The sequence below is a fragment of the Alsobacter ponti genome (assembly GCF_024294805.1).
In the GTDB taxonomy this organism is placed as follows: Bacteria; Pseudomonadota; Alphaproteobacteria; order Rhizobiales; family Beijerinckiaceae; genus Alsobacter; species Alsobacter ponti.
Window position 1 is genome coordinate 1 of the sequence record NZ_JANCLU010000010.1, and the last position, 56,638, is coordinate 56,638.

49 protein-coding genes (1 of these 49 cut by a window edge) are annotated in these 56,638 nt (G+C 70.8%); 29 read left to right on the forward strand and 20 right to left on the reverse strand.

The features are described from left to right. Both NK718_RS11510 and NK718_RS11515 read right to left on the reverse strand, forming a co-directional pair. Positions 1-325 (reverse strand): hypothetical protein (locus NK718_RS11510; RefSeq protein WP_254742071.1); only part of this gene is annotated, 325 nt, incomplete at its 3' end. 178 nt (positions 326-503) lie between these two features. Continuing rightward, positions 504-968, reverse strand: a complete 465-nt coding sequence (locus tag NK718_RS11515; protein ID WP_254742074.1) for a phasin — start codon at positions 966-968, stop codon at positions 504-506. Between the two features lie 262 nt (positions 969-1,230). Between NK718_RS11515 and NK718_RS22180 the strand changes: the two genes are divergently transcribed. The 3 genes from NK718_RS22180 (at position 1,231) to NK718_RS11530 (ending at position 8,155) form a co-directional block, all read left to right on the forward strand. Further along, a complete protein-coding gene (locus NK718_RS22180; protein WP_254742078.1) occupies positions 1,231-4,098 on the forward strand; it encodes a PAS domain-containing sensor histidine kinase in 2,868 nt (955 codons plus the stop codon). A gap of 65 nt (positions 4,099-4,163) precedes the next feature. Then, positions 4,164-5,321 (forward strand): acyl-CoA dehydrogenase family protein, encoded by a 1,158-nt coding sequence (locus tag NK718_RS11525; protein WP_254742081.1) that lies wholly within the window; start codon positions 4,164-4,166, stop codon positions 5,319-5,321. Between the two features lie 113 nt (positions 5,322-5,434). After that, positions 5,435-8,155, forward strand: coding sequence for a bifunctional acetate--CoA ligase family protein/GNAT family N-acetyltransferase (locus NK718_RS11530; protein WP_254742084.1), 2,721 nt, complete (start codon positions 5,435-5,437; stop codon positions 8,153-8,155). Positions 8,156-8,200: 45 nt separating this feature from the next. Here the strand turns inward: NK718_RS11530 and NK718_RS11535 are convergent, their stop codons facing one another. Genes NK718_RS11535 through NK718_RS11545 form a run of 3 tightly spaced genes read right to left on the reverse strand, consistent with a single transcriptional unit; the run spans position 8,201 to position 11,146 of the window. After that, positions 8,201-8,884 (reverse strand): LutC/YkgG family protein, encoded by a 684-nt coding sequence (locus NK718_RS11535; protein WP_254742087.1) that lies wholly within the window; start codon positions 8,882-8,884, stop codon positions 8,201-8,203. Next, the gene (locus tag NK718_RS11540; protein ID WP_254742090.1) at positions 8,881-10,314 is read right to left on the reverse strand and encodes a LutB/LldF family L-lactate oxidation iron-sulfur protein; all 1,434 of its coding nucleotides are present in this window, start codon (positions 10,312-10,314) and stop codon (positions 8,881-8,883) included. The genes NK718_RS11535 and NK718_RS11540 overlap by 4 nt, the downstream gene beginning before the upstream one ends. Positions 10,315-10,330: 16 nt before the next feature. Beyond that, a complete protein-coding gene (locus NK718_RS11545) occupies positions 10,331-11,146 on the reverse strand; it encodes a (Fe-S)-binding protein (protein ID WP_254742093.1) in 816 nt (271 codons plus the stop codon). A gap of 210 nt (positions 11,147-11,356) precedes the next feature. Here NK718_RS11545 and NK718_RS11550 point away from each other — a divergent pair, with 210 nt between their 5' ends. Next, positions 11,357-12,643, forward strand: coding sequence for a DUF3422 family protein (locus tag NK718_RS11550; RefSeq protein WP_254742096.1), 1,287 nt, complete (start codon positions 11,357-11,359; stop codon positions 12,641-12,643). Positions 12,644-12,727: 84 nt separating this feature from the next. Here NK718_RS11550 and NK718_RS11555 read toward each other — a convergent pair whose 3' ends face one another. Together NK718_RS11555 and NK718_RS11560 are read right to left on the reverse strand one after the other, a co-directional pair. Further along, positions 12,728-13,123 (reverse strand): c-type cytochrome, encoded by a 396-nt coding sequence (locus NK718_RS11555; RefSeq protein WP_254742099.1) that lies wholly within the window; start codon positions 13,121-13,123, stop codon positions 12,728-12,730. Positions 13,124-13,289: 166 nt separating this feature from the next. Continuing rightward, a complete protein-coding gene (locus NK718_RS11560; RefSeq protein WP_254742102.1) occupies positions 13,290-14,204 on the reverse strand; it encodes a LysR family transcriptional regulator in 915 nt (304 codons plus the stop codon). A 222-nt stretch (positions 14,205-14,426) separates the two neighbouring features. On the opposite strand from NK718_RS11560, the gene NK718_RS11565 reads away from it, so the two are divergent. The 5 genes from NK718_RS11565 to NK718_RS11585 all read left to right on the forward strand — a co-directional run bounded on the left by NK718_RS11565 (position 14,427) and on the right by NK718_RS11585 (position 19,575). Continuing rightward, a complete protein-coding gene (locus tag NK718_RS11565) occupies positions 14,427-15,863 on the forward strand; it encodes an FAD-linked oxidase C-terminal domain-containing protein (RefSeq protein WP_254742105.1) in 1,437 nt (478 codons plus the stop codon). After that, positions 15,860-17,068, forward strand: a complete 1,209-nt coding sequence (gene glcE, locus NK718_RS11570; protein ID WP_254742108.1) for a glycolate oxidase subunit GlcE — start codon at positions 15,860-15,862, stop codon at positions 17,066-17,068. Before NK718_RS11565 ends, glcE begins: the two co-directional genes overlap by 4 nt. Positions 17,069-17,080: 12 nt before the next feature. Continuing rightward, a complete protein-coding gene (gene glcF, locus NK718_RS11575; protein ID WP_254742111.1) occupies positions 17,081-18,454 on the forward strand; it encodes a glycolate oxidase subunit GlcF in 1,374 nt (457 codons plus the stop codon). A gap of 73 nt (positions 18,455-18,527) precedes the next feature. Then, on the forward strand, positions 18,528-19,070 hold the full coding sequence (locus NK718_RS11580) for a response regulator (RefSeq protein ID WP_254742113.1): 543 nt from the start codon (positions 18,528-18,530) through the stop codon (positions 19,068-19,070). A 4-nt stretch (positions 19,071-19,074) separates the two neighbouring features. Beyond that, positions 19,075-19,575 carry a hypothetical protein gene (locus tag NK718_RS11585; RefSeq protein ID WP_254742115.1) on the forward strand — a complete coding sequence of 167 codons (501 nt, stop codon included), beginning with the start codon at positions 19,075-19,077 and terminating at the stop codon, positions 19,573-19,575. Positions 19,576-19,654: 79 nt separating this feature from the next. Here NK718_RS11585 and NK718_RS11590 read toward each other — a convergent pair whose 3' ends face one another. From NK718_RS11590 to fliG, 4 genes are all read right to left on the reverse strand, one after another. Continuing rightward, complete coding sequence (locus NK718_RS11590; protein ID WP_254742117.1) at positions 19,655-21,541, reverse strand: methyl-accepting chemotaxis protein; 1,887 nt, start codon at positions 21,539-21,541, stop codon at positions 19,655-19,657. 40 nt (positions 21,542-21,581) lie between these two features. Continuing rightward, positions 21,582-22,067, reverse strand: a complete 486-nt coding sequence (locus NK718_RS11595; RefSeq protein ID WP_254742119.1) for a chemotaxis protein CheW — start codon at positions 22,065-22,067, stop codon at positions 21,582-21,584. A gap of 271 nt (positions 22,068-22,338) precedes the next feature. Beyond that, a complete protein-coding gene (locus NK718_RS11600; RefSeq protein WP_254742122.1) occupies positions 22,339-24,246 on the reverse strand; it encodes a methyl-accepting chemotaxis protein in 1,908 nt (635 codons plus the stop codon). Positions 24,247-24,379: 133 nt separating this feature from the next. Next, entirely contained in the window at positions 24,380-25,396 is a 1,017-nt protein-coding gene (gene fliG, locus NK718_RS11605) for a flagellar motor switch protein FliG (RefSeq protein ID WP_254742125.1), read from the reverse strand. 233 nt (positions 25,397-25,629) lie between these two features. Here fliG and aceB point away from each other — a divergent pair, with 233 nt between their 5' ends. The 9 genes from aceB (at position 25,630) to NK718_RS11650 (ending at position 35,694) form a co-directional block, all read left to right on the forward strand. Then, on the forward strand, positions 25,630-27,231 hold the full coding sequence (aceB, locus tag NK718_RS11610; protein WP_254742128.1) for a malate synthase A: 1,602 nt from the start codon (positions 25,630-25,632) through the stop codon (positions 27,229-27,231). A gap of 106 nt (positions 27,232-27,337) precedes the next feature. Then, positions 27,338-28,153, forward strand: coding sequence for a DUF2076 domain-containing protein (locus NK718_RS11615; protein WP_254742131.1), 816 nt, complete (start codon positions 27,338-27,340; stop codon positions 28,151-28,153). Next, positions 28,150-28,947 carry an LOG family protein gene (locus NK718_RS11620; RefSeq protein WP_371877271.1) on the forward strand — a complete coding sequence of 266 codons (798 nt, stop codon included), beginning with the start codon at positions 28,150-28,152 and terminating at the stop codon, positions 28,945-28,947. The genes NK718_RS11615 and NK718_RS11620 overlap by 4 nt, the downstream gene beginning before the upstream one ends. A gap of 93 nt (positions 28,948-29,040) precedes the next feature. Beyond that, on the forward strand, positions 29,041-29,637 hold the full coding sequence (locus NK718_RS11625) for a protein phosphatase CheZ (RefSeq protein ID WP_254742134.1): 597 nt from the start codon (positions 29,041-29,043) through the stop codon (positions 29,635-29,637). Positions 29,638-29,722: 85 nt separating this feature from the next. After that, positions 29,723-30,232 (forward strand): GNAT family N-acetyltransferase, encoded by a 510-nt coding sequence (locus NK718_RS11630; RefSeq protein WP_254742137.1) that lies wholly within the window; start codon positions 29,723-29,725, stop codon positions 30,230-30,232. Then, on the forward strand, positions 30,229-31,164 hold the full coding sequence (locus NK718_RS11635; protein WP_254742140.1) for a DMT family transporter: 936 nt from the start codon (positions 30,229-30,231) through the stop codon (positions 31,162-31,164). The genes NK718_RS11630 and NK718_RS11635 overlap by 4 nt, the downstream gene beginning before the upstream one ends. A 180-nt stretch (positions 31,165-31,344) precedes the next feature. Further along, the gene (gene groES, locus NK718_RS11640; RefSeq protein WP_254742143.1) at positions 31,345-31,635 is read left to right on the forward strand and encodes a co-chaperone GroES; all 291 of its coding nucleotides are present in this window, start codon (positions 31,345-31,347) and stop codon (positions 31,633-31,635) included. A gap of 51 nt (positions 31,636-31,686) precedes the next feature. Then, positions 31,687-33,330 (forward strand): chaperonin GroEL, encoded by a 1,644-nt coding sequence (groL, locus tag NK718_RS11645; RefSeq protein WP_254742146.1) that lies wholly within the window; start codon positions 31,687-31,689, stop codon positions 33,328-33,330. Between the two features lie 252 nt (positions 33,331-33,582). Beyond that, the gene (locus NK718_RS11650; RefSeq protein ID WP_254742149.1) at positions 33,583-35,694 is read left to right on the forward strand and encodes an ABC transporter ATP-binding protein/permease; all 2,112 of its coding nucleotides are present in this window, start codon (positions 33,583-33,585) and stop codon (positions 35,692-35,694) included. A 15-nt stretch (positions 35,695-35,709) separates the two neighbouring features. Here NK718_RS11650 and NK718_RS11655 read toward each other — a convergent pair whose 3' ends face one another. The 6 genes from NK718_RS11655 to aptA all read right to left on the reverse strand — a co-directional run bounded on the left by NK718_RS11655 (position 35,710) and on the right by aptA (position 42,727). After that, the gene (locus NK718_RS11655; protein ID WP_254742152.1) at positions 35,710-36,201 is read right to left on the reverse strand and encodes an META domain-containing protein; all 492 of its coding nucleotides are present in this window, start codon (positions 36,199-36,201) and stop codon (positions 35,710-35,712) included. Between the two features lie 38 nt (positions 36,202-36,239). Further along, complete coding sequence (gene hisG / locus NK718_RS11660; RefSeq protein ID WP_254742155.1) at positions 36,240-37,241, reverse strand: ATP phosphoribosyltransferase; 1,002 nt, start codon at positions 37,239-37,241, stop codon at positions 36,240-36,242. Beyond that, positions 37,238-38,359, reverse strand: coding sequence for an ATP phosphoribosyltransferase regulatory subunit (locus NK718_RS11665; protein WP_254742158.1), 1,122 nt, complete (start codon positions 38,357-38,359; stop codon positions 37,238-37,240). Before NK718_RS11665 ends, hisG begins: the two co-directional genes overlap by 4 nt. 91 nt (positions 38,360-38,450) lie before the next feature. Beyond that, entirely contained in the window at positions 38,451-39,464 is a 1,014-nt protein-coding gene (locus tag NK718_RS11670; RefSeq protein ID WP_254742161.1) for a M23 family metallopeptidase, read from the reverse strand. A 117-nt stretch (positions 39,465-39,581) separates the two neighbouring features. Further along, complete coding sequence (gene hisS, locus NK718_RS11675) at positions 39,582-41,066, reverse strand: histidine--tRNA ligase (RefSeq protein ID WP_254742164.1); 1,485 nt, start codon at positions 41,064-41,066, stop codon at positions 39,582-39,584. A 314-nt stretch (positions 41,067-41,380) separates the two neighbouring features. Further along, complete coding sequence (aptA, locus tag NK718_RS11680; protein WP_254742167.1) at positions 41,381-42,727, reverse strand: omega-aminotransferase AptA; 1,347 nt, start codon at positions 42,725-42,727, stop codon at positions 41,381-41,383. A 260-nt stretch (positions 42,728-42,987) separates the two neighbouring features. Between aptA and NK718_RS11685 the strand changes: the two genes are divergently transcribed. Genes NK718_RS11685 through NK718_RS11695 form a run of 3 tightly spaced genes read left to right on the forward strand, consistent with a single transcriptional unit; the run spans position 42,988 to position 45,952 of the window. Further along, positions 42,988-43,995, forward strand: a complete 1,008-nt coding sequence (locus tag NK718_RS11685) for an efflux RND transporter periplasmic adaptor subunit (protein WP_254742170.1) — start codon at positions 42,988-42,990, stop codon at positions 43,993-43,995. Continuing rightward, the gene (locus NK718_RS11690; protein ID WP_254742173.1) at positions 43,992-45,227 is read left to right on the forward strand and encodes an ABC transporter permease; all 1,236 of its coding nucleotides are present in this window, start codon (positions 43,992-43,994) and stop codon (positions 45,225-45,227) included. The genes NK718_RS11685 and NK718_RS11690 overlap by 4 nt, the downstream gene beginning before the upstream one ends. Next, positions 45,224-45,952 carry an ABC transporter ATP-binding protein gene (locus NK718_RS11695; RefSeq protein ID WP_254742176.1) on the forward strand — a complete coding sequence of 243 codons (729 nt, stop codon included), beginning with the start codon at positions 45,224-45,226 and terminating at the stop codon, positions 45,950-45,952. Before NK718_RS11690 ends, NK718_RS11695 begins: the two co-directional genes overlap by 4 nt. A 4-nt stretch (positions 45,953-45,956) precedes the next feature. On the opposite strand, the gene NK718_RS11700 is transcribed toward NK718_RS11695, so the two are convergent. Beyond that, the gene (locus tag NK718_RS11700) at positions 45,957-46,175 is read right to left on the reverse strand and encodes a heavy-metal-associated domain-containing protein (protein WP_254742179.1); all 219 of its coding nucleotides are present in this window, start codon (positions 46,173-46,175) and stop codon (positions 45,957-45,959) included. Positions 46,176-46,365: 190 nt separating this feature from the next. Here NK718_RS11700 and NK718_RS11705 point away from each other — a divergent pair, with 190 nt between their 5' ends. Next, on the forward strand, positions 46,366-47,784 hold the full coding sequence (locus tag NK718_RS11705; protein ID WP_254742182.1) for an EAL domain-containing protein: 1,419 nt from the start codon (positions 46,366-46,368) through the stop codon (positions 47,782-47,784). Positions 47,785-47,885: 101 nt separating this feature from the next. Further along, positions 47,886-48,740 carry a TIGR01459 family HAD-type hydrolase gene (locus tag NK718_RS11710; protein ID WP_254742185.1) on the forward strand — a complete coding sequence of 285 codons (855 nt, stop codon included), beginning with the start codon at positions 47,886-47,888 and terminating at the stop codon, positions 48,738-48,740. 8 nt (positions 48,741-48,748) lie between these two features. On the opposite strand, the gene NK718_RS11715 is transcribed toward NK718_RS11710, so the two are convergent. Then, positions 48,749-49,132, reverse strand: a complete 384-nt coding sequence (locus NK718_RS11715) for a response regulator (RefSeq protein ID WP_254742188.1) — start codon at positions 49,130-49,132, stop codon at positions 48,749-48,751. Between the two features lie 248 nt (positions 49,133-49,380). On the opposite strand from NK718_RS11715, the gene NK718_RS11720 reads away from it, so the two are divergent. Then, positions 49,381-49,812 (forward strand): MaoC family dehydratase, encoded by a 432-nt coding sequence (locus tag NK718_RS11720; protein WP_254742191.1) that lies wholly within the window; start codon positions 49,381-49,383, stop codon positions 49,810-49,812. Positions 49,813-49,920: 108 nt separating this feature from the next. Next, positions 49,921-50,922 carry a bifunctional riboflavin kinase/FAD synthetase gene (locus tag NK718_RS11725; protein ID WP_254742194.1) on the forward strand — a complete coding sequence of 334 codons (1,002 nt, stop codon included), beginning with the start codon at positions 49,921-49,923 and terminating at the stop codon, positions 50,920-50,922. Between the two features lie 7 nt (positions 50,923-50,929). Here NK718_RS11725 and NK718_RS11730 read toward each other — a convergent pair whose 3' ends face one another. After that, positions 50,930-51,382, reverse strand: coding sequence for a hypothetical protein (locus tag NK718_RS11730; protein WP_254742197.1), 453 nt, complete (start codon positions 51,380-51,382; stop codon positions 50,930-50,932). 306 nt (positions 51,383-51,688) lie between these two features. Here NK718_RS11730 and ileS point away from each other — a divergent pair, with 306 nt between their 5' ends. The 4 genes from ileS to NK718_RS11750 all read left to right on the forward strand — a co-directional run. Further along, on the forward strand, positions 51,689-54,697 hold the full coding sequence (gene ileS / locus NK718_RS11735; protein ID WP_254742200.1) for an isoleucine--tRNA ligase: 3,009 nt from the start codon (positions 51,689-51,691) through the stop codon (positions 54,695-54,697). 88 nt (positions 54,698-54,785) lie between these two features. Further along, complete coding sequence (lspA, locus tag NK718_RS11740; protein ID WP_254742203.1) at positions 54,786-55,310, forward strand: signal peptidase II; 525 nt, start codon at positions 54,786-54,788, stop codon at positions 55,308-55,310. A gap of 73 nt (positions 55,311-55,383) precedes the next feature. Further along, positions 55,384-56,091, forward strand: coding sequence for a hypothetical protein (locus tag NK718_RS11745; RefSeq protein WP_254742206.1), 708 nt, complete (start codon positions 55,384-55,386; stop codon positions 56,089-56,091). 143 nt (positions 56,092-56,234) lie between these two features. Next, positions 56,235-56,638, forward strand: the start of a protein-coding gene (locus NK718_RS11750; RefSeq protein ID WP_254742209.1) for a M16 family metallopeptidase. The gene runs 943 nt beyond the window's last position; 404 of the gene's 1,347 nt are visible here — the first part of the coding sequence; it begins with the start codon at positions 56,235-56,237; its stop codon lies beyond the right edge, outside the window.

Below are 56,638 nucleotides of genomic sequence, written 5' to 3' on the forward strand. Positions count from 1 at the left end.
TCCCGATCTCGACCGTGGAGGCGGGCGCGGCGAGCTTCGCCGGCGCGGCGACCTTGGCGGCGGCCGCCTTGGCGGGGGCGGCCTTGCGGGCCGGCTTCGGCGACGCCTTCACGGCCGGCTTGGCCGCGACCGGGCGGGCGGCGACGCCCACCGGCTTGGCGGCCGGAGCGGGGTTCGCGTCCACGGCAACGGCCGGCGCGACGACGGCCGGCTTGGCGGGGGCCTTGGCGGCCTCGCTCTTGGCGACGGCGGCTTTCACGGCGGCGGAGTGGACGGGAGCCTTGGCGGGGCCGGCGGCAGCGCCCGGCTTGGTGGAATTGGGCATGCGGGACCTCATTTTCTCGGAGCTGGCGGAGCGGCGTCACGGCCGGCGTGGACCCCGCGCCGCCTGAGGGCGGCCGGGGCCGGAAAACGGTCCGGGCGCAGCTCGCGCCGCGCCTGGCCTGGGCGGCCGGCGCGATGCCGGCCCGAGCGGAGGACGGCCCGAAGGGGCCGGCCCTGCCTTACTTGCGCTTGGTGGCCTCGGTGGCGGCCTTCTGCACCTCGACGGCGGCCTTCTGCACTTCGGCCGTGGCCTTCTGCATGGTGGCCTGGGCGTCGCTGGCGGCCTTCTGGACCGAGCTCTGCACCACGGTGCCGAATTCCTTCATCTGCTCCTGCAGCGCGGCCATCTGGCTCTTCATGAACTCCGACTGGAGCTGCACGATCTCCTGGATGTCCTTGGCGCGCACCAGCTTCTGGGCGTGCTCGAACGCGGCCGTGACGTTGTTCTCGGCGTAGGACACGTACTTGGAGGCGATGTCCTTGGTGTTCGCCTGCACGGAGGTCGTCTGGGTCTCCACCGCCTGGACGGCCTTGCTGGCGGCGCCGACGAAGCCGTCGAAAGCCTTTTTGGCCTGCTCGACGCTCTTCTCGGCGAACTCGCGCATTTCGACCGGGATCTCGTAGGACACGGGGCTCTTGGCCATGATGGGTCATCCTTGCTCAGAGCCGCTGGCGTGCGACGCACCCGACCGCGGCTCGGGATCGCGGTGCGTCCTGTATTGTGCGGTGCAACATAATGGTGCGATGCACAAAGGTCAAGTCGGGGCCTTCGGGCCCGTTAACATTAACATCAACAGCGCTTGTGGGTATCCGCGCCTTCCGTGGACGGTGGGCGTTGGGGGCCATATCATTAAGACTCTGTTAGGCATCCGCGGTCTGTCTGCGGAAGCGGAGGGCCTTCAAAGCGTGTCGAGCGGGCGTGACGAGGAAGCGGCGAAAGCCGGCGGGGCCAACGCCCTGCTGGGCGACGAACTGCGTCAGCTCGCCGAGGCCGATGCTGCCGTGCTGGTGTTCGCCGCGACGGGCGACCGCGTGCTGTGGGCCACCCCGGCCGGGGCGGCGCTGCTCGGCGTCGCGGCTCCCGCCGCGCTGGACGGCATGGTGTTCGACGCCGCGCGGCTTCCTGTCGCACGGCTGGCGGAACTGGCCGGCGGGCTCGCGCCCACGGTCGGCGCGCGGCTGGAGCGCCTGCGCGTCGTCGTGGGCCGCCGCGTCGAGATGCTGACGCTGGCGTGCCGCCGCGCCGAGCTGTCGTCCGGCCTCTCCGTGCTCGTCGCCATCGCGCCGGGCCGGCGCTCGGGCGCGGCCCGGGCGGCGCCGGTGCCGCTGCCGCAGGATTTCCTCGCCGCCCCGACGCCGTCTCCGGCCCCCGCCGCCGTGGACGCGGAGAGCGGACCCGTCACCATCGATCGTCTGCGCGCCCGTGTCGGCGGGCGGCAGATCATCCGGTTCGTGTGGCGCAGCGATGTCGACGGCCGGTTCGCGGAGCCCGCGCCGGAGCTCGCGCAACTGGTTGGCGCGGGGGCGCTGGCCGCCGGGGACGACCTCGCGGCGCTCGCCGCGCGCGGCGTCGAGGACGTCGAGGACCGCTTCGCGCAGGCGCTCTCCGCCCGCACCACCTTCACCGGCGTCGACCTCGTCTGGCCCGTGGAGGGCGCGGAGGGCGGGATCGTCGTCTCCATGTCCGGCGTGCCGACGATCGACCGCGAGCGCCGGTTCCAGGGCTATCGGGGCTTCGGATTGTGCCGGCTGGACACGCTCGCGCCGACCGCGACCCCAGCGGCGACGGCCCCGCCGGCCGAGGCTGCCGCTCCGCCGCCCGCCGCCGAGCCCGAGGCGCCGTCGCCCAAAGTCGTGCCGTTCGAGCCCGCGCGGCCGCCGCGCCCGGCGGAGGAGCCCCGCGCGCCGACCAAGGTCGTGCCGCTGCGCACCGAGCATGCTCCGCCCGTCTCGCCGGCCGGGCTCAGCCGCAGTGAGCGGCAGGCCTTTCGCGAGATCGCCCGCGCCCTCGGCGCACGGGTCGAGGGCGACGAGGAGGAGCGGCCGGAGCCTCCGCGCCCCGCCGCCGTCGCGCCGCCGCTCTCTGCTCCGGAGCCAGCGCCCGAGGCCGAGCCGGATGTCGCGGCCCCGGCCGGCGAAGCGGAATCGATCCAGGCGGCCGCCGAACCCGATCTCGAGGGCGACTTCGCCGCCCCCGGCGTCGAGCCGGCGGACCTCGAGGCCGAGCCCGCGCCGAGCGAGCCCGCGCTCGCGCCGGCCGAGCTCCCGCCCACGCCCGCTGTGTCCGACCTCGCCCGCCACGCCGAACTGATCTTTGATCGGCTGGTCGTCGGCGTGCTCGTCAGCCGCGGCGACGTGCCCATCGTCATGAACCGCCCGCTGCTGGACCTGCTCGGCTACGACTCCGTCGACGCGTTCCACCGCGAGGGCGGCATGCTGCGCCTGTTCCGGGGCCGCAGCGTCGAGGAGCTGCCCGCGCCCTCCGATTCGCACCCGGTCGCGCTGACGCGGCGCGACGGCGAGATCGTCGCGGTGGACGCGCGCATGCAGACGATCCAGTGGGACGGCCTGCCGGCGACGCTGATCTCCTTCCGCCGCGCCACCGACGTCGATGTCGGGCCGCGCCTGAAGCAGGCCGAGCTGGAGCTGCGGCGGCGCGAGGTCGAGTCTCGCGAACTGCGCGAAATCCTCGACACCGCCACCGACGGCGTCGTGGTGATGGACGAGGCCGGGCGCATCCTCACCATTAACCGCTCGGGCGAGGCGCTGTTCGGCTACGACCAGCACGATATCGCCGGAGAGACCTTCATCTCGCTCTTCGCTCCTGACAGCCACGCCACCGCGCTCGACTATCTCGAAGGCCTCAAGAGCAACGGCGTCGCCAGCGTGCTCAACGACGGCCGCGAGGTCGTCGGTCGCGTGCGCCAGGGCGGGCGCATCCCGCTGTTCATGACGCTGGGCGCGATCAGCGACGGCGCCGAGCGCAAGTACTGCGCCGTGCTGCGCGACATCACGCCATGGAAGAAGGCCGAGGGCGAACTCACCGAGGCCAAGCGCGCCGCCGAGGAAGCGAGCGCGCAGAAGAGCGATTTCCTGGCCAAGATCAGCCACGAGATCCGCACGCCGCTATCCGCCATCATCGGCTTCGCGGAGGTGATGATCGAGGAGCGTTTCGGCCCGGTCGGCAACGAGCGCTACCTGGAATATCTGCGCGACATCCACGCCTCCGGCGGGCACGTCATCAGCCTCATCAACGACCTGCTCGACCTGTCGAAGATCGAGGCCGGGCGCTTCGACCTGAACTTCGTCAGCGTCGACGCCAACGAGATCGTCGCGCGCTCCGTGGCCCTCATCCAGCCGCAGGCGTCCGGCGCCCGCGTCGTGGTCCGCACGGCGCTCGCCTCCCGGCTGCCGCGCGTCGTGGCCGACGAGCGTTCGCTGCGGCAGATCGTCCTCAACATCCTCTCCAACGCGGTGAAGTTCACTGATGCCGGCGGGCAGGTGATCGTCTCCACCGCGCTCACCGACCGGGGCGAGGTGGCGATCCGCGTCCGCGACACTGGCATCGGCATGACCGAGAAGGAGATCGAAGTGGCGCTGGAGCCGTTCCGCCAGCTCGCCACCGCGCGCCGCGCCGGCGGCACCGGCCTCGGCCTGCCCCTCACCAAGGCGCTGGTGGAGGCCAACCGCGCCGCGCTCTCCATCCGCAGCGCGCGCGACGCCGGCACGCTGGTCGAGGTGACCTTCCCCACCAATCGGGTTCTGGCGGAATAGGCCGACCGCCGGTCGGTTGCGGGAGGCGGCGGGCCCGCTTACCGTGCCCGCCACGGAGGTCCGCGATGCTGTTCGAGTTCAGCGACGAGGAGTTGGCGATCCGCGCCGCCGCGGAGCGCATCGCCGCTGAGCGGCTCGCCCCGCTGGCCGCGCGGCTCGACCGGGGCGAGGGGCGGGCCGAGTTCCTCGCCAATCTGCGGCTGCTCGCCGAGAACGGCTTCATGGCTCTCAACGTCTCGCCCGAGCACGGCGGCACCGGGGCCGGCAGCGTCGCGTTCGCGCTCGCCGTCGAGGCCCTGGCCTATGCCTGCGCCTCCACGGCGGTCACCGTGTCGGTGACCAACATGGTGGGCGAGGTCATCCAGGCCGTCGGCTCGCCGGAGCAGCGCGCGGCCTACCTTCCGCGCCTCGCCGGTGGCGACTACGCGGCGGGCGCTTTCTGCCTGACCGAGGCGCAGGCCGGCTCCGACCCGGCCGGCATGACGACGCGGGCGCGCCGCGACGGCGACCATTACGTCATCGATGGCGCCAAGCTCTACATCACCTCCGCCGAATACGCCGGCGTGTTCGTCGTGTGGGCAGTCACGGATCCGACGCGACCGAAGGGGAAGGGCGTCTCGTGCTTCCTCGTGGAGGCCGGCACGCCCGGCATCGTCATCGGCAAGGCCGAGGAGAAGATGGGCCAGCACGGCTCGGCGACCAATGCGGTGCACTTCGAGAATTGCCGCGTGCCCGCGTCCGCGCTGATGGGACGCGAGAACGACGGCTTCCGGGTCGCGGTGGGCGAGCTTGCGGGCGGGCGCATCGGGGTTGCGGCGCTGTCGCTCGGCATCGCCCGCGCGGCGACGGACGCGGCGCTGGCCCATGTGGTGGAGCGCCGGCAGTTCGGCCAGCGGCTCGCCGACTTCCAGGGCCTGCAATGGATGCTGGCCGACCGCGCCACGGAGATCGAGGCGGCGCGCCTGCTGGTCCTCGCCGCGGCGGCGCGCAAGGACCGGGGCGAGCCGTTCGGGAAGGAAGCCTCGATGGCCAAGCTATTCGCCTCGGAAACGGCGCATCGCTGCACCGACACGGCGATCCAGCTGCACGGCGGCGCCGGCTATTGCCGGGACGTCCCGGTCGAGCGGCTGGCGCGCGACGCGCGGATCACCCGAATCTACGAGGGCACGTCGGAGATCCAGCGCCTCATCATCGCCCGCGAACTGCTGCGCAATGCGGGCTGAGCCGCCGGGGCTGACATAGCGCAAGGCCACGGTTCATGTTGCAATGCAACATGGCCCGGCCGGCCGATTCGTCGGGCGGCCGTTTTGACCCGTGAAATTGCCGGAGCCTGAGAATGAGCACCTATCGTCTGGAGAACCTGTTCGCCCCGCGCTCCGTCGCGCTGGTCGGCGCAAGCGCGCAGCAAGGTTCGCTCGGTCATGCGGTGCTCGCCAATCTGCGCGCCGCCGGCTTCGGCGGCGAACTGCACCTCGTCAATCCCGGCCACGCGGAGATCGACGGCCTGCCCTGCGTCCCGTCGCTGACGGCCATCGGCAAGCCCGTCGACGTGGTGGTGATCGCCACGCCGAAGGCGGTGGTTCCCGCCATCGTCGAGGAGGCCGGCGCGCTCGGCTGCTGCACGGCCATCATCATCACGGCCGGGTTCGATCGCGGCCCCGGCTCAGCCGAGGAGCAGATGACGCGCAGCGCGCGCAAGCACGGGCTGCGCCTGGTGGGGCCGAACTGCCTCGGCGTCATCGCGCCGCGCGCCAACTTCGACGCCAGCTTCGCCGCCACGCCGGCGCGCCCGGGCGACCTCGCCCTGATCTCGCAGTCGGGCGCCATCGCCACGGCGCTGCTCGATTGGGCGCAGCAGCACAGCGTCGGCTTTTCCGGCGTGGTGTCGCTGGGCGACAAGATTGACGTCGATTTCGGCGACTGCCTCGACTACTTCGCCCAGGACCGCGCCACCCGCGCCATCCTGCTTTACGTCGAGTCGATCAACGATCCGCGCAAGTTCATGTCGGCGGCGCGGGCGGCGGCGCGCACCAAGCCGGTGGTGGTGGTGAAATCCGGCCGCCACAGCGCCGGCGCGCGGGCGGCCCAGTCGCACACCGGGGCGCTGGCGGGTGCGGACGCCGTCTACGACGCGGCGTTCCGGCGCGCCGGCCTGCTGCGCGTGTACGACCTCGACGAGCTCTTCGCGGCGGTCGAGACGCTGTCGCGCGTCGCGCCGTTCCCGGGAGACCGCGTGGCGGTGCTGACCAATGGCGGCGGCCTCGGCGTGCTGGCGGTGGACCGCCTCTCCGACCTCGGTGGGCGGCTGGCGCAGCTGTCGCCCGCCACCGTGGAGGCGCTGCGGGCGGTGCTGCCTGCCGCCGCGTCGCTGTCCAACCCCGTGGACGTGGTCGGCGACGCCGACGCCGCGCGCTACGGCGCGGCGATGAACGCGCTGCTCCAGGACGACGGCATCGACGCCGTGCTGGTGATGAACTGCCCGACGGCGCTGGTCTCCAGCGTCGAGGGCGCGCAGGCCATCGCCGACGCGGTGAAGACCCATCGTGGCAAGTCGTTCCGGCCCAAGCCCGTTTTCGCGGTGTGGATGGGCGACACGGACAAGACGGCGCCGATCTTCGAGGCGGCGCGCATTCCGAGCTTCGCCACCGAGGCCGACGCCGTGCGCGGCATCATGCACCTCGTCGCCTATCGCAAGGCCCAGGACCTGCTGATGGAAATGCCGCCGAGCCTGCCGGCCGATTTCCAACCCGACGTGGAGACGGCGCGCGCCCGCGTGCGCGACACGATCGCCAAGGGCATGCGCTGGCTCGACCCCGTAAGCGTCACCGACGTGCTGGAGGCCTACGGCGTTCCGGTCGCCCCGGTGCGCGCCGCCGCGACCCCGGAGGAAGCGGGGCGGATCGCGGAAGGCTTCCTCGGCCAGGGCCAGGCGGTGGCGATCAAGATCCTGTCGCAGCAGATCACCCACAAGTCGGACGTCGGCGGCGTGGTGCTCAACCTGTCGAGCCGCGAGGCGGTGGTCTCCGCCGCCGCCACCATGATGGCCAAGGTGACGCAGCTTCGGCCGGACGCCGTCATCGACGGCGTCACCGTGCAGCCGATGATCCACCGCCCGCGCGGCCGCGAGCTCATCGCCGGCCTCGCCGACGATCCTACTTTCGGCCCCGTCGTGGTGTTCGGGCGTGGCGGAACGGCCGTCGAGGTCATCAACGACAAGACGCTCGCCCTGCCCCCTCTGGACATGACGCTGGCACGCACCATGATGTCGCGGACGCGCGTCTACCGCCTGCTGGAAGGCTATCGCGACGTGCCGCCGGCCGATCTCGACGCCGTGGCGCTGACGCTGGTCAAGCTGGCCCAGCTCTCCGCCGATATTCCCGAGATCCGGGAGCTCGACCTCAATCCGCTGATCTCCGACGAAACGGGCTGCATCGCGCTCGACGCCCGCATCGCGGTCGAGGCGGTGCCGCTGACCACCCGCCGCGAGGCGTGCAATCCGCGCTTCGCCATCAAGCCCTACCCGAAGGAGTGGGAGCGCGAGCTGACGCTGAAGGGCGGCTGGAAGGTCGACGTGCGGCCGGTGCGTCCCGAGGACGAGCCGCTCTACGTGGAGTTCTTCAAGCACGTCACGCCGAATGACCTGCGCCTGCGGTTCTTCGCCAAGGTGAAGGAGTTCAGCCACGCCTTCATCGCCCGGCTGATCCAGATCGACTATTCGCGCGCCATCGCCTTCGCCGCGCTGGACAAGGAGACGGGCGAGCTGATGGGGGTGGTGCGCCTGCACGCCGACGCCAATCACGAGACCGGCGAATACGCCATCCTGCTGCGCTCCGACCTCAAGGGTCGCGGCCTCGGCTGGGCGCTGATGCAGCTGATGATCGATTTCGCGCGCGCCGACGGCATCAAGACCGTCGAGGGCCAGATCCTGCGCGAGAACACGACCATGCTGGCCATGTGCGAGGCGCTGGGCTTCGAGGCCCACACCGACCGCGATGACAACGACATCAAGATCGTTCGGCTCGACCTCGGCGACAAGAACGCGGCCGCCGTGGCCTGACGGGAAGCAAGCAGGAAGCGGACGGCGAGCCGGCCGTCCGCGCGGTCAGTCGCGCACCACCACGATGTGGACGCTGCGCGGCCCGTGCGCGCCGAGCAGCAGCGTCTGCTCGATGTCGCCGGAGCGCGACGGTCCCGTCACCCAGTTCACGGTGCGTGGCATCTGGCCCTTGCCGTAGCGCTGGCGAATGCGGTCCCACAACTGCTCGTAAGCGCCCTCGATGTCCTTCGCCGACACCACCGCGATGGCGTAGTCGGGCAGGAAGTTCAGCGTCGTCGGTGTGTCCGGCCCCGACACCAGCGCCAGCGTTCCCGTCTCCGCGACGCCGCCGAAGGCGTGATTGACGGCGATCAGGTCGCCGCCGTCGCTACGGCCGCTGCTCGTCTCCAGCGCCGTCTGGCCCCACGGCATCGCCGCGATGCGCGGGTCGGGCGCGAGGCGTACGCGCGCAGGCAGGTTGTTGCGGCGCAGATAGTCCGCGACGCTTGCCGGCACGTCGGCGGCGGTGTCGACTTCGTCCACGGTGGCGAAGCTCGCCTCCGCCTGGGCGCGGAACAGCGCGACGCGCTCGGCCGGCGGCAGCTGGCCGCGCTCGGGCACCAGCCCCTTGGGCGAACGCTCGAGCCGGTCGCGCGCGCCGTCGACGCGCGGCCGCTCCTGGCCGTTGACGCCGAGCGAGCGGCGGATGGTGCGAAGGATTTCCTCGCGCGCGCCGAGACCGTTGCTCATTTTGCCGCTCCCTGACGCCGCTGCTTCCACTGGCTCTGGAATGTGCCGCCCTGCGGGGCGGGGAAGTCCCGGTAGTCGGTCCAGTTCCCCGCCAGCGGCAGCGAGGCGAACTTGCCCTTGTCGCGGCCGAGCCAACCCAGGCCCGCCATGGCGACCCGCGTCGCGAGGCGGTAGAGCGCCGGTCGCCTGGCGAAGAACCCCCAGAAGGCGAGGCCGGAGCGCACTGTCGCCGGCGACAAATGCCGCTCGAACTCGCGCTCGCGCCAGTGGCGCATCAGCTTCGGCAGCGGAATGCGCACCGGGCACACGCTCTCGCAGCGGCCGCAGAAGGTGGAAGCGTTGGGCAGGTGACCGGCCTTGTCGACGCCGATCAGCGACGGCGTTAGCACCGCGCCCATCGGCCCGGGGTAGACCCAGCCATAGGCGTGACCGCCGACCGCGTGGTAGACGGGGCAGTGGTTCATGCAGGCCCCGCAGCGGATGCAGCGCAGCATGTCCTGGAACGCCGTGCCGAGCATGGACGAGCGGCCGTTGTCGAGGATGACGACGTGGTATTCGTCAGGCCCGTCTGCGTCCTCCGGGCGGCGGGGCCCGGTGGAGAACGTCGTGTAGACGCTCATCTCCTGCCCGGTCGCCGAGCGCGCCAGCACGCGCAGGATCTGGGCGGCGTCGTCCAGCGTCGGCACCACTTTCTCGATCGACGCGATGACGATGTGGACGCGCGGCAGGATCTGCGTCAGGTCGCCGTTGCCCTCGTTGGTCACGATGACGGAGGTGCCCGTCTCGGCGATCAGGAAGTTGGCCCCGGTGATTCCGACGTCCGCGGCGAGGAAGCGCTCGCGCAGCACGGCGCGGGCCTCGCCGAGCAGTTGCACCGGCTCCGAGAGGTCGCGGGCCGCGTCCAAGTGATTGTGAACCCTGCGGAAATCGCTCTCCACCTGGGTGGCGTTGAGATGCACGGCCGGCGCGATGATGTGCGACGGCATCTCGTTGCGCAGCTGGATGATGTACTCGCCGAGGTCGGTCTCGACGGGGGTGATGCTGGCGTCCTCGAGGGCGGCGTTGAGGCCGATCTCCTCTGAAATCATGGACTTGCCCTTGGTCACCGTCTTCGCGCCCGCCTTGCGGCAGATGGCGAGGATGGCTTCGCGCGCCTCGCGGGCGTCGCGCGCCCAGTGCACGTGGCCGCCAGCCTCGGTGACCTTTTTCTCGTAGGATTCCAGGTAGATATCGAGGTGTTCTAGGGCGTGGTTCTTGATGTCGCGGGCGGAGTCGCGCAGGGCTTCGAATTCCGGCAGCTTTGCGGCGACGGCGGCGCGCTTTTCGATGAAGCCTTGGCGGACATTGCCGAGCGCGCGCTGGAGCTGCGCATCGGCGAGCGCCCTGGTGGCGTTCTGCTTGAACTGGGGGGAGGTGGGCTGTGCGGTCATGCGGGGTCCCCTTCGCTCAGCCGCGGCCCTTGGGCGGCGCGGCGGCGATCGGCGGCGTGTCGGTCATGCCGGCCAGAACTTCGGCTATGTGCCTGACCTGAACGGGTTTTCCCTCGCGCGAGAGCTTCCCCGCCATGTTCATCAGGCAGCCCAGGTCGCCGGCCAGCAGGGTGCCGGCGCCGCTGGCGGAGACGTTGGCGGTCTTCTTCTCGACGATGGAATTCGAGATTTCTCCGTACTTCACGGCGAAGGTTCCGCCGAAGCCGCAGCAGACCTCGTTCTCGGCCATCTCGACCAGCTTCAGGCCCTTCACGCCGGCCAGCAGGCGCCGCGGTTGTGCCTTAATTCCTAGCTCCCGAAGGCCGGAACAGCTGTCGTGATACGTGACTTCGCCGTCGAATTCGGCGCCGAAATCGTCGAAATTCAGGACATCCACCAGGAAGTTCAGAAGTTCGTAAGTTCTACTCGAAAGTTCGTCCGCGCGGCGGGCGAGGTTCGGGTCGTCGGCGAACAGTTCGTGGTAGTGGGCGCGGATCATGCCGGCGCAGGAGCCGGACGGCGCGACGACATAGTCGTAGCCCTCGAAGGCGGCGATGGTCCGCAGCGCGATGGCGCGGGTGGTCTCGCGGTCGCCGGAGTTGTAGGCGGGCTGGCCGCAGCAGGTCTGCTCGGGGACCTCGACGATGCAGCCGGCCTGCTCCAGCAGCTTCACCGCGGCGAAGCCGATCGAGGGACGCATCAGGTCGACCAGGCAGGTGACGAACAGCCCGACCCGTGGGCGGGACGGCCGCTCGGCTGGTCGCGCCGCGTTGGGGGTCCCGGTCTCCGCCATCTCGTCCTCGCTTCTTCCCGGCCTCGCCTGTCCCGGCGCGCCGGCCCGCAAAATGGCCCGGATCGGTCCCGGACCGCAACTGGCGCTTCTTAGTCGTTTCGCGCGGCGATGGAAACCGCGCCGCCGGGGCGGAGCGGCGACTTTCCCGGAGGCGCTTGACGCCCGGCCGGCGTTGGCCATGCTGGCGTCCCCCGCCGCGTCGAAGCTCTCATGACGACCGCTCACGTCCGCCCTTTCGCCCTCGCGCCGCACCCCCTGCGGGACGTCGTGCTGGGCGAGGTCCATGCCCGGCCGTTCCACCCGCTGGAATCGCCGCGCCGGCTGCTGCACTTCGCCTTCATGACCGACCCCGCCCGGGCCGCCGCCGACCGCGCGGCGGTTGCCTCCTGGTGCGTCGCGCGCGGCATCGCCGCGCCGGGCGAGGGCGCGAAGCATCACCGCGCGCACTGGGTCAACGGCTCGCTGCGGTGGGAGCAGCACAGCGAGTTCACCACCTTCACCTGGGAGATGTCCGGCGCGTCGGACGGCTTCACCCCCGCCGCCGCGGCCGTGGCGTCGGTGATGGAGGGCATCGCCCAGCCCGGGCCGCTGCTGGTGGCCGCCGACCTGCACCTCGTCGTCGGCGGCGATCTGGACGAGCTGGCCGGCCTGTTCGATCCCGCCAGCCTCGCCGTATCGCAGGTGGACGGCGCGGCGGTGGCGATGACCGACTTCCGGCCGGACGCCGGCGGCTTCGTGCGCATCCTGGTCGTCGACCAGGGCCTCGGGCCGGCGCGGGCCGGCGCGCTCACCCAGCGCCTGCTGGAGATCGAGACCTACCGCACGCTGGCGCTGCTCGGCCTGCCCGAGGCGCACCGCATCTCGCCGCGCATCGGCGAGATCGAGGCGGGGCTCACCCGCATCGCCTCCGCCATGCAGGCCGAGTCGGGGCTCGTCACCGACCACAAGTTGCTCGGCGAGCTAACCGCGCTGGCCGCCACGCTGGAGGCCGAATCGGCCCGCTCCAGCTACCGGTTCGGGGCCAGCCGGGCCTATGACGGCATCGTGCAGCAGAGGCTGGTCGCGATCCGCGAGCGCGAGGTCGACGGCTGGCCGAGCATCGCCGCCTTCCTGTCGCGGCGCATGGGGCCCGCCATGCGCACCTGCGCCATGCTGGAAGACCGGCAGGCCCGGCTGTCGGAGAAGCTGTCGCGCGCCGCCAACCTGCTGCGCACCCGCGTCGACGTGGAGATCGAGCGCCAGAACCGCGACCTGCTCAGCGCCATGAACGAGCGCGCCCGCATGCAGTTGCGACTGCAGCAGACGGTCGAGGGCCTGTCGGTGGCGGCGATCAGCTATTACGTGGTCGGGCTGGCGGGCTACGTGTTCAAGGGCGCGAAGGACGCCGGGCTGCTGCCTGTCGATCCGGGCATGGCCATGGCCGTGGCGGTGCCCGTCGCCGTCCTCGGCGTCGCGCTCGTGGTCCGCCGCATCCGGCGCGGCCACGGAGAGCCGTGACGCGGAGGCAGGCTCTGAACGCAAGATGCCGGCCCGAAGGCCGGCATCCATGCGTGTCGTCGAGTGGGCGGCGAGGCCGCGCGCTTACTTCTTCTTGCCGTCCTTGTCGAACTGCTTGAGGTAGGCGATGAGGTTGTCGACTTCGGTCTCGTTGGTCAGGCCGGCGAACACCATCTTGGTGCCGGGGATCTTGGCCTTCGGGTTCTTGATGTACTCGCGGAAGGTCGCCTCGTCCCAGGTGATGCCCGAGTTCTTGTTGGCGTCGGAGTAGTTGTAACCCTCGACCGTGCCGGAATGGCGGCCGAACAGGCCGTTCAGCACGGGGCCGACGGCGTTCTTGGCGGTCTCGCCCACCTGGTGGCAGACCTTGCACTTGATGAAAACCTTTTCGCCGGCGGCGGCGTCCTGCGCGAAGGCGCTCCCGGCGGAAACGGCCAGGGCGATCGCGCCGGCGGCCAGGGCCGCAACATTCTTTTTCATATCCAAGTTCCTCCTGCGACTGCTGTCGCTGAACGGTTCCGAAAGCCAACTCCTCGGCCGCTCAGCGGATGGGGCTGCATCGGCGCGGCGCACATAACAGTTCGGAGCGCCGCGTTTTTCAAGTCACCTTTAAGCTTACCTGCCGTGAATTCGCGCTGGCGCGGCTTCAGCGCGTCAGTGCGTCGAGCCCTTCGTCCCAGGGCGGCGTGGCGCCGTACAGGGTCGAAAGGTAGTCCACGAAAACGCGCACCTTCTGCGCAAGATGCCTGCGCGAGGGATAAACCGCGTGAATGGCCACTTTCCGCGAGCCGCCATAGCCCGGCAGCACCTGCGCCAGCCGCCCGGCGCGCAGCTCCGGGCCGATGTCCCAGGTGGAGCGCAGCGCGATGCCGACGCCGGCGATCACCGCCTCGCGCACCACTTCGCTCGAATTGGTACGCAGCGGGCTGTCGACGCGCACCGTCACCGGGCCGTCCGGCCCCTCGAGCCGCCAGTGGTCGGCGTTGTGGGCGAGCAGCCTGTGCGTCGCCAACTCCGCCAGCGTCCTGGGCGTGCCGCGCCGCTCCAGGTAGGACGGCGTGGCGCACAGGATCCGGTGGTTGGGCGCCAGCCGCCGCGCCACCAGGCTGGAATCCTGCAGGTCGGCGATCCGCACCGCTACGTCGTAGCCCTCGGCGACGATGTCGACGAAGGCGTCGGTGAGGATGAGGTCCAGTTGCAGCTCGGGATGCGCGTCGAGGAACGGCAGGAGGTGCGGTGCGACGTGCAGCCGGCCGAACGAGGTCGGCGCGGAGACCCGCAGCACGCCGCGAACGGCGGTCGAGCGGCGCGACACCCACGCCTCCGCTTCCTCGGCGCTGGCGATGATGGCGACGACGCGCTCGTAGAAGCCCTGTCCCGCCTCGGTCAGCGAGAGCTGCCGGGTCGTGCGTTGCAGCAGCCTCGCGCCCAGGCGCTCCTCCAGCCGCCGGATGCGCTTGGAGACGACGGCCGGCGAGCAGCCGAGTTCGCGCCCGGCGGCCGACATCGAGCCCGAGGTAACCACTCGCGCGAAAATGTCGAGGTCGGCGATGGAGTTCATGGGCGGCGATCCCGATGGGGAAAGGTGGAGGCCGCCGGGGTCACCCCCTTGCGGTTCAAGACGCCGTACCATTTATTCCGTGTTGGAAACAATCCTGCGCCCTAGCGGGCGCTGCACCAGCCGCGCGTCCTGTGCTCTGTACAGCCCGCGGGTCCGGTGCCAGAAAGGCGCGGTCGAGTGGGCGAAGGCGCGGTCGCGCCGACGCGGCGAAAGGGGAGAGAGATGAGCGGCATTGCGTTTCCCGCGCCGGACGCGGACATCCTCGCCCGCCGCGACGCCATCGTCGCCGGGCTCGCCGAGTTGCTGCCGCCGGAGGCGTTGATCGTGTCCGAGGACGAGCGCCGCGCCTTCGAGACCGACGCGCTCACCGCCTATCGCCGCATGCCGCTGGCCGTGGCGCTGCCTTCCACGACCGAGGAGGTCGCGGCGGTGATGCGGTTCTGCAACGCGCAGGGCGTGAAGGTCGTGCCGCGCGGCGCGGGGACCTCGCTGTCCGGCGGCGCGATCCCGCAGGAGGATGCCGTCGTGCTCGGCGTGGCCAAGATGAACCGCGTTCTCGACGTCGATTTCGCGGACCGCACCATGCGCGTGCAGGCGGGCATCACCAATCTGGCGATCAGCCAGGCGGTGGCCTACGAGGGCTTCTTCTACGCGCCCGACCCGTCCTCGCAGCTCGCCTGCACCATCGCCGGCAACATCGGCATGAACTCGGGCGGGGCGCACTGCCTGAAATACGGCGTCACCACCAACAACATTCTGGGCGTGCGCATGGTGCTGCTGGACGGCAGCGTCGTCGACATCGGCTCCGACGCGCTCGATGCGCCCGGCTACGATCTGCTCGGCCTCGTCATCGGCTCGGAGGGGCAGCTCGGCGTCGTCACCGAGGCGACGGTGCGCATCCTGCGCGCGGCCGAGGGCGCGCGGCCGGTGCTGTTCGGCTTCGAGACCAGCGAGCAGGCGGGCGCGGCGGTGGCGGCCATCGTCGCCGCCGGCATCGTGCCGGTGGCCATGGAGTTCATGGACAAGCCCGCCATCGAGATCTGCGAGGCGTTCGCCCACGCCGGCTATCCGCTCGACGTCGGGGCGCTGCTGATCATCGAGGTCGAGGGCTCGGACGCCGAGATGGACGTCGCGCTGGCGCGCATCGTCGAGATCGCCCGCGCGCACGAGGTGAAGACCATCCGCGAGTCGAAATCGGCGATGGAGACGGCGGCGATCTGGAAGGGCCGCAAGTCGGCCTTCGGCGCCACCGGCCGCGTTGCCGACTATATCTGCATGGACGGCACCATCCCCACCGGGCAGTTGCCGCTGGTGCTGCGGCGCATGGACGAGATCGTCAAGAGCTACGGGCTGCGGGTCGCCAACGTGTTCCACGCCGGCGACGGCAACCTGCACCCGCTCATCATGTACAACGTCAACGACCCGGAGGAGGCGCGCAAGGCGGAGGAGGCCGGCAACGACATCCTCAAGCTCTGCGTCGAGGTCGGCGGCTGCCTCACCGGCGAGCACGGCGTCGGCATCGAGAAGCGCGACCTGATGCGCCACCAGTTCACGCAGGACGACCTGGAGCAGCAGATGCGCGTGCGCGCCGTGTTCGACCGCAACTGGCTGCTCAACCCGGCCAAGGTGTTCCCGCTCGACGGGCGGCTCGCGGCATGAGCGACGCCGCCGCCCTCGCGCCCGCCGGCGCGCTGACCCCCGCGGACGAGACCGAGCTGGCGGAGGCCGTCGCCTCGGCCCGCGCCGCCCGCGCGCCGCTCACCGTCGCCGGGGCCGGCAGCAAGGCCGGCATCGGCCGCCCGGCGCAGTCCGCGCGGACGCTGTCGACGGCGGCGCTCACCGGCGTCACCCTCTACGAACCGGCCGAGATGGTGATCGGCGCGCGCGCCGGCACGCCGCTGGCGGTGGTGGAAGCGACCCTGGCCGAGCGCGGCCAGATGCTGACCTTCGAGCCAATGGACTGGCGGCCCCTGCTTGGCACCACGGGCGAGCCGACGGTCGGCGGCACGGCGGCGGCCAACGTCTCCGGCCCGCGCCGCATCGCCGCCGGCGCGTGCCGCGACAGCCTGATCGGCGTGCGCATGGTCAACGGCTTCGGCCACATCGTGAAGTCCGGCGGGCGGGTGATGAAGAACGTCACCGGGCTCGACCTCGTCAAGCTCGCGGCGGGATCGTGGGGCACGCTGGGCGTGTTCAGCGAGGTGATCTTCAAGGTGCTGCCCGCCCCGGCCCAGGTCGCGACGCTGGTGCTGCACGGGCTCGACGACGCGCGCGCCGTCGCGGCGCTGGCGGCCGGCCTCGGCTCGCCCTTCGAGGTGTCCGGCGCGGCGCACCTGCCGGCCTCCATCGAGCGCGTGCCGAAGACGCTGCTGCGGCTGGAGAACGTCCCCGAGTCGATCGCCTACCGGGCCGGCGAGCTGCGCAAGCTGCTGCGCCCGTTCGGCTCGGCCGACCTGGTGACGGACGACGCGGCCAAGGCGGTGTGGCGCGCGGTGCGCGACGCGACGTTCGTCGTGGAACCGCGCGAGCGCGCCGTGTGGCGAGTGTCGATCGCGCCGGGCAAGGCGGCGTCCTTCGTGGCGGCGCTGGGCGGCCTGCCGCGCCAGCACTTCTACGACTGGGGCGGCGGCCTCGTCTGGCTGACGACCGACGCGGCGGGCGACGCCGGCGCGTCCGCCATCCGCGCCGCGCTGGCGGGCACCGGCGGCCACGCCACGTTGGCGCGCGCGCCGGCCGAACTGCGCGCCGCCGTCGACGTTTTCCAGCCCTTGCCGGAGGCGATGATGCGCCTGACCGCCGGCGTGAAGGCGAGCTTCGATCCCGACGCCATCCTGAACCCCGGCCGCATGTACGCGGGCGTGTGAACGAGGTTCGACATGCAGACCAACTTCGCCCCCGAGCAGCTGAAATCCTCCGCCATGCAGAGTTCGGAGAAGATCCTGCGCACCTGCGTGCATTGCGGCTTCTGCACGGCGACCTGCCCGACCTACCTTCTGCTCGGCGACGAGCTGGATTCGCCGCGCGGGCGCATCTACCTCATCAAGGACATGCTGGAGAACGGGCGTCCCGCGACGCCGCAGGTGGTCAAGCACATCGACCGCTGCCTCTCCTGCCTGTCGTGCATGACGACCTGCCCGTCGGGCGTCCACTACATGCATCTCGTCGACCACGCCCGCGCCTATATCGAGGACACCTACGACCGGCCATGGACGGACCGCGCCATCCGCAGGCTGCTCTCGGCGGTGCTGCCCTATCCGGCGCGGTTCCGCGTCGCGCTGCTGGCGGCGGCGCTGGGCCGGCCGCTGCGCCCCCTGGTGCGCCGGCTGCCGCGCGTCGGCGCGCGGCTGGCCGCGATGCTCGACCTCGCGCCGCGCCGCCTGCCGAACAAGGCGCCCGCGAGCGAGGGGAAGTCGCCGGCGGTCGGGCCGCGCCGCGCCCGCGTCGCCATGCTCACCGGCTGCGCGCAGCCGGTGCTCGACCCGTTCATCAACGAGGCCGCCATCCGCCTGCTGAACCGCCACGGCGTCGAGGTGGTGCTGCCGAAGGGGGAAGGCTGCTGCGGCGCGCTCGTCCACCACATGGGCGAGGAGAAGCGCGGCCACGCGCTGGCGCGCGCCAACATCGAGGCGTGGACGCGCGAGATCGAGGGCGAGGGGCTCGACGCCATCCTCATCACCGCGTCGGGATGCGGCACCACGATCAAGGACTACGGCTTCATGTTCCGCGACGATCCCGCCTGGGCTGAGAAGGCGCGGCGCGTCTCCGAGCTGGCGCTGGACGTGACCGAATATCTCGCGAAGCTCGACCTCGCCGCGCCGGCGCGCGAGACCGGCGACGTCGTCGCCTACCACTCCGCCTGCTCCATGCAGCACGGGCAGAAGATCACCGACCTGCCCAAGACCCTGCTGAAGCGCGCCGGCTTCGTGGTGAAGGACGTGCCGGAAGGGCACATCTGCTGCGGCTCCGCCGGCACCTACAACATCCTGCAGCCCGAGCTGGCGGGGCAATTGCGCGAGCGCAAGGTCGGCAACATCGAGAAGCTGCGCCCGGCCATCGTGGCGACGGGCAACATCGGCTGCATGACGCAGATCGGCAAGGGCTTCGCCGACCGCGGCGACCGCACGCCCATCGTCCACACGGTGGAGCTGCTCGACTGGGCGACCGGCGGGCCGATGCCGCCGGCGCTGGCCGACGCCGGCTTCGCCCACCGTCCGGTCCGGGAGCCGGAGCCGCTGGCGGCGGCCGGGTAATCGGTACAACCAGCTAACGAAATATTATCGCGCCGCAATCCAGGATAGCCGCATCGGTCCGCCGGGCGGCTTCATGTTTCGCGTCGAATACCACAAGCTCCGCTTCCTCGTCGTCGACGACAACACCTACATGCGGCGCATCATCAAGACGCTGCTGCACGGCTTCGGCGCGCGCGAGGTGCTGGAGGCGGAGGACGGCGCGGCGGCAATCGACGCCTTCACCTCGCACTGCCCCGACATCGTGCTCACCGACTGGGAGATGCCGATGATCAACGGCATCGACATGACCAAGCTGATGCGCGCGCCCGACAACAGCGTGAACCCCTACGTGCCGATCATCATGATCACGGTCCATTCCGAGCGCCACCGCGTGCTCGAGGCGCGCGACGCCGGCGTCACCGAATTCCTGGTCAAGCCGCTGTCGGCGCGCATGCTGCACCAGCGCATCCTGGGCGTGATCGCCAATCCGCGCCCGTTCATTCGCACGGAGACGTTCTTCGGCCCGGACCGGCGGCGCACCAAGACGGCCAATTACGACGGCCCGGAGCGGCGCTCCGGCGAGGCGCAGCTGATCCCGCCCCCGCGGCTCGCCCGAGGACTTGTGGACGAGAGGTGAGGCGGTGACGACGACGACCAAGACGGCGACCCACGAGGTCATCCATCCGCCGGCGACGCTGCGTGACAAGGCGCTGAGCGAGCTGCCGGGCCCGGATCGCGATCCCGAGGCGCTGATCGCCCGCGCGCAGGAGGCCGTCGAGCGCCTCGCGCCGAGCTTCGACACCTGGCTGCGAGACGACGTCGCGGCGCTGCGCGAGGAGGTCGCCGCCTACGCCGCCGCGCAGCGAAGCGCCGCCGCCGCCGAGGCGCTGCGCGTGCGCGTCCAGAACCTGCGCGGCTCTTGCGCGCAGTTCGGCTACCCGCTGGCGGCGGACGTCGCCGGCCAGTTCTGCCTGCTGCTGGAGGACGCCGAGGGCCGCGACGCCGACGCCGAAGCGCTTCTGCAGTTCGTCGACGCCATCGGCTCCATCGTGCGCGGACAGGTGCGGGACGGCTCGGACCTGCTGGCCGCGGAGCTGGTGCGCGCGCTGCGCGCGCTGTCCGACCGCTTGCGCCAGGCCTGACGCGCTCGCCGTCCTCCCAAACGAAAACGGGCGGCCCGAAGGCCGCCCGTTGTGCATTCTAGGCGCGGCGCGCCGCGTCCTAGAACTCCTCCCAGCCCCCCTCGCCACCGCCGGCGGCGCGGCGCTGCGGCGCGGGGCGGGAAGCCGGCCGGGCCGGGGCGCGGCTGAACGCCTCCTCGGCGAGCTTGCGGATGCGGGCGGGCTCGTTCGCCGCCGGCTGGCGAGGCCGGGAGTCGGGCGTCACCGGCTCGGGCCGCGCCATGGACTGGTGGGTGCGGAACGTCGCCACGATCCCGTTGAGCTGCTGGATCTGGCGCGCCAGCGACGTGGCGGCCGAGGCGCTCTGCTCGGCGAGGTTGGCGTTGCGCTGCGTCATCTCGTCCATGTGCGCCACGGCCTGGCTCATCTCGTCGATGCCGTTCGCCTGCTCGGTGGCGGCGGCGGAGATGTCCGACACGGTGGCGGTGACGCGCCCCGACGCGCCGACGATCTGCCCCAGCGCCTCGCCGGCCGAGCGCACCAGCTTGACGCCGTTGGCGACCTCGGCCGTCGACGAGCTGATCAGCGCCGTGATGTCCTTGGCCGCTTCGGATGAACGCTGCGCCAGCGTGCGCACCTCGGAGGCGACGACGGCGAAGCCCTTGCCGGCGTCGCCGGCGCGGGCCGCCTCCACCGCCGCGTTGAGCGCCAGCAGGTTGGTCTGGAAGGCGATGTCGTCGATGACCGAGGTGATGTCGGTAATCTTCTGCGACGCCGCCTCGATGCGCGCCATCGCCGCCACCGCCTCGGTGACGACCGAGCCGCCCTTCTCGGCGACCTCCATCGCCTCGCGCGCCGTCTCCACCGCCTCGCGCGAGGACGCGGCGCTGGACTTCACCGAGGCGGCGAGCTGCTCGGTCGTGGCGGCCGTCTCCTCCAGCGAGGAGGCCTGCTCTTCGGTGCGGCGCGACAGGTCGGTCGCGCCGGTGCTGATCTCGCGCGCCGCCGCGCCGACGTCCTGCGCCGTGTCGTGCAGCGACGACACGGTCTCGGCCAGGCGGTCGATCGTGTGGTTCAGCGCGTCCCTCAGCTCGCCGAAGCGGCCCTGGTAGGGGGTGGAGATCGTCTGCGTCAGGTCGCCGGCGGCGAGCGCGCCGAGCGAGGCGGCAAGGTCGCGCGTGGTGGAGTCGAGCTGCGCGTTCAGCGCGTTGATCGACTTGGCGATCTCCAGGATGAAGCCGGTCTTGCGCTCCAGCGACACGGTCTTGCTGAAGTCGCCGATCGCGAGCGCGCTGACCACCTCCTTGATCTCCGCCTGGGCGGTCATCACGCGCCATTCCAGGACGGAGCCGATACGTTTCTTCTGCTCGTCCAGGATCGGACAGATCACCAGGTCGAAGATCTGGCGGCCGATGCGGATCTGCGCTGTGTGGCGGCCCGTCATCGCGTTCACCATGCGGTCCTGGTGAGCAGGGTTGCGGTGGAACAGGCCCATGTTGCGGCCGACGATGGTCTCGGGATCGAAGTCCGGCAGCACGACGCGGAAGTCGTTGAGATGTTCGCGGAAGAGTTGGGTCGCGGCCTCGTTGAGGTAGGCGATCACGTTGTTCTCGTCGGTCACCATCACCGCGTTGTGGAAGGCGCCGAGCGCGCCGCGAATGCGGTCGTCCGCCACGCCGTCCTCGCGGAACCGCGACACGGCGCGCGACAGCTCGCCGAGCGAGTCTTTCCGGGTGAGCCAATCGGGGGAGGGCGGGCGGCCGGCCATCAATAGGCCGGTCAAGCCCCGCAGCCGGCCGGCGTCGCCGCCCAGCACGACGAGCGCCATGACGAGCGCGACGGCCGCGACGGCCGCGCCGCCGGCGGCGACCATGGCCAGGCTCGACCTCTCGGGAATATAGAACGACGCCAGCGCCACCGGCGCGGCGAAGCTGAGCAGCAACGACGCCGCGACCGTCGCGGTCGGGCGATTCAGGATCGACGACATGGGGAGGACTCCGGAAGGAATTGGGAGAAGGGGAGCGGCGTCAGGCGGCCAGCGCGACGGCATGGCCTTCGCCGACCAGCGCGCCGAGTTCGAGCAGCGAGATCACCTCCGCGCCGCGCACCACGAGCGCGCGCAGCAGGCCCTCGCCGTCGCGCGACGTCTCGGGCGCGGGGCGCAGGTCCTGCGGATGGATGTCGATGATGTCGGACACGGCGTCGACCAGCAGGCCCACGCAGCGTTCGCCCATGTCGATCACCACCACCACGCTGGCGCGCGAGAGGGGCGAGGGATCGAGGCCGAGACGCTGGCGAAGGTCGTAGATGGCGACGATCGCGCCGCGCAGATTGATGACGCCGAGCACGTGGCTGGCGGAGTTGGGCAGCGGCGTCGTCTTCTGCCAGCCCCGGATTTCGCGAACGCTGCCGACGGGGACCCCGAAGGCCCGGTCGTCGATTTTGAAGGTGACGATCTGCTGGGCCTCCCCGGCCCGGGGGTCGGCCCCCTGGGGGCCCTCGGCAATACTCATCTGAAATGCTCCCCGCGCAAACGCGCTGGCAAATAATGGGGCAGTCCTGACAACGCGCGGCCGCGCCGAACTCCAAAACGGAGCCCTGGAGACGACGCGCAAGGCGAGACTCCGACGACCACAACCACAGTGTGCGGCAAAATGACTTAACAATTTGTGCGATTGGTTGCCGGGCCCCGGGATCGCCCGGCGCAAACGAAAACCCCCGGCCGCGAGGCCGGGGGTTTTCGTTTGCGCCGGGTCGGCGCCGCGGTTGCGCCGCGAGGTCGGTTCAGAACTCGTCCCACCCCGCCCGGCCGCCGGCGGCGGCGCGAGGAGGCGGCGCGTTCGGCGTGCGCGGCGCGGGGCGCTGCGCGCTCGGCCCGGGGCGCTGCGCGCCCCCCTTGAACGCCTGCTCGGCGAGCTGGCGGATGCGGGCGGGCTCGTTGGGCGCGGGCCGGGCGGCTTCGGCGGAGGGAGCGCGAACCGCCTGGCCGGTGCGGAACGTGGCGACGATGGCGTTGAGCTGCTGGGTCTGCCGCGTCAGCTCCGAAGCGGCGGCCGCGCTCTCCTCGGCGAGGGCGGCGTTGCGCTGCGTGATCTCGTCCATGTGCGCCACGGCCTGGCTCGTCTCGTCGATGCCATTGGCCTGCTCGGCCGAGGCGGAGGAGATGTCCGAGACGATCAAGGTGACGCGGCCCGACGCGCCCACGATCTGCTCCAGCGCCTCGCCGGCGGCGCGCACCAGCTTCACCCCGGCCGCGACCTCGCTGGTGGAGGAGGTGATGAGGCCGGTGATGTCCTTGGCCGCTTCGGACGAGCGCTGCGCGAGGGTCCGCACCTCGGAGGCGACCACCGCGAAGCCCTTGCCGGCCTCGCCCGCCCGAGCCGCCTCGACGGCGGCGTTGAGCGCCAGCAGATTGGTCTGGAAGGCGATGTCGTCGATCACCGAGGTGATGTCGGTGATCTTCTGCGAGGCCGCCTCGATGCGCGCCATCGCCGCCACCGCCTCGTTGACGACGCAGCCGCCTTTTTCGGCGACCGCCATCGCGGCCCTCGCCGTCTCCAGCGCCTCGCGGGAGGAGGCCGCGCTCGACTTCACGGAGGCGGCGAGCTGTTCCGTGGTGGCCGCCGTCTGCTCCAGCGACGACGCCTGCTCCTCGGTGCGCCGCGACAGGTTGTCAGCGCCGGCCGCGATCTCACGCGAGGCGGCGCTGACGTCGGAGGCGGTCGTCTGCACCGCGTGGACCGTCGAGGCGAGGCGCGACAGCGTCTCGTTCAGCGAGTCGCGCAGCTCGCCGAAGCGGCCGTGATAGTCCTTGCTGATCACCCCGGTGAGGTCGCCCTCGGCGAGCCCGGACAGCGACTGTCCCAGTTCGCTGATGGTCGAATCCAGCCGCTCCGCGAGAGCGTTCAGCGCCTCGGCGATGGCGAGCGTGAAGCCGGACTTTCCGCGCAGCTCGATGCGCCTGCCGAAGTCGCCGTCGGCCAGCGCCGTGACAATCTCCTGGATTTCCGACTGCGCGGTCATGATGTGCCACACCAGCACGGTTCCCGCGCGCTTTCCGCCCTCGGCGAAGGCCGGGCTGACCGTGAGGTCGAAGACTTGCCGGCCAATGCGCACCCGCGATGTCTGGGCGCGCGACAGCGATTCGGCGAGGCGTTCCTGATGGGCCGCCCTGCGGTGGAAGATCGCCATGTTGCTGCCGAGCACCTTGTCGGGATCGAAGTCCGGAAGCTGGGCGCGGAAGTCGTCGAGATGGTCGCGAAAGAGCGCGACCGCCGCCTCGTTCATCGAGACGATGACGTGGTTCTCGTCGGTGACCATCACCGCGTCGTGGCACGCGCGCAGCGCCGCCGTGAGCCGCGCGCGCTGGGCCTCCGCGTCGCGGGAGGCGGCGACGGCGCGGGCGATGTCGCCGATCTCGTCGGAGCGCGACCGCCACGCGGCGGGAGGGCCTTCCGCGGCGCGCAGGGCCACGAGCATTCCGGCCACGGCCCGGTCGCGACGCCCGAGCAGCCAGACGGTCGGCGCGAACACCGCGACGAGCGCGGCGCCGCTCCACGCCAGGAACGGCGCGAGGCCAAAGGTCGAGGGCGGGTACAACACGGCGGCGCCCGCCATCGCGGCGAAAAGGGCGGCCAGCGCGGCGCCCGCCACGGCGATGGACATCATCTTGGATGAGGTGGTGCGATGCATGAAATACACTCAGGCGTCGAGGAAAACGCCCCTGACCGAAACGGAAGAGGCCACGGTCAATGATGTAATCGCAGAGCAATTAACAAGTAACGAAGATCAAGAAACGCCTTGAAGTTGCAAGTATTGTTGCTTGCTACTCAAGGATGGCGTCTTCCTCGCTGCCGGACTTGGCGATGATGATCTCGCCCTTCTCGGCGAGTTCCTTGGCGGTGCGGATGATGCGCTGCTGCGCCTCGTCGGCCTCCTTGAGGCGGATGGGTCCCAGCCCCGCCATGTCGTCGAGGAACAGCGCGGCCGCGCGCTGCGTCATCTTGCTGGTGAAGAACTCGCGCGTGCCGGCGGACGCGCCCTTCAGCGCCTTGGCGAGGTCGAGCTTGTCGACGGAGCGGACCAGCACCTGGGCCGAGTTGGGATCGAGCCGGGTGATGTCGTCGAAGGTGAACATCAGCGCGCGGATCTTCTCGGCGGACTTGAAGGCGTTGGCCTCCAGCGCCTCCATGAACTTGGCCTCGTTCTGGCGGTCGAAGGCGTTGAAGATCTCCGCCATGGTGTCGTGCGCATCGCGGCGCGACGACTGCGACAGGTTGGCGATGAAGTTGGTGCGCAGCGAGTTTTCGACCTGGTCCATCACCTCCTTCGACACGTTGTCGAGCTGCAGGATGCGCAGCATGACGTCGATGGCGAACTCGTCCGGCAGCAGGCTCAGCACCTTGGCGGTGTGGTCCGGGCGCACGCGCGAGAGGATCAGGGCCACGGTCTGCGGGTGCTCGGTCTTGAGGTAGTTGGCGAGGATGCCCTCCTGCACGTTGGAGAGGCGCTGCCAGATCGTCTTGCCGGCCGGCCCGCGGATCTCGTCCATGATCGGGTCGACGCGCTCGCGCGGCAGCAGCTTGATAAGCAGTTCGTGCGTGCGCTCGTAGTCGCCCACCACGGTGAGCCGGCTGTAATGGTGGGCAAGCTCGCCGATGACGCTCTCGACGTTCTGGGCGCTGACCGAGCCCAGCGTCGACATGGCGAGCGTGACCTGGCGGAGCTCTTCGTCGTCGAGGCTCTCCCAGATCGGCGCGCCGAACTCCTCCCCCAGCACCAGCAGCAAGACCGCCGCCCGTTCCGGCCCCGAGAGCCTGCTGACCCGCGCCAATTCGGCCATGGAGGTTGTTCCAAAAGGCAATAACGATCCCTAGTTGAGTAGGCCGGTATGGTTAACGATCTCTGAACGCCGGCTCGTTCCGCGTCGGTTTCGCGTCGCCTGCAACCGGAGGATTATATCCTTTTCGGCGAAACTGCTCTCCATTGACAACGATTTTGCGAAGGCGTCCGCGCGAGCATCATGGCGACCACGAGACGCAAGCGCGCAGGCGCGAACCGAGAGGAAGACGCTTTATGTCGCTGTCCAAAGCTGACCAGGCCGGCATCGCCGTCACCGCGGGCCCGGCCCCCCGCCAGGACGAGATCCTGTCCGAAGCGGCGCTCGCCTTCGTCGCCGAGCTGCATCGCGGCTTCAACGAGACGCGCAAGCGGCTCCTCAAGCTGCGCGAGGAGCGCCAGAAGCGCTTCGACGCGGGCCAGCTGCCGGACTTCCTGCCCGACACGCGGCACGTGCGCGAGGGCGACTGGCGCGTCGCGCCGATCCCCGCCGACCTGCTCGACCGCCGCGTCGAGATCACCGGGCCGGTCGACCGCAAGATGATCGTCAACGCGCTGAACTCGGGCGCCAAGGTGTTCATGGCCGACTTCGAGGACGCCTCGTCGCCGACCTGGGACAACATGGTCGAGGGCCAGGCCAACCTGAAGGACCGCTGGCAGGGCGTCATCGACTTCACCGACCCGGCCACCGGCAAGGCGTACAAGCTCTCCGCCGCTCCGGCCGTGCTGCTGGTGCGACCGCGCGGCTGGCATCTGCCGGAGGCGCACCTGACCGTCGACGGCGAGCCGGTCTCCGCCTCGCTGTTCGACTTCGGCCTCTACGTGTTCCACAACGCCAGGGCGATCGTCGCCAGGGGCGCGACGCCGGCCTTCTACCTGCCCAAGCTGGAAAGCCACCTCGAGGCGCGGCTGTGGAACGACGTGTTCAGCTTTGCCGAGGAGAAGCTCGGGATCGCCAGGGGCACGTTCAAGGCGACGATCCTGATCGAGACGCTGCCGGCGGCGTTCGAGATGGACGAGATCCTGTTCGAGATGCGCGACCACATCGTCGGGCTGAACTGCGGGCGCTGGGACTACATCTTCTCGTTCATCAAGCGGCTGGGAAAGAACGCGCGCTTCCTGACGCCGGACCGCTCCGCCATGGTGATGGGCTCCAACTTCCTGGCCGCCTACTCCCTGCTGCTGATCCAGACCTGCCACCGCCGCGGCGCCTTCGCCATGGGCGGCATGGCGGCGCAGATCCCGGTCAAGAACAACCCGGCCGCCAACGAGGCCGCCTTCGCCAAGGTGCGCGCCGACAAGCAGCGCGAGGCGACCGACGGCCACGACGGCACCTGGGTGGCGCATCCCGACCTCGTGCCCGTCGCCATGGAGGTGTTCGACCGGCTGATGCCGTCGCAGAACCAGCTCAACAAGCTGCGCGACGACGTCAACATCATCCGCGACGACATGATCCAGGTCCACCCGGGCAAGCGCACGGAGGCGGGCCTGCGCGAGAACATCCGCGTCGGCGTCCAGTATATCGAGGCGTGGCTGCGCGGGCGCGGCGCGGTGCCGCTCTACAACCTCATGGAGGACGCGGCGACTGCCGAGATCTCCCGCGCCCAGGTCTGGCAGTGGCTCTACCACAAGGCGAAGCTGGCCGACGGCCGCGAGGTGACGCCGGAGCTGTTCCGCGCGGTGATGGATGACGAGATGGCCAAGGTGCGCGAGGCCGTCGGCCCGGCGGTCTATGACGCCGGCCGCTTCGCCGAGGCGACGAGGCTGTTCGCCGAGATGTCGCTGGCGAAGGAGTTCGCCGAATTCCTGACACTGCCGGCCTACAAGCTGCTCGGCTGAGCCGGCTTCCTCGGATTCCGCGCCGCCACCGCCCTTGGTGGTGGCCGGCGCGGACCCCAGATAGAGGGAAGCGCGGCTTGGCCGCGACCCTGAAGGACACCGGACCATGACTCCCGAGGAACGCCAGCTTCTCACCGGACTGTTCGAGCGAATCGGCGCCGCCTCCGGCGCGCCGCGCGACCGCGAGGCGGAGGCCTTCATCGCCGACGCCGTGCGCGTCCACCCCTACGCGCCCTACATGATGGCGCAGACCGTGCTCGTGCAGGAGGAGGCGCTGAAGGCCGCCGCCGCCCGCATCGCCGAGCTGGAGGCGCGCGCCGCCGAGATGGAGCGCGCCGGGCAGGAGCCGACGAGCTTCCTCGGCGGCATCTCCAAATCGCTGTTCGGCGAACCGCCCCGGCGGACCGGCAGTGGCGTGCCGGCGGTCGGGCCGGGCGACAGCGCCCCCGGCGGCGTCTGGAACCGCGGCCCGTCGCCCGGCTATCCGCCGCCGCCCCCCGCTCCGCCGAATTACGCGCCGTCCGCCGGCTTCGGCCAGGGCCCGTGGGGCGGCCAGCCCGCCTCGGGCGGCTTCCTGCGCTCGGCCATGGCGACGGCCGCCGGCGTGGCGGGCGGGGCGCTGCTCTACCAGGGCATCGAATCGCTGATGCATTCGCATGGCGGCGGCGGCCTCACGGGCGGCTCGGCGCTGGCGGGCGACCTCGGCGCGTCCGGGACGGGGCTCGGCTCGCTCGCCGGCACCGGGCTCGACGATCCCAACCTCATGACCGGCGGCTCGCGGAGCCACGCGGCCGACATCCTCGGCGGCCAGTCGGACGACCTCGCGTCGCATCCGGACGCCGGCGACGACGACACGTTCGACGTCGCCTCGGACGACGGCGGCGGCGATGTCGGCGGCGACGACGGAGGCGACTGGGCGTGAACGATCCGACCGTCCACCCGGCCGACAACGCCCCGCAAAAGGCGTCGCCCTCGTTCGTGCTGCCCGCCCTCGACGAGAGCTTCATCCTCGGCGACTCGATGCGCGGCGTGCGCTTCCTGCTGGAATACGCCAAGGCCGAGGAGGCGCTGCGCGCCTGGGGCGTCGAGACGACCATCGTCGTCTTCGGCTCGGCGCGCGCCCGCCCGCCCGGCGTGCCGACGCCGCTCGGCGAGAACGGCTGGCGCTGGTACGAGGAGGCGCGGCGCTTCGGCGCGCTCGCCTCGCGGGAGGGCGGGGCGCTGCTCGCCAATGGCGGACACCGGCAGAACGTCATCGCCACCGGCGGCGGCCCCGGCATCATGGAAGCCGCCAATCGCGGCGCGGCGGAAGCCGGCGCGCCCTCCATCGGCTTCAACATCATGCTGCCGCACGAGCAGGAGCCGAACGCCTTCTCCACGCCGGAGCTGACCTTCAGCTTCCACTATTTCGGCATGCGCAAGATGCACCTGGCGATGCGCGCGCGAGGGCTGGTGGTGTTCCCCGGCGGATTCGGCACGCTCGACGAATTGTTCGAGCTGCTGACGCTGCACCAGACCGGCAAGGCGCCGCGCCTGCCCGTCGTGCTCGCCGACCGCGACTACTGGACCCGCGTCATCAATTTCTCGGCGCTGGTGGAGGCCGGCATGATCCGGATCGAAGACCTCGACCTGTTCGACTTCGCCGACACCGCCGAGGAGATGTGGACGTGCCTGCTCCACCACGGCCTGGAGACGCCGGGACATCAACGGCCCTGATCGAATGAATTGCACCCTTTAAAATGCGTCTTAAGGTTTCCGTGCGTTCCTGATGCGCGCCGGGCGTGCAACCGGCGGCCGGACGGAACCCGCATGAGCCTGCACAAGGTCTACCGCATCGAACGCTTCGGCGACGCCGCGACGGGCGGGCCCCTGCGCGATACGCCCCAGCCCGACCGTGTCGCCGCTTCCATCATGAGCGAGGCCGAGCGTGCGGCCTTGCGCGACGCGGTGCGCGCCGGCGCGGGCCTGCGCCGGGCGGCGGTTGAGCTTGCCGCTGTCATCGCCGACACGGCGCGCGCCGCCAACGCCATCCTGGCCGGCGCGGAGGAGATCGATTCCGCCGTCGACCGCCTGCGCATCACGGTGCGGCGCGGGGCCGGGGAGGCCGACGCGCTGGACGACATCGTCGACCGCACGGTCGAGATCTTCCAGGCCTGCGACTTCCAGGACCTCACAGGCCAGCGCATCCAGAACGTGGTGTCGATCCTGGCCGACCTCGAGGCGCGCCTGGGCGCGCTCGGCGGAGCGGTCGGCATCGCGCCGCCGGCGCCCATCGACCCGCGCGGCGGCGGCCGCGCCGCGGGCGGCCCGCTGGAGAACGGCCCGCGCCTGCCCTCCGACCGCGGGCACCTCACCCAGGCCGAAATCGACCGCGTTCTGCGCGGCCCGCCGAACCCGCGCGGCTGATCGCGCGCCCGGCTTTTCAGCGCCGCTCCGGCGTGCGACAAGCGGGGCCCCCGCCCGCCAGAGGCCGTCGCGAACCGGATCCGCCATGTCCCCGCTCCCCCAGCCTTTCGCGCCGCGCGACGCGACGGACGCCGACGGTCCCGCGCTGGCGCGGCTGATCGCCTCCGTCTTCGCCGAGTACGAGGGCTGCCCGTTCGTGCCGGAGGAATTCCCGGAGCTCGCCGCGCCGGCGAGCCATTTCGCCGGCAAGGGCGGACGGCTGTGGGTGGTCGAGGCCCAGGGCGAGGGCGTGATCGGCTCGCTGGCTGTCGCGCCGACGCACGTTCCGGGCGTGTTCGAGCTCTTCAAGGTCTATCTGGCGCGCGCCCATCGCGGGCAGGGCGTCGCCGCCGCGCTGCTGCGCCGCGCCGAGGACTTCGCGGCGGCGGCCGGGGGCGAGCGCTTCGTGCTGTGGTCAGACACGCGGTTCACGGCCGGGCACCGCTTCTATGCCCGCCACGGCTTCCGGCGCGTCGCGGGGCTGCGCGCCCTGCACGACGTCGCCGCCACGCTGGAGTTCGGGTTCGAGCGCGCCGTGCGGGGGGCGCGGCCGTGAAGCCGGCGCTGCGACACGACGCCACGGCCACGCCCATCGTGCTGGCCGCCATCGCCACCGGCCTTCTGACGATGATGGACGGTGTCGTGAAGGGCCTGTCCGGCACTTACGCGCCGGTCGACCTCGTGTTCATGCGCTACGTCGGGGGCACCATCGTGGTGCTGCCGATCCTGCTCGTCGTGCGCCCGCCGATGCCGAGCTGGGACATGTTGCGGGCCCATGCCATGCGCGGCGTGCTCGTGCTGGCCACAGCGTTCTTCTTCTTCACCGCGCTGTCGCTGCTGCCGATCATCGAGGCGATCGTGTTCAGCTATCTCGCGCCTTTGTTCATGGCGCTGATGGCCCGCGTCGTCCTGGGAGAGCGGGTCAGCCCGGCCACCGGCGTCGCCATCGTGCTGGGCCTCGCGGGCTGCCTCGTCATCGCGCTCGGCAAGGGCCTGGGGTCGGAGGGTTTCGGGCGCGACGCCTGGGGCGTGGCCGCCGCGCTCGCCGCCGCGCTCACCTACGCCGCCGCCATGGTGCTGCTGCGGGCGCGCACGGGCAGCGACCACATCGTCGGAATCGTGACGCTACAGAACGTGCTCGCCTGCGCCTACGCGCTGCCCTTCTCGCTCGCCTTCGGCGATCCCGGGCCGCTGTTCGTCTCGGCCTGGCCGGCGCTGCTGGCGGTCGGCGTGCTCGGCACGGTCGGCCATCTCGTCTTCGCCGCCGCCTACGGGCGCGCCCCGGCGGCCAAGATCGGCGCGGTGGAGTACACCAGCTTCATCTGGGCGGCGGCCATCGGCATCGTCGCCTATGGCGAGTATCCCACCATCGCCACCATCGCCGGCGCGGCGTTGATCGTCGCCGGGTCGCTGCTGCTGCTGGTGAAGCCGAAGGGCGGGGCGCGGCCGGCGCTGGCGGTCGAGGACGCCGGGGCCGCTCCCGGCTGAACGCCGCCCCCTGCGACGCTCAAGCGATCGTCCCTCGAAATCCGGCATGCCGGCGTCTTGACAGTTCCGATGCGGGAACCTATCTCGGTGTCACCCTGTTAGCACTCCCTTGTGTCGAGTGCTAGCAGTCGCCTATCGGACAGCTTCAGCGCATTGCGCGTTGCCAAGAGGAAGCATGACATGAAGTTCCGTCCCCTGCACGACCGCGTCGTCGTCCGCCGTCTTGAGTCGGAGGAGAAGACGAAGGGTGGCATCATCATCCCGGACACGGCCAAGGAGAAGCCCCAGGAGGGTGAGATCGTCGCCGTCGGTTCCGGCGCCCGCGACGAGAGCGGCAAGCTGATCGCCCTCGACGTCAAGGCCGGCGACCGCGTGCTGTTCGGCAAGTGGTCCGGCACCGAGGTCAAGATCGACGGCCAGGAGCTCCTCATCATGAAGGAGTCCGACATCATGGGCGTGATCGGCAAGTAAGCCGCCGTCCTCCCCGCTTCCAAACCATTCCTCCATCAGGAGCAGATCGTCATGGCTGCCAAAGACGTACGCTTTTCCTCCGACGCCCGCGAGAAGATGCTCCGCGGCGTGGACATCCTCGCCAACGCCGTCAAGGTCACGCTCGGCCCCAAGGGCCGCAACGTCGTGATCGAGAAGTCCTTCGGCGCTCCCCGCATCACCAAGGACGGCGTCACCGTCGCCAAGGAGATCGAGCTCGAGGACAAGTTCGAGAACATGGGCGCCCAGATGGTGCGCGAAGTGGCCTCGAAGACCAACGACATCGCCGGTGACGGCACGACCACCGCGACGGTGCTCGCCCAGTCGATCGTCCGTGAGGGCGCCAAGGCCGTGGCCGCCGGCATGAACCCGATGGACCTGAAGCGCGGCATCGACTTCGCCGTCTCCGCCGCCATCAAGGACATCCAGAACCGCGCCAAGAAGGTGAAGTCCTCCGCCGAAGTGGCGCAGGTCGGCACCATCTCCGCCAACGGCGACGCCTCGATCGGCGAGATGATCGCCAAGGCGATGCAGAAGGTCGGCAACGAGGGCGTCATCACGGTCGAGGAGGCCAAGACGGCCGACACCGAGCTGGACGTCGTCGAGGGCATGCAGTTCGACCGCGGCTACCTGTCGCCGTACTTCATCACCAACGCCGACAAGATGGTGGCGGAGCTCGAGGACCCCTACATCCTCATCCACGAGAAGAAGCTGTCCTCGCTGCAGGCCATGCTGCCGGTGCTCGAGGCGGTTGTGCAGACGGGCAAGCCCCTGCTGATCATCGCCGAGGACGTCGAGGGCGAGGCGCTGGCCACGCTCGTCGTCAACAAGCTGCGCGGCGGCCTGAAGGTCGCGGCGGTGAAGGCTCCGGGCTTCGGCGACCGCCGCAAGGCGATGCTCGAGGACATCGCGATCCTCACCTCGGGCCAGATGATCGCCGAGGACCTCGGCATCAAGCTCGAGTCGGTGACGCTCAACATGCTCGGCCGCGCCAAGAAGGTGCGGATCGAGAAGGAGAACACCACGATCGTCGACGGCGCTGGCAAGAAGAAGGACATCGAGGCCCGCGTCGGCCAGATCAAGGCCCAGATCGAGGAGACCACCTCGGACTACGACCGTGAGAAGCTCCAGGAGCGCCTGGCCAAGCTCGCGGGCGGCGTCGCGGTGATCCGCGTCGGCGGCGCGACCGAGGTCGAGGTCAAGGAGAAGAAGGACCGCGTGGACGACGCGCTCAACGCCACCCGCGCCGCGGTGGAAGAGGGCATCGTTCCCGGCGGCGGCACGGCCCTGCTGCGCGCCAAGGGCGCGGTCAGCAAGCTGAAGTCCGAGAACGCCGACTTCCAGGCCGGCATCAACATCGTGCTGAAGGCACTCGAGTCGCCCATCCGTCAGATCGTCGAGAACGCTGGCGTTGAAGGCTCGATCGTCGTCAACAAGATCTCGGAGAACAAGTCCCAGACCTACGGCTTCAACGCCCAGACCGAGCAGTTCGTCGACATGCTCGACGCCGGCATCGTCGATCCGGCGAAGGTTGTCCGCACGGCTCTCCAGGACGCCGCGTCGGTCGCCGGCCTGCTGATCACGACCGAGGCCATGGTCGCCGAGATGCCGAAGGACAAGCCGGCCGCTCCGATGGGCGGCGGCGGCATGGGCGGCATGGGCGGCATGGACTTCTAAGAAGTCCGGCCGCGCCGCCCAAGTCTCGATGTATCAGATCGGGCAAGCCCGATCTGATCGGCGGCATGGGCGGCATGGAATTCCAGGAAGTCCGGTCGACATAAATTCGGGAAAGGGCGCCGGCGACGGCGCCCTTTTTCGTTGCGGCGTTCGGCGGGCCTTTCCCGCGGCCCCGGCCATGCTACTTAGAGTCCGCCACAACTTTGCTGCGGTTGAATGCGAGTGCGGCGCGCTTTCGGGGAGAGAGACACGATGTTTCGACGCAAGCTGGCGATCCTCGCCGTCGCCGTCCTGGCCTTCGCCGTACTCGCGCTGGGGGTCGGAGCCAAGGCGATGGACGCCACCCTGATCGGGCTCGGCGTCGTCGGCGTGCTGTTTGCCGCCGCCATCTGGAGCTCGCTGCGCATCTCCAGCTTCCTGCAGGTCTTCACCGGCATCTTCGGCGTCGAGTACGTGCTGTTCGGCGGCGTTGTGCTGCTCGGGCAGCTGGGGCTCTGGCCCGAGGCGCTCGCCGACTTCATGGTGTCGCGCAGCCTGCCCGCCACCGTCGCCGTGTTCGGCATCCTCGTCTGGGCCGCCTCGCACCTGCGCGTCATCCGCAGCATCACCGACATCGCCGACCTCTACTTCAACGACCGCGAGGTGAAGCCCGCGCAGATCTGGCCGTTCGGCGTGGTGAGGATGCGCGAGAACCGCCTCGCCACCATCGCGCTGGTGTCGCTGGTGCTCATCAACCAGGTCCAGGTCGGCATCAACGTCCGCCTGTCCTTCTTCAATCGCGACTGGTTCAACGCCATCCAGGAGAAAAACGCCGCCGACTTCTGGAGCCTGCTCTACACGGTGTTCCTGTTCTGGGCGGTGATCTACATCGTCATCGCCATCCTGGAATACGTGGTGCAGTCGGGCCTGACGATCCGCTGGCGGCAGGACCTGACGAACCGCTACACCACCCACTGGCTCGACGACGGCACGCACTACCGCATGGCGCTCACCGGCGAGCAGGCCGACAACCCCGACCAGCGCATCGCCGTCGACGTCGATCGCTTCATCGAGCTGACCTACGGCTTCTCGATCACCCTGCTGGCCACGGTGACCACGCTCGTCTCCTTCGCCATCGTGCTGTGGAACATCTCCGCCAGCTTCACCATCCCGGGCACGGAGATCGTCATCCCGGGCCTGCTGTTCTGGACGGCGCTGGTCTATGCGAGCGTCGGCACGCTGATCACCCATTTCATCGGCCGCGCGCTGGCGCCGCTGAACTTCCAGCAGCAGCGCTTCGAGGCCGATTTCCGCTTCTCGCTGGCGCGCCTGCGCGAATACGCCGAGCAGGTCGCGCTGCTGGAGGGCGAGCGGGCCGAGCGGCAGATCGTCATGGGCCGCTTCGGCAACGTCATCGACAATTTCTGGCGCATCGTGAACCTGCGCAAGCGCCTGCTGGCGTTCACCGCGTTCTACGGGCAGATCAGCCCGATCATCCCCTACGTCATCGCCGCGCCCTTCTACTTCCTCGGCAAGGTGCAGCTGGGCGTGCTGACGCAGACGGCCGGCGCGTTCGGCCGGGTCGAAGGCTCGCTGACCTTCTTCATCAACTATTACGTCTCGCTCGCCGACTACAAGGCGGTGATCGACCGCCTCACCACGTTCGGCGCGTCGATTCGCGCCGCCCGCGCGCTCGGCCGCGAGCCGCCGCGCCTCGACATCGCGCAGGAGAGCGGACCCGATGTCCGCCTCGACGACGTGGAGCTGCGCCTGCCCGGCGGCCGCGCCATCGTCTCCGTGCCCCAGCTGACGCTGCGGGCCGGGGAGTCGGCGCTGATCACCGGCGCGTCGGGCTCCGGCAAGTCGACCATGATGCGCGCGCTCGCCGGCATCTGGCCCTATGGCGAGGGCCGCATTTCCGTGCCCGCCGGCGCGTCGGTGATGCTGCTGCCGCAGCGCCCCTACATCCCGATGGGCACGCTGCGGCTGGCGGTGAGCTATCCGGCCCTGTCGGGCGTCTACACCGACGCCCAGTTGCGCGACGCGCTGGTGGCGGCGCGCCTGCCGGAGCTCGCCGACAGCCTGGATTCGCAGGAGAACTGGTCCGGCCGCCTCTCAGGCGGCGAGCAGCAGCGCCTCGCTATCGCCCGCGCCCTTCTGGCGCGGCCCGACTGGCTGTTCCTCGACGAGGCCACGTCGGCGCTCGACGAGTTCAGCGAGGCGGCGCTGTACAAGATGCTGGCGGAGAAGCTGCCGGAGACGACCGTCGTCTCCATCGGCCACCGCACGACGCTGCAGGCGATGCACCGTCGCCATTTGCAGATGCAGCCGGGCGCCGACGGCCGCTTCACGCCCGGCGACGCGGAGCAGCGCGCGACGGCGTGAGCCGCGCGCGGCGGCTTACAGCCCGCGTTCGAAGCGCAGTTCGCCGTTCGGGCCCTCGACGACGAAGTAGCCGTCCTTGAGGTCCCAGCGCGCGGCCGTGCGCAGGGCGACGAGGAAGCTCTTCTCCAGCGCCATCACGCCCGGATCGCACCCCTTGCGGGTCACCGCCAGCGGGCCCACGGCGAGGCGCTGCTGTTGCAGCGGGTAGGCGGTGGCCGAGAAAGTGTTGCAGCCGGCAAAGCCGCGCGCCCGCAGCTGGTCGTCGATCTGCAGCGTCGGGCGCGTGCCGGAGTAGGGCTTGCCGTTGAGGCTCGACGCCGTCCACTGGAAGTTCAGCGGAAACTGCTTCTGCGCCTTGGGCACGCCCCCGGCCCCCGCCTTCGGGTCGGCCAGCGGCGCGGACTGCGCGAGGGCGACGCCTCCGAAAGCGAGCGTGAACGCGGCGGCGTGAAGCAGGCGGACGAGCATGGAGAGCGGTTCCAGGGGGTCGAAATCGCGGCGGAGCATAGCGGCGAGCCTCGCGCGCCGCAATCGGCTGCGCGGGCCTAGCCGATCCGCGCTTCGAGCCGCTCGATGAGCTTGTTGCTGGCGGCGAACACGTAGTCCGCGGAGGTCACGGCGACGCGGCTCGCCCCCTGCGACACCAGCCACTCGGCCAGCGCGAACAGATTGGCCTTGGGGCAGGTCAGCAGCGCCTTGCGTCCGGCGTCCGCGCCGTCGCCGCGCTCCAGCACCGCGGCGGAGAAGCGGCGCGCGGCTTCCTCAAGCACTCCTTCCGCGCCCTCCGGAAGCCAGGCGCGCACCTCGCGCGTCGTGCGGCCCTCCTCCTCGGCGGCGATGCGCGCCAGGATGGAGGCGACGGCCCGTCTCGCGCGCGGTCCCCAGGCCGCGCCGACCGAGGCGACGAGGTTGGCCTCGCTGCGCAGCATCACGCCGTCGTCGACGACCTTGAGGGCGTTGGCCGCCAGCGTCGCGCCCGTCGTGGTGATGTCGACGATCAGCTCGGCGCTTCCGGAAGCCGGCGCTCCCTCGGTCGCGCCGAGGCTCTCGACGATGCGGTAGTCGGCGACGCCGTGGCTGGCGAAGAAGGCGCGGGTCAGGTTCACGTACTTGGTCGCCACGCGCATCTTGCGGCCGTGCTGCGCCCGGAACGCCGAGGCGACGTCCTCGAGGTCGGCCATGCTGCGCACGTCGATCCACGCCTGCGGCACCGCGACCACGACGTTGGCGTGGCCGAAGCCGAGCGGGGTGAGCAGCGACAGGCGCTCGTCCGCGTCGGGAATGGACTCGCGGATCAGGTCCTCGCCGGTGATGCCGAGATGCGCGCCGCCCTGGGACAGCTCGCGGGCGATCTCGGAGGCGGAGAGGAACAGCACCTCGACGTCCGGCATTCCGGCGATGGAGCCGCGATAGTCGCGCGCGCCGCGGCCCTGCGTCAGCGGCAGGCCGGCGCGGGCGAAGAAGGCGAAGGCGTTCTCCTGCAGCCGCCCCTTGGAGGGCACGGCCAGCGTCAGCGGCGGATCGGCCGGCAGGGAGGGCGGGTTCATCGGCGGACTCCGGCGAGGCGGTCGAGCCAGATCGAGCAGCCGACCGCGGCGATGGGGCGCGGCGCGCCGAGCGTGCCGAGCAGGCGGTCGTAGCGCCCGCCGCCGACGATGGGCCGGCCGTCCGCCTGCCGCGCGTCGCGGATCTCGAACACCGCGCCCGTGTAGTAGTCGAGGTTGCGGCCGAACGCGGCGGAGAAGGCGAGCGTGGTGACGTCGATGCCGCGCGCCGCGATGAAGCCCGTGCGGGCGTCGAAGGCGTCGAGCGCCGCCGTCAGGTCCAGGCCGGTTTCCGCCGCCAGCGCGCGCAGGCGGGCGGAGGCGGTGTCCGGGTCGCCGGAGATGGCGACGAAGCGCTTGAGAATGTCGCGCACCTCCTCGGAGAGGTCGGCGTCAGCCTCGGCGGCGGCCTGGGCGAGGAAGCGCGCGGCGATCTCGCCCGCGCTGCGCCCGCCCACCGACGAGATGCCGGCGATCTTCAGCAGGTCTTCGACGAAGGCGCGCGCCGCCTTCGGGTCCTGGCCCTCGAGCGCGCGCAGCACGCCGGCGTGCTCGCTCGCGCCGGAATGGCCGTTGGCGAGCACGTCGATGGACGCGGCGTTGAGGCCACCCTGGGCGTAGGCGCGCTTCAGCTTGCGCACGCGCGCCGCCGGCAAAGCGAGCGCGTCGAGCAGCGCGGTGAACAGGCCGACGTCGCCGAGCCGGATGTCCGGCCGGTCGAGTCCGTGCGCCGTCACGGCTTCCAGCGCCAGCGCGAGCACTTCCGCGTCCGCCGCTTCGCAATCGTCGCGGCCGAAGGATTCGATGCCCGCCTGGATGAACTCGCCGATTTCCCCCACGCGCAGGCGGAACACCGGCCCGCAATAGGAGAAGCTCGCCGGCTCGCGTCCGCCGCCGGCCGCCAGCCAGGCCCGCGCCACGGGAATGGTGAACTCCGGCCGCAGCGCCCACTCGCGCCCGTCGGCGTCGGAGGTCACGAACATGCGGCTGCGAATGTCCTCGCCCGAGAGGTCGAGGAACACGTCGGCCGGCTGCAGCACGTCGGGCTCCATGCGCGCGTAGCCCGCGCCGGCGAACGAGGCCAGCAGGCCGTCGCTGAGATCCTGAACAGTCCGTTCCACGCGCGTCCCCAATCTTCGGGCGCCTCTTTACCAAGGCTTGGCCGGGATTGCGACCGGATTTGCCCGCCACAGTGAACGGGGCGTGAGGGCGCTACGGCGCGACGCGCACCGTGAAGGCGTGGCTGAAAGCCGCCGCGCCGTCGCGCATCGCCTCGTAGACGGCGCGGTAGACGCCCGGCGCGAAACCGCGCTCCGGCCGCTTGCGGCCGGCGAACAGCATGGTCTGGGCCTGGTCGCGCTCCTGCGGCTTGGCGTCGTTGCGCATCACCTGCTGGCCGTCCGGGCCGAAGATGGTGATGCGCGACACGTCGCCGGCCTGGAGGCCGATCACCCGCACGAAGGCGACCAGCGCCTCGGCCTTGGCGTCGATCTTCGGCGGGGCGGCGCTGCCGGCCTCGATCGCCTCCATCGTCACCGGGCCGGTCGCGAACCCGGCGTTCAGCACGGCGCGGGGCTGGTAGGCCAGCGCCGCCGACAGCGTGGGCGCCCAGAGCGACTGGCCGCCGCCGCACGCGCCCGGCGCCGCGCCGTAGGCGAACGGGTCGACCACCTTGCCGTCCTTGCGCAGGGTGAAGTGCAGGTGGGGATACTCGGTCATGCCGGAAAGCCCCACCTTCCCCAGCGTCTGCCCCACGGTCACGCGGTCGCCGGTCTTCACCGCGATGCTGCCGCGCTGCATGTGGCAATACTGGCTGGCCCAGCCGTCGCCGTGGTCCACCACGACGCCGTTGCCGCACTCCTTGCCTTCCACGGATGCCACGCCACGCTCGCGCACCGAGACGTCGTCCATCTCGTCGCGCAGGCCGGTCACGCGCCCGGCGGCGGCGGCGCGCACCGTCACGCCGCGCTTCTGGTCGGCGAGGGTGGGCAGGCGGAAGTCGACGCCGTTATGGGCCTCGTAGGTGCGGGTGCCGCACTTGTAGTCCTTGGCCGAGGGCGACGGATCGTCGTCGACATAGTTCTGGATGAAGCAGGTCTCGCCGAGCCGGCAGTCGATGGGCAGGTCCAGCACCGGCTGGGCGAGCGCCGGGCCGGCCCCCAGCCAGGCGAACGCCCCCAGGGCTGCGGCGGCGGCGAGGCGGGCGGCTGTTTCGATCGGGGGCATGGCAAATCCGACGTGCTGAAAAGCGGAAGGGGTCACTCTCCGTGCGGAGCGCGGCCAAAGTTCGGCGGAACGGCGCAAGGATTCGCCGGCCGACCCGATGAAGGCGACCCTAACAGATCAGTGGCGCGCCAGAACCTCCCGCACGCGCTCCACCAGCTCGGACTCGGGGGCGGAGAACTGGGCCGGCCGCGCCGCCTTCCACTCCTCGTGCCCGGCGATGGCGGCCGCCGCCTTCGCGCCCTCCACCAGGTCCTTGATCTGGATTTCGCCGGCCTCGCGCTCGTTCGAGCCCTGGATGACGACGCACGGGGCGCGCCGCCGGTCGGCGTATTTCATCTGGGCCTTCATGCCCGCGCCGCCCATGTACATCTCGGCGCGAATGCCGGCGGCGCGCAAAGCGGCGACCATGGACTGGTAGTGGGCGACATGGTCGCGGTCCATGACGAGCACGACGACCGGGCCGCGCGCGGCGTCCTCGCGCACCTGGCCGAGCGCCTTCAGCGCGGCGAGCAGGCGCGACACGCCGATGGAGAAGCCCGTGGCCGGCACGGGCTCGCCCCGGAAGCGCGCCACCAGCCCGTCATAGCGCCCGCCGCCGGCGACCGAGCCGAAGCGCACCGGCCTGCCGTCCTCGTCCTTCACCCGGAACGTCAGCTCGGCCTCGTAGACCGGGCCGGTATAGTATTCGAGCCCGCGCACGACCGAGGGGTCGATGACGACGCGGCCGTCGCCGTAGCCCGCCGCGCCGACGAGCTGCGCGATCGTCGCCAGCTCCTCGACGCCTTCCGCGCCGCGCGCCGAGGTTCCGACCACCTCGCGCAGATTGATGAGCGTGAGGCCGGCGTGCTCCGCCTGGGCCGAGGTGAAGGCGAGCACGCGCTCGATGTCCTCGGGCGCGAGGCCCGCGCCCTTGGTGAAGTCGCCGCTCGGGTCCATCCGGCCGGGGCCGAGCAGGGCGGCGACGCCCTCGGGGCCGACCTTGTCGAGCTTGTCGATGGCCCGCAGCACGATCAGGCGGCGGGCGGCGTTCTCCTCTCCGGCGAGGCCGATGGCCTCCAGCACGCCGTCCAGCACCTTGCGGTTGTTGACGCGCACCACATAGTCGCCGCGCGCGATGCCAACGCGCTCCAGCGTGTCGGCCAGCATCATCGCCGCCTCGGCGTCGGCGGCGACGCCCGGCGAACCGACCGTATCCGCGTCGAACTGCATGAACTGGCGGAAGCGGCCCGGCCCGGGCTTCTCGTTTCGGAACACCCAGCCGCACCGGTAGGAGCGGTAGGGCTTGGGCAACGCGTCGAAATGCTCGGCCACGTAGCGGGCCAGCGGCGCGGTGAGGTCGTAGCGCAGCGACAGCCAGGACTCGTCGTCGTCCTGGAACGAGAACACGCCCTCGTTCGGCCGATCCTGGTCCGGCAGGAACTTGCCGAGCGCCTCGGTGTATTCCACAAACGGCGTCTCGACCGCCTCGAAACCGTACAGTTCGAACGTCTCCCGGATGGCGGCGAGCATGGCGTCGGTGGCGGCGATGTCCGCCGGTCCCCGGTCCGCGAAACCGCGCGGCAGGCGGGGCTTCACCATCTGGGACTTGTTGGGGCTGCTCATCGGTTTTCGGGCTCCCGGACGCGCGCCGCGCGGGCGGCCGTCCCTCGGTTGCGACGTGTGGCGGGGTGGTAGCGCAGCCCGCAGGGAGGGGCAAGCCGGGCGCTCATGGTTAAGCCGCCGTGAACCGCCCCGGTCCCGGCGCGCGCGGCGGCGTTAACGAAGCGCGCGGAGCGTGAACGCAGCCGGCACGAATCGCGACGCGCCCCTCGGGCGCACGGCAACGCCCAAGAAAAAGCCCGCTTTGCCGGAGCGAAGCGGGCCTGGATCGCGTCACAAAAGGCGGGGCGGCCGGAGCCGCCGCGCGCCCTCCCGTGTCAGGCGACGGCGCGGATGGACTTTGCGACCTTGTCGACCAGCTCGCCGATCTGCTCCTCGGTGATCGTCAGCGGCGGCGACAGGGCGATCGTGTCGCCGGTGATGCGGATCATCGCGTCGTGCTCGCGGAAGGCGGTGTCCATCGCCTCGTAGGCGCGCGCGCCGAAGGCGTCGGGCCGCGACGCGAGGTCGATCGCGCCGACGAGGCCGATCTGCCGGATGTCGAGCACGTTGGGCAGGCTCTTCAGGCTCATCACCGCGTCCGCCCAGGTCGACTCGAGCGCGGCGGCGCGCTCGAACAGCTTCTCGTCGCGATAGACGTCCTGCGTGGCGAGGCCGGCGGCGGCGGCGAGCGGGTGGCCGGAATAGGTGTAGCCGTGGAACAGCTCGATGACGTGCTCCGGCCCCTTCATGAAGGTGTCGTAGATGCCCTTGCGGGCGATCACGCCGCCCATCGGCACCGTGCCGGAGTTCACCGCCTTGGCGAAGACGATCATGTCCGGCAGCACGCCGAAGCGCTCGGCCGCGAACGCCGTGCCGAGCCGGCCGAAGCCGCTGATCACCTCGTCGAAGATCAGCAGCAGGCCGTATTTGTCGCAGATGGCGCGCAGGCGCTCGAGATACCCCTTCGGCGGCGGCAGCACGCCGGTCGAGCCGGCCATCGGCTCGACGATCACGGCGGCGATGGTGGAGGGGTCGTGCAGGGCGACGATGCGCTCCAGCTCGTCGGCCGTGTGCGCGCCCCACTCGGGCTGGCCCTTGGTGAAGGCCTGCTCCGCGCGGTTATAGGTGTGCGGCAGGTGGTCGACGCCGGTCAGCAGCGTGCCGAACATCTTGCGGTTGGTGACGATGCCGCCGACCGAGATGCCGCCGAAGCCGACGCCGTGATAGCCGCGCTCGCGGCCGATCAGGCGCGTGCGCTGGCCCTGGCCGCGCGCGTTCCAGTAGGCGAGGGCGATCTTCAGCGCCGTGTCGACGCCCTCCGAGCCGGAATTGGCGAAGAACACGTGGTCGAGGTCGCCCGGCGCCATCGCCGCGATGCGCGAGGCGAGCTGGAACGCCTTAGGGTGGCCGAACTGGAAGGCCGGCGAATAGTCGAGCTCGGCGGCCTGCTTCTGGATCGCCTCGACGATGGGGCCCCGGTTGTGGCCGGCGTTGCAGCACCACAGGCCGGCGACGCCGTCGAGCACCTTGCGGCCGTCCGGCGTAATGTAGTGCATGTCCTTCGCGCCCACGATCATGCGCGGGTTCTTCTTGAAGGCGCGGTTCGGCGTGAAGGGCAACCAGAAGGCGTCGAGGTCGTTCGGGGCGGCCTCGCGGCGGGACTGGTCATGCGCGAGTGACATGGGCGTTTTCCTCGGCGTTCTGAGCTGCGGCGATCCGAAAATGCTATCAGGGCGCGGCGCGGCGCAAAAGGCGCGCCGTCCGCAGGGCTTGCGATTTTTCGGCGCGCCGGGCGCGATCCGTCGCATGGAATGCGAAATTTTTGAAAAAGCGCGCCCTCGCGGCAGGTTGATCGGCAAGGTTGCGTCACCTCAATCGGCGGCGCGGCGCGGGCGGTGTAGGATCGTGCGGCGCGGAACTTGGCGCGGAACGCGGGAGACGAATGGTGCGGTGGACTCGGGCGCTGGTGCTGGGAACGGTGGCGGCGGCCGTCGCGGCCGGGGTGTGGCTCAGGTTCGGCCGGGGCCCCGAGGTCGCGACGGTCCGCGTCACGCGCGGCAGCGTGGCCGAGGTCGTCTACGCCACCGGCACCGTGGAACCGGCCCGCTGGGCCAAGGTGATCCCGATGCAGCGCAAGCGCCTCGTCGAGCTGTGCGACTGCGAGGGCAGGCAGGTCGTCCAGGGCGAGGTGCTGGCCCGGCAGGACGACGCCGAGGAGCGCGCCAACCTCACCGAGCTTGAGGCGCGCCGCGCCTTCTTCGAGAAGGAGCACACCCGACTCGCCGGGCTGCTGGAGCGCAACGCCACCTCGGCGACGGCGGTCGAGACCTCCGAGACGGCGCTGAAGGAATCCGCCGCGCGCATCGCCGCCGCCCGCGAGCGCGTCGACGCGCTGGTGCTGCGCGCCCCCATGGACGGCGTGGTGCTGCGCAAGGACTTCGAGCTGGGCGAGATCGTCGGCCAGAACGACGTGGTCTTCTGGGTCGGCCAGCCCAAGCCGCTGCGCGTCGTCGCCGACGTCAACGAGGAGGACATCCCCCGCGTCCAGCCCGGCATGAAGGTGCTGCTGCGCAACGACGGCTTCGGCGCGCGCACGCTGCCGGCCACGGTGTCGTTCATCACGCCCAAGGGTGACCCGTCGGCCAAGACGTTCCGCGTCTATCTCGGCCTGCCGGACGATACGCCGCTGCTGATCGGCATGAGCGTCGAGGCCAACATCGTGTCGCGGGAGACGCAGGACGCGCTGCTCGCGCCGGCCGAGGCGATCTCGGGCGACGTGGCCTGGAAAGTCGGGGAGGGGCGACTGTCGCGCGCCCCGGTCAAGGTCGGCATTCGCGGCACGCGGATGGTCGAGATCGTCGACGGGCTGCGGGAGGGCGACGCCATCGTCTCGCCGGCCAGGCCCGAATACCGGGACGGCGAGCGCGTGCGCGTGGCGGGCGGGCCATGAACCTCGTCATCGACATCGCGCTCACGCATATCCGCTCGCGCATGCGCCAGACGCTCGTGGGCCTGCTCGGCGTCGCCACGGGCGTCGGCTTCTCGGTGATGATGGCGTCCCTCATGGAAGGCTCGCAGCAGGACTTCATCGACCGCCTGGTCGACTCGCTGCCGCACATCTCGGTCTCGGACGAGCGGCGCGAGCCGCCGGTGCAGCCGGCCGAGCGGACCTACGACGCCGTGCGCATTCTCAGCCTCTCCACCGAGAAGGAGCGGGCGGGCATCAAGAACCCGTTCGCCATCATCGCCGCGCTGGAGGGCTGGCTGCCCGGCAGCGTCGCGCCGTCGGTGCAGTCGAAGGCGATCATCCGCTACGCCGGGCGCGACACCGCGGCGACGGTGATCGGCATCGACCCGAAGCGCGAGGTCAAGGTGTCGCAGCTCCCGACGCAGGTCACGCAGGGCTCGCTCGACGCGCTCTACAAGGCCTCGAACGCCGTCATTCTCGGCGACGGGCTGGCCTCGCGCATCGGCGCGCGGGTCGGCAACACGCTGACCATCACCACCTCGGGCGCGCGGCCTTTGTTCGCGCAGGTGGTCGGGCTGTTCCACGCCGGCGTGCGGCAGATCGACGACAACCAGGTCTACACGCTGGTCAAGACGGCGCAGATCCTGGAGCAGCAGATCGGTCTGGTGAACGAGTTGCGCATCCGCGTCGACGACGCCATGGCGGCGCGCGACGTGGCCTCGCGCATCGAGCGGCAGACCGGATACAAGGCCGTATCCTGGCAGGAGGCGCACGAGGACCTGTTGTCGGCGTTCCAGATCCGCAACGCCATCATGATCATGGTGGTCGGGGCGATCCTGCTCGTCGCCTCGTTCGGCACCTTCAACATCGTCTCGACGATCACGCACGAGAAGGCGCGCGACATCGCCATCATGAAGTCGCTGGGCCTGCGCGAGGCGACGGTGCGCCGGATCTTCGTGCTGGAGGCGACCATCATCGGCGCGCTCGGCATGGTGGTGGGATGGGTGTTCGGCTTCCTGCTCTGCGTCATGCTCGGGCAGATCGAGTTCAAGACGGGGTTCACCGACGCCACCCGCCTGCCGCTGCTCTATTCCCCCTGGCACTACGCCATCGCCGGCGCGGCGGCGCTCGGATCATCGGTGATCGCCGGCTTCTTCCCGGCTCGCAAGGCGGCGAGGGTCCATCCCGTCGAGATCATCAGGGGCGCGTCGTGAGCGCGGCGCCGGCCGAGCCCGCCGTCCTGCTCGAGGCGATCCACGCCACGCGCGTGCTGCCCGGCGTCGTTCCGGTGACGCTGGTCGAGGACATCACGCTCAAGGTCCATCCCGGCGAGTTCGTCGCCATCACCGGCCCGTCCGGCTCCGGCAAGTCGTCGCTGATGTATTTGCTCGGGCTGCTCGACGTCCCCACCTCGGGCGCGATCGAGATCGGAGGGGTGGACACGACGCACATCGACGAGGACGCGCGGGCGGCTATCCGGCTCGGCTCGCTCGGCTTCGTGTTCCAGTTCCACTTCCTGCTGCCCGAGTTCTCGGCCGTCGACAACGTCATGCTGCCGATGCGGGCGCTGGGCGCGATGCCGATCGCGCGCTGCCGCGAGCGGGCCGAAATGCTGCTCTCCCAGCTCGGGCTCGAGCCCCACATGGCCAAGCGGCCTGACCAGCTGTCGGGCGGTCAGCGCCAGCGCGTCGCCATCGCGCGGGCGATGGCCAACCATCCGCCCGTGATCCTCGCCGACGAGCCCACGGGCAACCTCGATACCGCGTCGAGCCAGCAGGTTCTGTCCATCCTGCGCGGCCTCGTGGACGAGCACGACCATTCGGTCGTGGTCGTCACGCACGACATGGAACTCGCCGCCCGGGCGGACCGTCGCATCCACATCGTCGACGGCCGCATCGCCTCCGACGCGTCCAACAGACGCGAAGCGCCGGCCGTGTGAAGGTTCAGGCGAGCGGCGTCGCGGCGTATCCGGCCTTGGTGATGGATTCGGCCAGCTTGTGGATATCGGCCGTCGTGCGCGCCTCGACGCGGCCGCTCTCCAGCTCGACCTTGACGTCCGCCTCGGGGTCGGCGCGCTTGACGATGCGCGTCACGGCGTTGGCGCAGCCGCCGCAGGTCATGCCTTCGACCTTGAGGACGACGGGTTCGCGGGTCTGGCTCATCGGTGAACTCCTCGTTGCGCCGGCGCGGTGGCGGACGGCGTTTCGACACGGAAGATAGGCATCCCGGCCTCGCCGGCCAAGCGCGACCATCGGCGGCAGGCGCGGCGCGCCGGCGCATTGGCGCGAATCGCGCCTTGCGCTTTAAACGGGTAAAGCCCCCCGAGGCGGGCGCGAGGACCGGGACCCCGACGTGTTCAGGCGCATCAAGCTGACCACTTTTCTGATCGGCGCGGTGGTGGCCGCGGTCGTGCTGGGGGCGCTGTACCTGTTCGGCCGCGCCCCCTACGTCATCGCCGGCCTGGTGATCGGCGCGTTCGGGTTCGGCGCGTTCCTGTGGGCGCGGCGCGGCTTCGGGGCCATGCGCGGCGTCGCCTTGGACGATTTGAAGCGGGCGAAGCCCGGCCCGGTCACCGACGACCCGCGCATGGCGATGCTGGAGAACGGCGTGGCGCTCATGGCCCGGCGCGTCCTCGCGCTGGAGACGCGTCTGCGCGAGGTCCAGGAGTTCATGCACGAGATCAGGGGCGCGGTGGACGACGCGCGCACCAGCGCCGTGGATGCGGCGGCGGGCGAGATCGAGGCGTTGAGCGGCGTGGTGCGCGACCTCGCCGAGGTCGTCGCGCAGCACGAGGCGGTGCTGGCGGAGGGCTCGCCCCGGCCGGCCGTCTCCGCTCCGCAGGCGCTCGCGCCGCAGCCCCCGGCCGTTCCGGACCCCGCGCCATCGCCCGGCGCTCCGTCCTTCGTCCGCGAGGCGATCGAGCAGAACCGGGTGGAACTGCTGCTGCAGCCGATCGTCGGCCTGCCGGGGCGCAAGGTCCGCGTCTACGAGCTCTCGGCGCGGGTGCGCGAGGGCGGCGTCGTGCTGCACGGCGACGATCTCGGGGCGGCGGCCATCTCGGTCGGGGCCGGCGCGCGGCTCGGCCGCTACCTGCTCGGCCACGCGCTGCGCGTGGTGCGCCACCTGATGAGCCGCAATCGCGACGTGCCGGTGATCTGCCCGGTCGACCTCGCGACGCTGGCCGACCCGGTGGTCCACCGCGAGCTGGCCGGCCTCGTGGCGGCCGATCCCTCCTTCACCGGCCGCCTGATGTTCCGCATCACCCAGGCGGAACTGCGCGATATCGGGCCGATCGAGGCCGACGCCCTGGCGGGCGTGCGCGACCTCGGCTTCCGCTTCGCCATGGACGGCGTGACCGACCTGCGGCTGGACGCGCAGCGTCTGGCCGCCCATGGCGTCAGTCTCGCGAAAACGCCGGCAAGCCTGCTGCTGGCCGGCGCGGAGGGCGAAGCGCCGACCGAGATCCACCCCTACGACCTCTCCGGGCTACTGGCGCGGCACGGCGTCGCGCTGGCCGTGAGCGAGGTCGGGACGGAGCGCCTGGCCCTCGACCTGCAGGATTTCGCGGTGACGCTGGGGCAGGGCCACGCCTTTGGCGAGGCGCGCCCCGTGCGGCAGGACATCCTCGACGCCGTCGAGGCGGCCCCGCCGGAGCCGGTCCGCGAAGCGGACCCCGCCCCCTCGAAAGAGCCGTCCGAGCCGCCCCAGCCGCCGCCGTCCGGCCCGGCGCGGGCGCCCTTCCGCTCGCTGCTGCGCCGGACCACGGCTTGACAGGACCCGCCCCGGCCGATAGCGGCCCTTGACCCGCCGCAGCGCACGGATGAGCCATGACCGCGTCCCCCGTCCAAGAGCCTGGCCAAGAGCCCGTCCGCGTGCCCGTCCTGGACGGGATCGCCGAATGGTCGAGCCGCTACGAGGTGATCCTGTGCGACATCTGGGGCGTGCTCCATGACGGCCTGCACGCCCACCGCGCCGCCGCCGACGCGCTCAACCGCTTCCGCCAGCGCGGCGGGACCGTGGTGCTGGTCTCCAACGCGCCGCGGCCTGCCGCTTCCGTGGTGCCGCACCTCGACCATCTCGGCGTGCCGCGCGACGCCTGGGACGGCATCGTCACCTCGGGCGACGTGACCCGCGCCGTGCTGGAGGGCGAGGACGCGCCCTATTTCTGGCTGGGGCCGGAGCGGGATTTCCCGCTCTTCGAGGGCCTGGCCGCGCCCCGCGTGGAGTTCGAGGCGGCCCGCACGCTGGTCTGCACCGGCCTGCTGCACGACGAGCGCGAGACGCCTGAGGATTATCGCGACCTGCTGGGCCGGGCGCGCGAGCGCGGCATGCGTTTCGTCTGCGCCAATCCCGACCTCGTGGTCGAGCGGGGCGGGGAGCTGGTCTATTGCGCCGGCGCGCTGGCCGAGGCCTATGCCGAGCTGGGCGGGGACGTGGTGTTCGCCGGCAAGCCGCACCGTCCCATCTACGAGTCCGCCCTCGCCATCGCGGCGTCGCTGCGCAAGCGCGAGACGGAGCTGGCGCGCGTGCTGGCGGTCGGCGACGCGCTTCGCACCGACGTGGCGGGGGCGAACGGCCTGGGCTGCGACTCGCTGTTCGTGGCGCGGGGCATCCATACGCACGAGATCGGCATCGCCGCGCTGGCGCTGGACCACGGTCTCTTGTCGGCCTTCCTCTCGGCCGCCGAGGTTCACCCGACGGCGGCGATCGACAAGCTCGCCTGGTAGGGCCGGCGCTAGCCGCCGCAGACCGCCTCGATCTTGGAACGCAGCGTCTGCGCGTTGAACGGCTTGACGATGTAGCTGCTGACGCCGGCGCGCTTGGCGGCGACGACGTTGTCGGTCTTCGACTCGGCGGTCACCATGATGAACGGCGTGTCGCGCAGGTGGTCGTCGGCGCGCATGCTCTTGAGCAGCTCGAAACCCGTCATCGGCTCCATGTTCCAGTCGGAGATGACGAGGTCGTACTTCTTGTCCTTCATCTTGCCGAGCGCCTGCGCGCCGTTGCTGGCGTCGTCGACATCCTCGAAGCCGAGCTGCTTCAGGAGGTTGCGGATGATGCGGATCATCGTCTGGTAGTCGTCGACGACCAGGATCGACAGCGAGGCGGGCAGGGCCATGGGTGGTCTCCGAACCGGCGCGGCTCCCGCCAAAAGCGAGGCCACGGGCTGGCGAAAACGGTTGCGTCCGAGCCTGCCCGCAAGGGCTTTAGATGGAGTTAACGGGTGAACTCAACCTTCGCGCGGAAGCGGCGGGAAGGTGCTGTTCCGCACGCAAGGGATGAATATCACCATCGACCTTTGATACAGTGGATTTGCGGCGCGGAACCCGTCATTTTCCCGGCTCTTCGCCCCGCGAAAGGACGCAAATGACGGTCAGGACCCTGTTCTTCGAGGATCTCCACGTCGGCATGCGCGAGACGCTGATGCGCACCGTGATGGAAAGCACGGTGTCGCAGTTCGCCGAGGTCTCGGGTGACGTCAATCCCATCCACCTCTCCGACGACTACGCGGCGACGACGCGCTTCGGCCAGCGCATCGCCCACGGCATGTTCACCGCGAGCCTGATCTCGGCGGTGATCGGCACGCGCCTGCCCGGCCCTGGCGCGGTATACCTGTCGCAGACGCTGCGCTTCCTCGCCCCGGTGCGCATCGGCGACGTGGTGGTGGCGGTGGTCGAGGTGGCCGAGCTGGTGGAGAAGGGATCGCGCGTGCGGCTCGCCTGCCAGTGCCTCGTCGACACCAAGCCCGTGCTGGAAGGCGAGGCCTGGGTCATGGCCCCCCGGCGGAGGGCACTTTGACCGCCCGGCGGCTCGCTTGACCGGCGCGGCCCGAGAGGCCAGTTTGCCGGCCCGGGCCGGTCTGCCGGCGTCTGTCCGGCTCACGCCATCCTGCTCCGGAACCCACGCATGACCACGCGACCCGTCGGCCGCATCTTCACCGTCTCCCACCTGGACGCCTCGTCCGGCGCGCTTCCGGGCGCCCTTGCCGGGAGCGTTGCGGCGATCGGCAATTTCGACGGGCTTCATCTCGGCCACCGCGCCGTGTTCCACGCCGCCCGGACCATGGCGCAGGGCCTCGGCGCGCCGTGCGTGCTGCTGACCTTCGAGCCGCATCCGCGCGCCTTTTTCCGGCCCGACGTCAAGATGTTCCGGCTCACGCCGCAGGCGGTGAAGGCGGCGCTGGCCGAGCGGATGGGACTGGACGGCGTCGTCGTCATGAGTTTCGACGCCGCCCTGTCGGGCACCAGCGCGGCCGACTTCATCTCCGGCCTGCTGGTCGGCCGGCTGGGCCTGCGTGGCGTCGCCGTCGGCCACGATTTCCATTTCGGCAAGGGGCGGGAGGGCTCGCCCGCGCTGCTGGCCGCGGAGGGGCCCTCGCTCGGCCTCTCGGTCGAGGTGATCCCGCCTTTGCAGCGCGGCGGTGCGCCGGTGTCGTCCAGCGCCATCCGCGCGCATCTGGAGGCCGGGCAGGTCGAGCCCGCCGCCGCCTTGCTCGGCTACCGCTGGATCGTCCGCTCCGTCGTCGGGCACGGCGACAAGCGGGGCCGCACGCTCGGCTTCCCGACCGCCAACATGAAGACGCCGGAGGGCTGCGGACTGCGCCACGGCATCTACGCCGTCCGCATGGCGGTGGACGGCGTCGTGCGCAACGGCGTGGCGAGCTACGGCCGCCGGCCCACCTTCGACGACGGCCCGCCCATGCTGGAGGTGTTCCTGTTCGACTTCTCGGGCGACCTCTACGGCAAGTCGGTCGACGTCGAGTTCTGCGCATGGCTGCGCGGCGAGGAGAAGTTCGACAGCCTCGACGCGCTGATCGCCCAGATGAACCGCGACGCCGAAGCCGCCCGGGCGGCGCTGGCGCGCGGGCCGGACACGCCCGCCCCCTCGCTGCTGCCGCTGCGCCTGTAGGCGTCGCTCAGGTCCGGCAGGACGGCGGCGACAGGCTGACGATCAGCCGCATCTCCCGCAGAATGGGCTCCAGCGGTGGGAAATCCGTCTCGAACGCGATCATCGGCGGCGTCGCCAGCCGCCGGCGCGCGTCCAGCGCCTGGAAGCGCCAGACCATCACGTCGACCGGGGCGACCCTGACGCCGGCGGTCCGCAGTGCGGTGACGGTCTGCTGGAGCGCTCGGTCGTAGGCCCGTTCGGCCTCACCGTCCGGCTGCGACGCCGCGACCTCCAGCCAGCGCGCGATTTCCGCGGCGAGCGCCCCGCGCGGCGGCGTTTCCGCCAGCGCGCCGGCAAGCTCCGCCGCGCGCGGCGCGCAGTCGGCGACGATGAAGGGAGGATCGTCCGCCGCCGCCGGCGTGGCCAGGGCGGCCAGGATGGTAAGGACAAGCGGCCCGGGACGGGCGGGGAATCGGCGCATGCTGGAAATCCGCGATTCGCAATGGCGGCAAGGCTAGTGCATCGCCGGCCGATGGGGAACCCGCCGCGTCCGCGCCGTACGCGCCGCCCTTTATTCCGGGCGGCGGCGCTGGTACTAAGGCCGGCATGACAGAGGCTTGGCTCCCTGCGGGCGCGCGCGGCCGGCGCGCCACACGAATTATCGGCCCGACTCCCGCGTGAGGCGCCTCGCCTCGTCCGGGGGTCGGGACCGTGGCGTTGCGCCGCCTTTCCACCCGATCCGCTGTCCGCCCGTCGCCCGAGCGACCGGCCCATCCCGGTTGATGTGATGAACGACCAGACCGCCCCCGCCGCCCGCGACTATTCCAAGACGCTGTTCCTGCCGCAGACCGATTTCCCCATGCGGGCGGGCCTGCCGCAGCGCGAGCCGCAAATGCTGGCCCGCTGGGCCGACATGGACCTCTACCGCCGCCTGCGCGAGACCTCCGCCGGCCGGCCGAAATTCGTGCTGCACGACGGCCCGCCCTACGCCAACGGCAACATCCATATCGGCCACGCCCTCAACAAGATCCTCAAGGATCTGGTGACGCGCTCGCAGCAAATGCTGGGGCACGACTCCAACTACGTGCCCGGCTGGGACTGCCACGGCCTGCCGATCGAATGGAAGATCGAGGAGGAGTACCGCAAGAAGGGCAAGAACAAGGACGAGGTGCCGGTCGTCGAGTTCCGCCGCCAGTGCCGCGCCTTCGCGGAGCACTGGCTCGGCGTGCAGCGCGAGGAGTTCAAGCGCCTCGGCGTCGAGGGCGACTGGGCGCACCCCTACTCGACCATGGCCTACCCGGCCGAGGCGACCATCGCCTCCGAGCTGATGAGCTTCGCCATGACCGGGCAGCTCTATCGCGGCTCCAAGCCGGTGATGTGGTCGGTGGTGGAGCGCACCGCCCTCGCCGAGGCGGAAGTCGAGTACCACGAGCACACCTCGCAGACGATCTGGGCCAAGTTCCCGGTCGACCAGCTCGACACCGCCGCCGAGGTGAAGCTGCGCGCCGCCGGCGAGGCGGCGACCGACCTGCTCGCCGCCAGCGTGGTGATCTGGACCACGACTCCCTGGACCATCCCGGCCAACCGGGCCGTCGCCTATTCGCCGACGGTGAGCTACGGCCTGTTCCGCGTCACCGCCGCGCCCGAGGGCAACTGGGCCAGGCAGGGCGACCTCTACGTCCTCGCCGACAAGCTCGCCGACGAGGTGATGAAGGCCGCCAAGGTCGAGGCGTTCGAGCGCGTGCGCGACGTCGACCCCGCCGTGATCAAGCTCTGCCGCCATCCGCTGGCCGGCGCGGCCGGCGCGATGGGCTACTACGACTTCGGCGTGCCGGTCGTCCCGGCCGACTACGTGACCGACGACGCCGGCACCGGCTTCGTCCACACCGCGCCGGGCCACGGGGCGGACGACTACATCACCTACGTCAACCACCGCGCCGCCTTCGCCGCCGCCGGCACCTCCGAGGTTCCGCACACGGTGGGGCCGGACGGCGCCTATTTCCCGCACGTCAAGCTGTTCGACGGCGCGCGCGTCATCGACGACAAGGGCAAGGATGGCGACGCCAACAAGCGGGTGATCGACAAGCTCGTCGAGGTCGGCGCGCTGATCGCGCGCGGGCGGCTGGTGCATTCCTACCCGCATTCCTGGCGCTCCAAGGCCCCGCTGATCTTCCGCAACACGCCGCAATGGTTCATCGCCATGGACCGGCCGGTGGAGAGCCTCGGCGGCAAGACGCTGCGCGAGGTGGCGCTGCGCGCCATCAGCCACACGCGTTGGGTGCCCGCCGTTGGCGAGAACCGCATCAACGGCATGATCGAGAATCGGCCCGACTGGGTGATCTCGCGCCAGCGCGCCTGGGGCGTGCCGATCACCGTGTTCGTCGACAAGGCGACCGGCGAGATCCTGCGCGACGAGGCGGTCAACGAGCGCATTGCGGAAGCCTTCCGCGCCGAGGGCGCGGACGCGTGGTTCTCCGACGCCACCGGCGCGCGCTTCCTGCTGCCCGACTACGACCCCGCCGCTTACGAGAAGATCGACGACGTGCTCGACGTCTGGTTCGACTCGGGCTCGACCCATGCCTTCACGCTGGAGGACCCGGAGCAGTTCCCCGGGCTCGCCGGCGTCAGGCGCAAGGTCGACGGCGGCGCCGACACGGTGATGTACCTGGAGGGCTCGGACCAGCATCGCGGCTGGTTCCACTCGTCGCTGCTGGAAAGCTGCGGCACGCGCGGTCGCGCGCCCTACGACGTGGTGCTGACCCACGGCTTCGTCCTCGACGAGAAGGGCGAGAAGATGTCGAAGTCCAAGGGCAACGTCACGGCTCCGCAGGACGTCATCCGCGACAGCGGGGCCGACATCCTGCGCCTGTGGGTGGCGGCGTCGGACTATTCGGACGACCTGCGCATCGGCCCGGAAATCCTCAAGACCTTCGTCGAGACCTACCGCAAGCTGCGCAACACGCTGCGCTGGATGCTCGGCACGCTGGCCCACCACAAGGCCGGGGTGACGCTGGACGCGGCGGCCGCGCCCGAGCTGGAGCGGCTGATCCTGCACCGCCTCGCAGAGTTGGACGTGGCGGTGCGCGAGGCCTACGCCGAGTTCGACTACAAGAAGGTGGTGGCGCAGCTCTCCTCGTTCATGACGACGGACCTGTCGGCCTTCTACTTCGACGTGCGCAAGGACGTTCTCTACTGCGATCCCGCCTCGAGCGCGACGCGGCTCACCGCGCTGGCCGTCATCGAGGAGGTGTTCCGCCGCGTCACGGCCTGGCTCGCTCCCATCCTCGTTTTCACCGCCGAGGAGGCCTGGCTGTCGCGCTACCCGGAGGAGGCGGCCGGCGGCTCGGTTCACCTGCGTACCTTCCCGGAGACGCCGGCCGCCTGGCGCGACGACGCGCTCGCCGAGAAATGGGCGGCGATCCGCCGCGTGCGCCGCGTCGTCACCGGCGCGCTGGAGATCGAGCGCGCCCAAAAGCGAATCGGGGCCTCGCTGGAGGCCGCGCCGGAGCTGTTCGTGGCCGACGACGCGCTGCGCGGGTTGCTGGCGACGGTCGATATGGCGGAGGTGTGCATCACGTCCGGGCTGTCGCTGATGGCGGGCGAGGGGCCGGAGAGCGCGTTCCGCCTCGACGACGTCCCCGGCGTGGCGGTCGTGCCGCGCCTCGCCGAAGGCCGCAAGTGCGCCCGCTCGTGGAAGTTCTCGACCGAGATCGGGCGCGATCCCGACTACCCGGACGTGACCCCGCGCGACGCCGCCGCGCTGCGCGAGATCGACGCCGCGGGCGTGGCCGCCTGACGCCTCCCCCGGAACGGACCCGGGCGGACCCGTCCGCCCGGGCTGTTCTGGCCGTTGCGCGGCCCGCGGCGACGCCGTAAACCGGCGCATGTCCCTGCCTCGCCTCGGCGCGCTCGTCGCCGTCCTCACCTTCCTCGCCGATCAGGCCGTCAAGGCCTGGGTCCTGTACGTGTTCCGGCTGCAGGACCGGCCGCCGGTGCGCGTCGCGCCGCTCTTCGAGCTGGTGCTGGTGTGGAATCGCGGCATTTCCTACGGCCTGTTCCAGCAGCACGAGGACTGGGGCCGTTACGGGCTGGTGGCGGTCTCCGTCGTCGCCAGCGTCGGCCTCGCCATCTGGCTGCGGCGCGCGCGCCACTGGGCGCTCGCGGTCGCGCTCGGCCTGCTGATCGGCGGCGCGCTGGGCAACGCGCTGGACCGGGTGCTGTACGGCGCGGTGGCCGACTTCGTCCTGCTCTACTGGATTCCGGTGTTTCCCTACGTGTTCAACGTCGGGGATTCCGCCATCGTTGCGGGCGTGGCCCTCATTCTGTATGACTCCCTCGTCGTCGAGCCGAAGGCGCGGCCGTCCTCGCCGGAGGGGATGAGCAGCGCCGACCGCGAGCCGATGGCCTGACTGGCCTCAAAACGGCCCTCTTGCCGGGGGATAAGGCCCCCCAGGCATGTTTTGCACGATGGGAACGCGATTGATGGCTTCAGCTCCGTCCAGGATCGTCCCGCTGGCGCTCGCCGCCTTCGGCGTCGCGATGAGCTTTTCCGCCGCTCCGGCGAAGGCCGCCGGCGTGATGGACAGCTTCATGAACCTGCTCGGCCTCAAGCAGGAGGAAGAGCAGCAGATCGAGTATCGCGACCGCGCGCCGCTCGTCGTTCCGCCCAAGATGCAGCTTCCTCCGCCGCAGGTCTCCGCGGCCGAGCGCAGCGCCGCGTGGCCGAAGGATCCCGACGCCGAGTACCGCAAGGCCGTCGAGAACGACAAGAAGACGCCGGTGGGGCTGCGGCCCGACCGCTCCGCGCCTAACGGCCGCGTGCCGGTCGCCAACGCCACCCGCAAGACCGGGGGCGGCGGCGCCGCCGGCCCGACTGTGGTCGACAACTACACCCCGAACCGGCCGTCCGACCGCTCGATCGTGGGTGGCGAGGGCGGCTGGGTCCACCCGGACAAGATGCAGAGCTTCAAGAACCCGCAGGCCGAGCAGACGACGACGCTGGCCGCCGGGCAGGAGCCGACCCGCAACTATCTCACCGATCCGCCGCAGGGCCTGCGCGTGCCGGCCGGCAACGCGTCGATCGCCATGCCGAAGAAGTCGCTGGCCAAGCCCGCCTTCATCCAGGAGCAGGAGGAGCGCGATCCGCTCACTCCGTACCGCAAGCAGGGCCAGCCGCAGAACGACGACTGAGCGGCGAATCGCCCTCATATCCAGATGACCGACCCGCGTGAGGCCCTGTCGAAAGACGGGGCCTTCGCCTATATGGTGGTCAGGGCCGCCGCGCCGCGTCGCGCGGGGCCGTCTCTTTTCCGGCCGAACAGGAACCGCGTCTCATGGCCTCAAAAGGCTCTCCCTCGCCCGCCCGCGACGCCGCCCCCTTGGAGGCGGACGCGCATTCCGGGCCGGCGGTGTCGGATTTCCGGCTCGCGAACGGGCTCGAGGTGGTGGTGATCCCCGATCACCGCACCCCGGTGGTCACCCACATGGTGTGGTACCGCAACGGCTCCGCCGACGATCCGATCGGCAAGTCGGGCATCGCGCATTTCCTCGAACATTTGATGTTCAAGGGCACCGAGAAGCACCCGCAGGGCGAATTCTCGAACGTCGTGGCCGAGCTGGGCGGGCAGGAAAACGCCTTCACCTCGGTCGACTACACGGCCTACTACCAGCGCGTCGCCAAGGAGCACCTGGAGACGGTGATGGGCTTCGAGGCCGACCGCATGCAGGGGCTCGTGCT

Coding starts and splice junctions, on each gene's coding strand:
- NK718_RS11515 (WP_254742074.1), bottom strand. CDS start 968: ATGGCCAAGAGCCCCGTGTCCTACGAGATCCCGGTCGAAATGCGCGAG.
- NK718_RS11525 (WP_254742081.1), top strand. CDS start 4,164: ATGCTGTTCGAGTTCAGCGACGAGGAGTTGGCGATCCGCGCCGCCGCG.
- NK718_RS11530 (WP_254742084.1), top strand. CDS start 5,435: ATGAGCACCTATCGTCTGGAGAACCTGTTCGCCCCGCGCTCCGTCGCG.
- NK718_RS11535 (WP_254742087.1), bottom strand. CDS start 8,884: ATGAGCAACGGTCTCGGCGCGCGCGAGGAAATCCTTCGCACCATCCGC.
- NK718_RS11540 (WP_254742090.1), bottom strand. CDS start 10,314: ATGACCGCACAGCCCACCTCCCCCCAGTTCAAGCAGAACGCCACCAGG.
- NK718_RS11545 (WP_254742093.1), bottom strand. CDS start 11,146: ATGGCGGAGACCGGGACCCCCAACGCGGCGCGACCAGCCGAGCGGCCG.
- NK718_RS11550 (WP_254742096.1), top strand. CDS start 11,357: ATGACGACCGCTCACGTCCGCCCTTTCGCCCTCGCGCCGCACCCCCTG.
- NK718_RS11555 (WP_254742099.1), bottom strand. CDS start 13,123: ATGAAAAAGAATGTTGCGGCCCTGGCCGCCGGCGCGATCGCCCTGGCC.
- NK718_RS11560 (WP_254742102.1), bottom strand. CDS start 14,204: ATGAACTCCATCGCCGACCTCGACATTTTCGCGCGAGTGGTTACCTCG.
- NK718_RS11565 (WP_254742105.1), top strand. CDS start 14,427: ATGAGCGGCATTGCGTTTCCCGCGCCGGACGCGGACATCCTCGCCCGC.
- glcE (WP_254742108.1), top strand. CDS start 15,860: ATGAGCGACGCCGCCGCCCTCGCGCCCGCCGGCGCGCTGACCCCCGCG.
- glcF (WP_254742111.1), top strand. CDS start 17,081: ATGCAGACCAACTTCGCCCCCGAGCAGCTGAAATCCTCCGCCATGCAG.
- NK718_RS11580 (WP_254742113.1), top strand. CDS start 18,528: ATGTTTCGCGTCGAATACCACAAGCTCCGCTTCCTCGTCGTCGACGAC.
- NK718_RS11590 (WP_254742117.1), bottom strand. CDS start 21,541: ATGTCGTCGATCCTGAATCGCCCGACCGCGACGGTCGCGGCGTCGTTG.
- NK718_RS11595 (WP_254742119.1), bottom strand. CDS start 22,067: ATGAGTATTGCCGAGGGCCCCCAGGGGGCCGACCCCCGGGCCGGGGAG.
- NK718_RS11600 (WP_254742122.1), bottom strand. CDS start 24,246: ATGCATCGCACCACCTCATCCAAGATGATGTCCATCGCCGTGGCGGGC.
- fliG (WP_254742125.1), bottom strand. CDS start 25,396: ATGGCCGAATTGGCGCGGGTCAGCAGGCTCTCGGGGCCGGAACGGGCG.
- aceB (WP_254742128.1), top strand. CDS start 25,630: ATGTCGCTGTCCAAAGCTGACCAGGCCGGCATCGCCGTCACCGCGGGC.
- NK718_RS11615 (WP_254742131.1), top strand. CDS start 27,338: ATGACTCCCGAGGAACGCCAGCTTCTCACCGGACTGTTCGAGCGAATC.
- NK718_RS11625 (WP_254742134.1), top strand. CDS start 29,041: ATGAGCCTGCACAAGGTCTACCGCATCGAACGCTTCGGCGACGCCGCG.
- NK718_RS11630 (WP_254742137.1), top strand. CDS start 29,723: ATGTCCCCGCTCCCCCAGCCTTTCGCGCCGCGCGACGCGACGGACGCC.
- groES (WP_254742143.1), top strand. CDS start 31,345: ATGAAGTTCCGTCCCCTGCACGACCGCGTCGTCGTCCGCCGTCTTGAG.
- groL (WP_254742146.1), top strand. CDS start 31,687: ATGGCTGCCAAAGACGTACGCTTTTCCTCCGACGCCCGCGAGAAGATG.
- NK718_RS11650 (WP_254742149.1), top strand. CDS start 33,583: ATGTTTCGACGCAAGCTGGCGATCCTCGCCGTCGCCGTCCTGGCCTTC.
- NK718_RS11655 (WP_254742152.1), bottom strand. CDS start 36,201: ATGCTCCGCCGCGATTTCGACCCCCTGGAACCGCTCTCCATGCTCGTC.
- hisG (WP_254742155.1), bottom strand. CDS start 37,241: ATGAACCCGCCCTCCCTGCCGGCCGATCCGCCGCTGACGCTGGCCGTG.
- NK718_RS11670 (WP_254742161.1), bottom strand. CDS start 39,464: ATGCCCCCGATCGAAACAGCCGCCCGCCTCGCCGCCGCCGCAGCCCTG.
- hisS (WP_254742164.1), bottom strand. CDS start 41,066: ATGAGCAGCCCCAACAAGTCCCAGATGGTGAAGCCCCGCCTGCCGCGC.
- aptA (WP_254742167.1), bottom strand. CDS start 42,727: ATGTCACTCGCGCATGACCAGTCCCGCCGCGAGGCCGCCCCGAACGAC.
- NK718_RS11685 (WP_254742170.1), top strand. CDS start 42,988: ATGGTGCGGTGGACTCGGGCGCTGGTGCTGGGAACGGTGGCGGCGGCC.
- NK718_RS11690 (WP_254742173.1), top strand. CDS start 43,992: ATGAACCTCGTCATCGACATCGCGCTCACGCATATCCGCTCGCGCATG.
- NK718_RS11700 (WP_254742179.1), bottom strand. CDS start 46,175: ATGAGCCAGACCCGCGAACCCGTCGTCCTCAAGGTCGAAGGCATGACC.
- NK718_RS11715 (WP_254742188.1), bottom strand. CDS start 49,132: ATGGCCCTGCCCGCCTCGCTGTCGATCCTGGTCGTCGACGACTACCAG.
- NK718_RS11720 (WP_254742191.1), top strand. CDS start 49,381: ATGACGGTCAGGACCCTGTTCTTCGAGGATCTCCACGTCGGCATGCGC.
- NK718_RS11725 (WP_254742194.1), top strand. CDS start 49,921: ATGACCACGCGACCCGTCGGCCGCATCTTCACCGTCTCCCACCTGGAC.
- NK718_RS11730 (WP_254742197.1), bottom strand. CDS start 51,382: ATGCGCCGATTCCCCGCCCGTCCCGGGCCGCTTGTCCTTACCATCCTG.
- ileS (WP_254742200.1), top strand. CDS start 51,689: ATGAACGACCAGACCGCCCCCGCCGCCCGCGACTATTCCAAGACGCTG.
- lspA (WP_254742203.1), top strand. CDS start 54,786: ATGTCCCTGCCTCGCCTCGGCGCGCTCGTCGCCGTCCTCACCTTCCTC.
- NK718_RS11745 (WP_254742206.1), top strand. CDS start 55,384: ATGGCTTCAGCTCCGTCCAGGATCGTCCCGCTGGCGCTCGCCGCCTTC.